This is a genomic window from Streptomyces sp. NPDC058145 (assembly GCF_042884245.1).
GTDB lineage: Bacteria > Actinomycetota > Actinomycetes > Streptomycetales > Streptomycetaceae > Streptomyces.
Genome location: NZ_JBHVUH010000007.1, coordinates 396,250 through 451,924, shown reverse-complemented (window position 1 = coordinate 451,924; position 55,675 = coordinate 396,250). Strand labels below are relative to the sequence as shown.

The window sequence follows — 55,675 nt, the reverse complement described above, 5'->3', positions numbered from 1 at the left end:
GCTCGGCGGAGGCTACCTGCCCGACGACGACACCCGGGCGCCATGGCTTGCCCGGACCCGGACGCTGATGGGCCAGGCGCTGGAACGCGACGTACCGGTCTTCGGGATCTGCCTCGGCGGACAGATGCTGGCGCATGTGGCGGGCGGTGAGGTGAAGGGCGAGCACGGTGAGCCCGAGTTCGGCAGCACGGTGCTGACCCTGCTCGCGCCGGCGGCCGAGGACCCGCTCTTCGGCGGGCTGCCCGAGCGTCCGACCGCGGTCGAGAACCATGTGGACGCGATCGTGCGGCTGCCGGCCGGGGCGCGCCCGCTGGCGCGCAGCGAGCGCTGTCCCCACCAGGCCTTCCGGCTCGGCCGGTCGGCGTGGGGGGTGCAGTTCCACCCAGAGGCCGACCCCGAGCAGATCGCGCACTGGCCGGTGGAGCGCCTGTCCCGGCACGGCGTCGACCGGGACGAACTGCTCCGGGCGGCCCGGCGGGCCGATCCCGCCGCGGCCCCGGTGTGGCGCGAGGTGGCGCTGCGCTTCGCGCGGCTGGTGCGGGAGCGCCCCGCGCCGGCGGCCGGCTGACGGTGCCCGGGCCCGTCACCGGTCAGCGGTCACGGGCCCGGGCGCGCGATCACCTCGTCAGTGACCGAAGTCGAACCAGTTGACGTTCACGAAGTCGGCCGGCTGGCCGCTGGTGAAGGTCAGATAGACGTCGTGCGTGCCGGTCACCCCGCCGATGTTCGCCGGGACGGTGCGCCAGGACTGCCAGCCGCCGGTGTTGGCCAGCGCGAAGCTGCCGATCGGGGCGTTGCTGCGGCTGTCCAGCCGTACCTCCACCAGTCCGCTCACTCCTGACGCGGCCCCGCTCGCCACCCGGGCGTAGAACTGCTTGGCCGCGGTGGAACCGAAGTTGACGCCCTTGTACAGCGCCCAGTCGCCGTTGGCGAGGGAGCCGAGGTCCTGACCGCCGCCGGAGTCGGTGGTGGACTCGGGGACCACGCCGGACTGGCTGTCGAAGGACTCGGCCTGGATGGCGCTGTAGGCGTCCCGGTTGCCGGAGGGCGGGGGAGTGGTGCCGCCGCCACCGCCGCCCGAGGACTGCAGGACCTGCACGTAGTCCACGGCCATCGGGTGGTTCGGCTCGGTGCCGCCGTCGGGGCCGCCGCCGAACGCCCCCGGGAAGCCACCGCCCATCGCCACGTTGAGGATGACGAAGTAACCGTGGTTGGTGGCGTTGGCCCAGGTGGTCGCGTCGACCTGGTTGGCCTTCACGGTGTGGAAGTTGACGCCGTCGAGGTAGAAGCGGATCTCCTCGGGGCTGGTCGAGCGGTCCCACTCCATCGAGTAGGTGTGGAAGCCGGCCTGACAGGTGCTGCCGGTACAGGAGGTGGAGTTGCCGATGCCGGAGGTCTCGTTGCAGGGGCCGCCCGGGTTGGTGCCGCAGTGCATGGTCGACCAGTCGGTGTTGAGACCCTGGACGTTCTCCATGATGTCCAGCTCGCCGACGCCCGGCCAGTTCTGGTAGTTGCCGCGGAACGGTGAGCCGAGCATCCAGAACGCCGGCCAGTAGCCCTTGGCGGCCGCGCCGGTGACATTGGGCATCTGGATGCGGGCCTGCACGCGCAGCTTGCCGCCCGACGGGGGCTGGAAGTCGGTGCGCGTGGTCTCGACGCGGCCCGAGGTCCAGTGGCCGGAGGCGTCCCGGCGCGGGGTGATGAGTAGGTTGCCGTTGCCGTCCAGCGCGACGTTGTTGGTGCTGGAGGTCATCGTCTCGACCTCGCCCGTGCCCCAGTTGGCGGCGCCGCCCGGGTACGAAGTACCGGTGTCGTACTGCCAGTTGGAGGTGTTGACACCGGAGCCGGCCGAGCCGTTGAAGTCGTCGAGGAAGACCTGGCTCCAGCCGGACGGCGGGGTGGGGGCGGACGCGCTCGCCGGGGCGGTGGCGGCCGTCGCGACCGCCGTGGCCAGACCGACGGTCGCGACGACCGCGACCAGCGTGCGGCGGAACAGCCGGGGTCTGGGCATGCCGGAGGAATCGCTCATGGGGGAGAGCCTCTCGGGTACGGAGGTGGTGTGCGGGGAGGCCCTTGGAAGTGCTCCCACGGTGTATTGAGAGCGCTCTCAGGGTGTCGCCAATGTGCTCCCCGCTTCCCCGGTCGTCAAGAGTTAAAGCAGAGAAACTCCTCTGGCGGCACGGGAGTTCACCCCATGAAGCCACCCGTACCGGAGCAGACCGTGCTGCCGCGACGGGGCCCGGTCGAGGGTGCGGCAGCATCGGCCGCCGGTTCGCCGGTACCGGCCCTCGGCGCGGGGACTTCCCCGACGCGCGCGTCGATGTGCGAGGGTGCAGGCGTGAGACTGACGATTCTGGGTGGCGGCGGCTTCCGGGTTCCGCTCGTGTACGGGGCGCTGCTGACCGACCGCGGCGCGGGCCGGGTCACGGAGGTCGTGCTGCACGATCCGGACGGCAGCCGGCTGTACGCGGTCGCCCGGGTGCTGGCCGAGCAGGCTTCGGCCGCCGCGGACGCCCCTCGCGTGACCACCACCACCGACCTCGACGAGGCCCTGCGCGGCGCCGACTTCGTCTTCTCCGCGATCCGCGTCGGCGGCCTCCAGGGCCGGGCGGACGACGAGCGGGTGGCCCTGGCCGAGGGGGTCCTCGGCCAGGAGACGGTCGGCGCGGGCGGCATCGCCTACGGACTGCGGACGGTCCCGGTCGCCGTCGACATCGCGCGGCGGGTGGCCCGCCTGGCCCCGGAGGCCTGGGTCATCAACTTCACCAACCCGGCGGGGCTGGTCACCGAGGCCATGTCCCGCCACCTCGGCGACCGGGTGATCGGCATCTGCGACTCGCCGGTCGGCCTCGGCCGCCGGGTGGCCCGGGTGCTCGGGGTGAGGCCCGAGGACGCCTGGATCGACTACGTCGGCCTCAACCACCTCGGCTGGCTGCGCGGTCTGCGCGTCGAGGGCCGCGACGAACTCCCGCGCCTGCTCGCCGACCCTGGACTGCTCGGCTCCTTCGAGGAGGGCAGGCTCTTCGGCGCCGACTGGCTGCAGTCGCTGGGCGCGGTCCCCAACGAGTACCTGCACTACTACTACTTCAACCGCGAGGCGGTGCGCGCCTACCAGGAGGCGGAGAAGACCCGCGGCGCCTTCCTGCGCGAGCAGCAGGCACGCTTCTACGACGAGGCCCGCCGTACGGACGTCTCCGCCCTCGGCGCCTGGGAGCGGACCCGCGCCGAGCGCGAGGCGACGTACATGGCGGAGAACCGGGAGACGGCGGGTGCCGGCGAGCGCGAGGCCGAGGATCTCTCGGGCGGTTACGAGAAGGTGGCCCTGGCCCTGATGCGGGCCATCGCCCGGGACGAGCGCACCACGCTGATCCTCAACGTCCGCAACCGGGGCACCCTGTCCGTCCTGGACGACGACGCCGTCGTCGAGGTGCCCTGCCTGGTCGACGCCAACGGCGCCCACCCGGTCGCGGCCGCCCCGCTGCCCGGCCATGCCACCGGGCTGGTGTGCGCGGTCAAGGCTGTCGAGCGCGAGGTGCTCGCCGCCGCCGGGTCGGGGTCGCGCGCCACGGCCGTGAAGGCCTTCGCGCTCCATCCGCTGGTCGACTCGGTTCACGTGGCCCGGCGACTGGTGGAGGGGTACACGGCCGTCCATCCCGGGCTCGGGTACCTGACGTAGCCCCGGCCTCGGGCACCGGTCCTGGTCCCGCCCCGCGCCGGGTATCCGACGTGGCCGACGGGCCCCGCCCACCCGGCGTGGCCGTGGACCGTGCTTCGGGCCGGCCGGCCGCTCCCCGTGACCGCGGCCGGCCGGTCCGATCCCCCGTTCCCCCCGTCGGTGCCTCCCCCGTATCCCCCTTGTTCCTGGTATTGAGAGCCGCTGGACCGCCCCCTGATACACCCCGGGCGAAAAAAAATCCCCCCGGCCCGAAAGCCGGGGGGACATGGCCGTGCGCTGCCGTGCTCAGCCGGTGAAACCGGCCGTGATGGAGGTGAACTGCCAGTTGCTCTGGCTGATGCCGGAGCAGTTGCTCACCACGCCGCCGCCCGGGCAGGGCCGGTCGCGGTTGACCGCCCAGTAGGCGAGCCGCGCGATGTGGTGGGAGTTGGCCCAGTCACGGATCTGGGTCCAGATCGCCGGGGTGGTGTTCTCCTGCTGGTCGGACAGGCCGTTCATGCCGGAGATGCCGATATGCGAGTAGGCGGTCGCATCGTCCCAGCCGAACGTCGACTTCAGCTTGTTCTTCAGCCCGTCGGCCGCGTTCACGGTGTTGCCGTACATGTCGGAGCCGCCGCCGAAGTCGAACGGCATGATCGTGAAGACGTCGATGTTGGCGCCGAGGGACTGCGCCTGCTCGATGAGCCGGTTGCCGTAGTAGGTCGGGCCGGTGGTCGAGGTGCCGAAGGTGACGATGGTCCTCAGACCGGGGTTGTTGGCCTTGACCGTCTTCAGCGCGGTGAGGATCCGCGCCTGCACGGCCTCGTTCTCGAACTCGTCCGTGTTCTCGATGTCCATGTCGATCGCCTTCAGCGAGTAGGCGTCGATCACCTTCTGCAGCGCCCCCGCCAGCGTGCTCGCCGAGGAGCAGTTGGCGCCGAGCTTGCTGCCCTGCCAGCCGCCGAACGACGGGACGACGTCGCCGCCCGCCGAGCGGATCTGGTTGATGGCGGTCTGGTCGGCGCCGCCGGTCAGCGCCCGGCTGCCGTCCCAGGCCGGGTTGCAGCCGCCCGAGTCCAGCACGAACGCCATGGTGAACCACTTGACGCCGGTCGCGCTCATCACGGTGCTCGGGTTCGGCGGATCGCCCCAGCCCTCGTACAGATAGGGGGCCGCCTGCTTGAACCCGGTGCCGCCGCCGGTCCCGGCGTCCGTCGTGACGGACACGGAGTTGGAGGCCGGCGACACGTTCCCGGCCGCGTCCCGCGCCTTCACGGTGAAGGTGTACGACGTGCTCGGCGACAGCCCGCCGACCGTGGCGGAGGTGCCGGAGACGCTGAGCACCTGGCTCGATCCGGCGTAGATGTCGTACGCCGTCACGCCCACGTTGTCCGAGGCGGCGTTCCACTTCAGCGACACGCTGGAGGAGGACTTGCCGGTCGAGGTGAGTCCGCCGGGCGTGGTCGGCGCCTGGGTGTCCCCGCCGCCTCCGCCGCCCGGACCGTCGAGCTGGATGTCGTCGGCGTAGTACGAACCCTGCGCGTACCAACCGTGCACATAGATGGTGGCGCTGGTCTGCGAGGCGCCGGTGGTGAAGGAGACACTGAGCCGGCTGTACGCCGACGGGGAGGTGGTCCAGGTGGAGGCGCCGCCGTCGACGCCGAGGTACACATAGGAACCCCGGACCCAGCCGCTGAGGGTGTACGCGGTGTTCGGCTTGACCGCGACCGTCTGGCCGCACTGTGCGTTGTCGCTAGAACTCACCGCGCCCTGCAGGGCCTTGGAGCCGCTGTGCACGGGGGAGGAGACGACCGAGCCGAGGTTGCCGGTGCAGGTCCAGGGGGAGAGGCCGCCCGACTCGAAGCCGGGGTTGGTGAGGACGTTGGCCGCCTGAGCGGTGCCCGGAAGGGCGACGGCCCCGCCGAGGGCCAGGGCGGCGGAGCCGAGCAGGGCGAGGAGCCGGCGTCTGGGACGCCCGAGTATGTGGCGCACGCGATCTCCCTGTGGGAATGGGGGTGTTCGGGAGTGCAAGGGGAATGCGGAAGGTGCGCCAACCAAGTTGGTATGGACCAATCCGGGTGTCAATAGGCTGAGTTCGAATTGGTCCAGACCGGTGTGAGGGGTGGAGGTGTCACGCCGGGGCGGTGGCGGGGGCGCCGGCCTCCCTGGCGACTCCGTCGGCGGGCGCCGGTACCGCGGGGAGCGGAGTCTGCGCGGTCCGCTGCTGGGGCACGGACACCGGCCGCAGCGTTCGCGGCGCCGACACCACCGTGTAGTCCTGGCCCAGGAACGGGGGCTCGATCACGCCCGGGTCCTCGCCCAGCGCCATTTGCACAGCCGCCCAGGGGGCGTTGACCCCGCACAGCGAAAGCTGGTGCAGCCCGCCGGCCGGCCTGGTGTTCACGTCCAGCAGCACCGGGCGGTCGCCGTGCATCCGGAACTGGATGTTGGACAGGTAGTGCAGCCCGAAGCCCTCCGCGAGCAGCCGGGCCGGCGCCAGCCACCGCTCGCGCAGCGTGAAGCCCCGGCGACGGCCGTTCTTGGTGCGGCCCACCACCAGCCGCACCCGGTTGTCCGGCCCGGTCAGGCAGTCCACCGACACCTCCGGCTGCTCCAGCCGCGGCATCACCAGCCAGTCCACCGGCTCCTCGGCCCGTCGCAGCGCCTCGACCACCAGATCGAGCTGGACGTACGGCCCCGGGAAACCGCTCAGATGCGTGAGCGAGAAGGGCGCACGCGTGATCATCCGGAAGCCGACCCCGCCCGCCCCGGACGCCGGTTTGAAGCACGCCCGCTCCCCGGCCGCCTCCAGCTCCTCCACAGCGGCGACGAGTTCGTCCGCCGTGCGCACCCGCCACCAGGGCGGCACCGGCACGCCGACCGAACGCGCCGCCTCGTACGCGGTCGCCTTGTCCTCGAACACGGCCACCGCTTCGGGCGTCGGCGCCAGCAGCGCCGTACCGGCCGCCCGGAACTCGGCGCGGTGCGCCACGATCGCCGCCTGGTGCAGCCGGGGCACGAACACGTCGATCCCGCGCCGGAGGCACTGGTCGAGGGCGTACTCCACGTACGCGGCCGGCGACAGGCCCTCCGGCTCCAGGTCGGCGGTGTCGGCGGCGGCCAGCACGGGGGAGTCGGCGTCACCGTGCGTGGCGTGGATCTCGACCGCCCGGTCGCTGGGATTCCTCCGCAGCTGATCCATGAAGAAGACGTTCTCCGCGTACGTGCGGTTGAGCCAGACGCGTACGCGAGAGGGCATCCAGGCCGCCTTTCGGGGTTTTCGGGCAGGGCGCAGCGGCCCGTGCCCGGGCAGGAGGGAGGAAGGGACACCAAACGGCCCTGTGAAAGGGGGAGTTAGGGGCGTCGATGTTGGGGCGATCATACGGCTTTCAAAAGCCCGCGCGTGCAACGCGCAGGTTACGGATTCCCCCGGCCCGGACGGGCGGCCACTGGCCAAAGATCCCCTTGCCCCGGCCTCGTGAATGTGTTCTGGTGGTGCTCACGGCATGATCGGAAGGGGTACGGGGTGGAGTCGACGGCCGGGGCCGGACAGCTACTGGCCATCAGCGATCTGCACATCTCGTATCCGGAGAACCGCGCGCTCGTGGAGCGGATGCGCCCCCACACGGACGACGACTGGCTGATCGTGGCCGGGGACGTCGCCGAGACCGTAGAGGACATCCGCTGGGCGCTCGCCACCCTCGCGGACCGCTTCGCCAAGGTCCTGTGGGCACCCGGCAACCACGAGCTGTGGACGCACCCGAAGGACACCGTCACCCTGCGCGGCGTGGCCCGCTACGAGCACCTCGTCACCGTGTGCCGGGAACTGGGCGTGCTCACGCCGGAGGACCCGTACCCGGTGTGGCGGGGCCCGGGCGGCCCGGTCGTCGTCGCCCCGCTGTTCCTGCTGTACGACTACTCCTTCCTGCCGGACGGCTGCGCCACCAAGACCGACGGCCTGGCCTACGCGCACAGCACCGGCATCGTCTGCAACGACGAGTACCTGCTGCACCCCGACCCCTACCCGACCCGCGAGGACTGGTGCCGCGCCCGCGTCGCCGAGACCGAGCGCAGGCTCGCCGAGCTGCCCGCGGACCTGCCGACCGTCCTGGCCGGGCACTACCCGCTCGACCGGCACCCGACGGACGTGCTGTGGTACCCCGAGTTCGCCATGTGGTGCGGCACCAGCCTCACCGCCGACTGGCACCACCGGTTCCGGGTCGAGACGATGGTCTACGGCCACCTGCACATCCCGCGGATCACCTGGCACGAGGGAGTCCGCTTCGAAGAGGTGTCCGTGGGATACCCCCGCGAATGGCGCAAGCGCCCGGTACCCCCGGGGCAGCCGCGCCGCATACTGCCGATGGAGGTCGGACCCGGTGATCGAGGAGCTGCTCCCGGAGTCGGTGGTGGCCGTGGAGTCGCACGGTGACCAGGACACCGACGAGGCCCTGCTGTACCCGCAGGAGCGCCTGCTGGTCGCACGGGCGGTGAGCAAGCGCCGCCGGGAGTTCACGGCGGCGCGGGTCTGCGCCCGGCGGGCCATGGAGAAGCTCGGCGTACCGCCGCAGCCCGTCCTGACCGGCGAGCGCGGTGCCCCCGTGTGGCCGGACGGGCTGGCCGGCAGCATGACCCACTGCGACGGCTACCGCGCCGCCGCGCTCGTGCGCTCCGCCGACCTGGCCTCCCTCGGCATCGACGCCGAACCGCACGCACCGCTGCCGGACGGCGTCTTCGGCACCATCGCGCTCCCCGCCGAGCAGGACCGGCACCGCGCGCTGTCCGCGGCCCGGCCCGCCGTGCACTGGGACCGGCTGCTGTTCAGCGCCAAGGAGTCCGTCTACAAGGCGTGGTTCCCCCTGACCCGCGCCTGGCTCGACTTCTCCGAGGCCGACATCGAGCTCAGCGCCGCCTCCGGCCAGGACGCGCGCGGCGGTTTCCACGCCCGGCTGCTGGTTCCCGGCCCGCTGGTCGGCGGCGTCCGTGTGAGCGCGTTCGAGGGGAGCTGGCTCATCCGGGACGGGCTGGTGATGTCGGCGGTGACCGTCCCGCACCACTGAGCGGAACGGTCACCCGGGACCGGACCTCACTCCTGCGGGCACCAGTGGGACAGCAGCCCGAAGAACTCCTCCTCGTTGCCCGCGAGCCCGGCCCGCGCAAGCGCCCCGTCCGCCTCGGCGAGCACGGCGGGCGGCACAGGGACGGGCCGGGGCCCGTCCGGCGGCCCGTCGAAGGCGGCGCGCACGGTGTGCAGGAGCCGCAGATAGGCCTGGACGGCGGTGCGCTCACGGTCGGTCAGTACGGCGGTGGTCATCGGTCGGCTCTCCCCGGTTCGGCGTCACGGATCACGCGCGCTGCGGCGCCGTGCGCCGCGTCGTACGGCGCACGACTCCAGCTTGCCGCCCACCACTGACAACGCCCCGCGGGCAGGCCCGGGTTCGCCCGCTCGGAGGACGCGATACCCCCTGTGGACACGGCACTTGGCGGTCGGAGCGGTCCAGGTGACCGGCGCGCGGGCCGGGCGGACCGCCCACGTCCGTGCGATTGCCACGACGGTCTACGACTCGGGCCGCTGGACGCTCTCCAGGAGCATGTCGAGCCACTCGGCGACCTTGTCCCGGTGCTGGTCGGTGGGCAGTTGCGCGGCCCGCCAGGCGATCCCGCGGACCCCGTGGTCCTGCAACAGCCGCTCCAGCGGGTCCTCCGCCGGCTCGGCGGCGGCCCGCTCCCGGTCGGCGAGCTTCTGCAGCAGCTCCTGCTCGGTGCGCTGCAGGGCACCCGCCAGCGCCTCGGCGTCCTCCGCGGTGAGGAAGCCGGCGTGCACCCGGAAGAACCGCTGCAGGGCGTCGCAGTGCTCCATGGTCGGCCGCCGGTCGCCGTTGATCAGCGCGCCCGCCTGCTGCCGGGACATGCCGGCGCCGTCCGCGATCTCCTGCTGGGTGTACTTGCGGCCGTTCGGCTTCAGCCGGGTGCGGCGCAGCAGGTCCAGGCGCTGCAGGAAGCGGGCCTGGACGTCCGGTTCGCCCGCCGGGCGGCCGCTGAGCAGGGCCTTGACCACCGGCTCCGGAACACCGCAGGCGACGCAGAGCCGCCCCACGTCGAAGACCTCGGTGTGCGGCACGCCGAGCCGGTCGGCGAGCGCGGTGACGCGGGCGGCGACGGCCGACAGCTGTGCGGTCTCGGTGGCGCCCGGATCCTCGTAGCCATCCGTCACCGACAGAACTCCTACGTCTCTCGAGGGCCTCAGGTGCGTTCCGTGCTTCTCATAAGCGGGTGTCGTGAACTTCCCGGAGAGTAGCGGGTGCTTCGAACCCGCAGCCAGGTCTCGCCACAACTGTGGCGAATTTCAGCCGTCAACCGACATGAAATGCCACGATAGTTGACACGGCTCTCGTCGGGCAGCAGGATCGCATCGCCGCGCGAAGGCCGGCAGAGGCAAGAGGGGTGACCTCCCGATGGCACATCAGGCAGGAGGACAGTGGCCGGCGCCGCGGCCCGTCCCCGAGGGCTGCGAGGTCCAGGCGTACCTCCAGGACTACGCCGCGCTGGTGGACGCCGTCCCCTTCCCGTCCCTGGTCGTCGACCACCGCTGGAACGTCATGCTGGCCAACGGCGCCTACGGGACGCTCTTCGGCGGTGTGCGCCCCCACCCGACCGCCATGCCCGGGGACAACTTCCTGCGCTTCGTGCTGTTCCACCCCGACGCCGGCGGCATCCTCGGTGAGCACGAGCAGGGCTGGTGCCTGCCGATGCTGGCCCATCTGCAGGCCGCGATGGACCGCTCGGGCCACGACCACGAACTCCAGGCAATCCGCCGGGACATCGGCCAGGACCCGATCATGGAGGCCGCCTACCGGCAGGGCCTGCCGCACTGGATCCGCGCCGTCGGCGAGGCCGCGACCCGGATCGACGGCGCCGTACGCCTGCTGCACCATCCCGACCCGCGCCGGGGTCCCACCGAGTGCCGGATCGTCGACGAGACGCCCCGGACCCTCGAGGAGATCGGCTGCACGCGGCTGACGATGGTGCTGCGCGACACCCGCCGCCCGGCCGGCTCCGCGCGCCGTCAGCGCCCGACGCGTGGCGCCGGCACGCATCTGACGGTCGTTCCGGCCCCCAAGGACTGACCCGGTTCCGTCGGCGTTCAGGTCGCCGACGGGACCGGGCCAGGAAGCGCCGTCTCCGGCCCCCTTCGTCCGATCGCGCCCACGGCGCTCCGTGCGCCGTTCACGCAAGCGGCTTGCGTGGCTTGCGCTCTTCTTTCGGCAACAGGCATACAAAGCTGCCCCTCTCGCAGCCCCTCCTGCTTGTCGTTTCGACTATCCGCGCCACTGTCAAAGAATTGCAGATTCTGCGCGACATCTTGTGAACGAATGTTGTCGGTGCTTGAGTGTGCGGCGCCCCGCAGGCGCACTTTCCTGCTGTCCCCCGACCCCCACCACGAAGGGACCTGCACATGCAGCGCAGCAACGCCGCACATGTCAGGCGCATGCCAGCGATCGGGGCGGTCGTCGCCCTCGCCGCGGGCATGCTCGTCGCTCTGGCGCCCGCCGCGCACGCGGCCTCCGGCGCCACGCTCCCCTTCACCTCCGTCGAGGCCGAGTCGGCGAGCACCACCGGCACGAAGATCGGCCCGGACCACACCCAGGGCAGCCTCGCCTCGGAGGCCTCCGGCCGGCAGGCCGTACGGCTCACCGCCGGACAGCGCGTGGAGTTCACCGTGCCGCGCGCCGCCAACGCGGTGAACGTCGCCTACAGCGTCCCGGACGGTCGGTCGGGCTCGCTGAACGTCTACGTCAACGGCACCAGGCTCGCCCGGACGCTTCCGGTCACCGCCGAGTACTCCTACGTCGACACCGGCTGGATCACGGGTTCGAAGACCCACCACTTCTACGACAACGCCCGGATGCTGCTGGGCCGGGACGTCCAGGCCGGCGACCGGATCGCCTTCGAGGCGGCCGGCACCCAGGTCACCGTGGACGTCGCCGACTTCGAGCAGGTCGCGGCGTCCGCCGACCGGCCAGCCGGCTCGGTGTCCGTCGTCTCCAAGGGCGCCGACCCCAGCGGGAGCGGCGACTCCACCCAGGCCTTCCGGGACGCCATCGCGGCGGCCCGGGGCGGGGTGGTGTGGATCCCGCCGGGCGACTACCGGCTCACCTCCTCGCTGGGCGGGGTGCAGGACGTCACCCTGCAGGGCGCGGGCGGTTGGCACTCGGTCGTGCACACCTCCCGCTTCATCGACCAGACCAGCTCGTCGGGCGCTGTCCACATCAAGGACTTCGCGGTCGTCGGCGAGGTCACCGAGCGCGTCGACTCCAACCCGGACAACTTCGTCAACGGCTCCCTCGGCCTGAACTCGTCCGTCTCCGGCATGTGGCTCCAGCACCTCAAGGTCGGGCTGTGGCTGACCGGCAACAACGACAACCTGGTGGTGGAGAACAACCGCGTCCTCGACACCACCGCCGACGGCCTCAACCTCAACGGCACCGCCAAGGGCGTCCGGGTCCGCAACAACTTCCTGCGCAACCAGGGCGACGACGCGCTCGCCATGTGGTCGCTGTACTCCCCGGACACGGACTCCAGCTTCGAGAACAACACCATCTCGCAGCCCAACCTCGCCAACGGCATCGCCATCTACGGCGGCACCGACATCACGGTGCGCAACAACCTGATCTCCGACACCAACGCCCTGGGCAGCGGCATCGCGATCTCCAACCAGAAGTTCCTCGACCCCTTCTCCCCGCTGGCCGGCACCATCACGGTCGACGGCAACACGCTGGTGCGCACCGGCGCGCTGAACCCCAACTGGAACCACCCGATGGGCGCGCTGCGGGTCGACTCCTACGACAGCGCGATCGACGCGACGGTGAACATCACCAACACCACGATCACCGACAGCCCGTACAGCGCCTTCGAGTTCGTCTCCGGCGGCGGGCAGGGCCGCCCGGTGCGCAACGTCAACGTGACCGGCGCGACCGTGCGGAACACCGGCACGGTCGTGGTCCAGGCCGAGACCCCGGGCGCGGCCGCCTTCCGCAACGTCACCGCCACCCAGGTCGGGGCCGCCGGCGTCTACAACTGCCCCTACCCGGCGGACTCCGGTGCCTTCACCCTCACCGACGGCGGCGGCAACTCCGGCTGGTCCAGTACCTGGTCGGACTGCTCCACCTGGCCCCAGCCGGGCCAGGGCGACCCCGCCCCCGACCCGAACCGCAACCTCGCCAAGGGCCGCCCGGCCGCCGCGACCGGTTCGCAGGACGTCTACACGCCCGGCAAGGCGGTCGACGGCGACGCGGGCACCTACTGGGAGTCGGCCAACAACGCCTTCCCGCAGTCCCTGACGGTCGACCTCGGCTCCTCCTACGCGGTGCGCCGCGTGGTGCTGAAGCTGCCCCCGTCCGCCGCCTGGGGCGCCCGCACCCAGACCGTCACGGTGCTCGGCAGCGCCGACGGCTCGGCCTACTCCACCGTCGTCGGCGCGCAGGGCTACCGATTCGACCCGGCCACCGGCAACACGGCCACCGTCTCCCTGCCGAGCGGTACGAACCTGCGCTACCTCCGGCTCTCCGTCAGCGCCAACACGGGCTGGCCGGCCGGACAGTTCAGCGAGATGGAGGCCTACCTGGCGAACTGAGCCCCGCCAGGCCCGCGGAAGGCGCCTTCGGTGCCGCCGGCCGCGCAGCGGCCGGCGGCACCCGGCGGACCGCCGGGTTTCACATGGGTGCCATCAGATACTTCCCTGACGTTTGCTGCTCTTGGAACACTCGCTTCGCGCAGATTCCGTCATCTGACGGCAGCACCTACGTCAGGATGAGAGGACCCCTCACCCATGTCCGAAGTCAACCGGCGCCGCTTCCTCCAACTCGCGGGCGCCACGACGGCGTTCACCGCGCTGTCCGGCAGCATCCAGCGGGCGGCCGCACTGCCCGCCCACCACCGCACGGGTTCGGTCCAGGACGTCGAGCACATCGTCGTCCTGATGCAGGAGAACCGCTCGTTCGACCACTACTTCGGCAAGCTCAGCGGTGTCCGGGGCTTCGGCGACCCCCGCCCGGTCACTCAGAACGGCAGGTCCGTCTGGAAGCAGTCCGACGGCACGAAGGACATCCTCCCCTTCCACCCGGACGCCGACGACCTGGGTCTCGCCTTCATCCAGGACCTCCCGCACGGCTGGAACGACGGCCACACCGCGTTCGCCGGCGGCAAGTACGACATGTGGGTGCCCGCCAAGTCCCCGACGACGATGGCGTACCTGACGCGCGACGACATCCCCTTCCACTACGCGCTCGCCGACGCCTTCACCGTGTGCGACGCCTACCACTGCTCGTTCATCGGCTCCACCGACCCCAACCGCTACTACATGTGGACGGGGTACACCGGCAACGACGGCAAGGGCGGCGGCCCGGTCCTCGGCAACGAGGAGGCGGGCTACGGCTGGACGACGTACCCCGAGCGCCTGGAGCGGGCCGGGGTCTCCTGGCGGATCTACCAGGACGTCGGCGACGGGCTGGACGCACACGGCGGCTGGGGCTGGATCGACGACGCCTACCGCGGCAACTACGGCGACAACTCGCTGCTCTACTTCAACCAGTACCGGATCGCCGAGCCGGGCAGTCCGCTCTACGACAAGGCCCGCACCGGCACCGACGCGCGCGAGGGCGAGGGCTTCTTCGACCGGCTCCGCGCCGACGTCACCTCCGGGAAGCTGCCGCAGGTCTCCTGGATCGTCGCCCCGGAGGCGTTCACCGAGCACCCCAACTGGCCCGCAAACTACGGCGCCTGGTACGTCTCCCAGGTGCTGGACGCGCTGACCTCCGACCCGGAGGTGTGGGCGAAGACGGCACTGTTCATCACCTACGACGAGAACGACGGCTTCTTCGACCACGTGATCCCGCCCTTCCCGCCGGCCTCCGCCGACCGGGGCCGGTCGACCGTGGACCCCGCGCCGGACCTGTTCAAGGGCGACGGCAGCCACGCCGCGGGCCCCTACGGACTCGGCCAGCGGGTGCCGATGCTGGTCGTCTCCCCCTGGAGCAAGGGCGGTTACGTCTGCTCCGAGACCCTGGACCACACCTCGATCATCCGGTTCATCGAGAACCGCTTCGGCGTCCAGGAACCGAACATCTCGCCCTGGCGCCGGGCCATATGCGGCGACCTGACCTCCGCCTTCGACTTCTCCCGCAAGGACACCGCGCCGGTGGCGCTGCCGTCCACGGCCGGCTACCGGCCGCCGGACCACGACCGCCACCCCGACTACGTGCCCACCCCGCCCGCCACGCCCGCGCTGCCCAGGCAGGAGCGCGGCAGCCGCCCCACCCGTCCGCTCAAGTACGCCCCGGCGGTGGACGGCTCGGCGGACACGGCGGCCGGGAGGTTCACCCTCACCTTCGCCTCCGGCGCGCACGCGGGAGCCGCGTTCCTCGTCACCTCGGGCAACCGCGGCGACGGCCCCTGGTCGTACACCACCGAGGCCGGCAAGACCCTCTCCGACACCTGGAACTCGGCGTACTCGGGCGGCTCCTACGACCTCGCCGCGCACGGCCCGAACGGCTTCCTGCGCCTGTTCAAGGGCCGGAACAAGGCGGCCGGACCGGAGGTCACGGCCCGGCACACCGGTGACGACGTGGAACTCACCTTCACCAACCGGGGCTCCGGCACGGCACGGCTGAGGCTCGTCAACGGCTACGGCGGCGACCCGGTCACGGTGACGGTGCGGGCCGGGGCCACCGTGCGGCGCGCCGTCCGGCTCGCGTCCAGCCGGCGCTGGTACGACCTGACGGTCACCACGGACGCCGACCCGGCGTTCCTTCGCGGTTTCGCCGGGCACGTGGAGAACGGGCGGCCCGGCGTCAGCGACCCGGCCATCATCACGGAGTGAACGGGCGATGAACACCGCTCCGGGCGGACTGGTCAGGTACCGGTCACATCAGGGTAGTGTGCCCCGGTGACCACGCAATCGAACACTCCTGCAGGCTGGTATCCCGATCCGCACGGGGCGGCCCAGACGCTCCGCTACTGGGACGGCACCCAGTGGACCGAGCACACCAACCCGGCGCAGCAGGGCGCCGGTCAGGCTCCGCCGGTCGCTCCCCAGCAGCCCGCCGCGCACATCCCGCAGCAGCAGACCGGTGACGCCAAGGTGCAGCGCCAGGTGCAGAAGCAGGCGGGCGTCGCGGCCGGCGGTCCCGGCGGCGGCACTCTCTTCACCGAGCCGGTCCTGGTGGTGAACCAGAAGGCCAAGCTGATCGAGCTGACCAACGAGTACAAGGTCATGGATCAGAGCGGCCGTGAGATCGGCGCGGTCACCGAGGTCGGCCAGAGCGCGCTGAAGAAGATCCTTCGCTTCGTCTCCAGCCTCGACCAGTTCATGACGCACAAGCTGGAGATCCGCGACGCCTTCGGTCAGCCGCAGCTGGTGCTGACCCGGCCCGCGAAGTTCTTCAAGTCCCGGGTCATCGTGACGCGGCCGGACGGCTCGCCGGTCGGCGAGATCGTCCAGAAGAACATGATCGGGAAGATCAACTTCGCGATGAACGCGAACGGCCAGCAGGTCGGGGCGATCAAGGCGGAGAACTGGCGGGCCTGGAACTTCGCCATCGTCGACCACACGGACAACGAGGTCGCCCGGATCACCAAGACCTGGGAAGGCCTCGCCAAGACGCTGTTCACGACCGCGGACAACTACGTCCTGCAGATCCACTACCAGCTGCCCGAGCCGCTGCTGAGCCTCGTCGTGGCGACGGCCCTGACCGTCGACACCGCCCTCAAGCAGGACTCGCGGGGCTGGGGCTGACCGGCCCTGCCGGGCCACTGTCCGAGGGACGTGCGGCGGCGGCCGGTGCGTGCGGAAGATCCGCGTGCACCGGCCGCCGCTGTTTCCCGTTCAGAGCGCGGTGAGATGTCCCGGCTGCTCCGGCTGCCGGGGCACCAGCGCCGGTTCCGCCGCCGCCGTGCCCGGCTCCAGGGCCAGGACCGCCGCGACCGGGTGCTCGTCGTCGTGCCCGTCGTGCCCGTGGTGCTCGTCGTGCCCGCCGGGTGCGGGCGCCGCACGGGTCAGCAGGAGCACGCCCCAGGCGGCGAGACCGGCCCCGGCCAGCGCCAGCAGCACCCCGCCGGCGCCGCCCCGCAGGCCCTGCCCTAGCAGGGTCAGCCCGATGACCGCGGCGGCCACCGGGTTGGCCAGGGTGACCATGGCCAGCGGGGCGCCGAGGCCGCCGCGGTAGGCCGTCTGGGACAGCAGCAGTCCGCCGGTGGAGAACGCGGCCACGAGGACGGCGACCACGACCACCTCGAGACCCGGGCCGGAACCGGAGTGGTCCGTGGCCGCCACCGTCACCGTCTGGGTGAGGGCCGAGGCGACCCCCGAGGCGAAGCCCGAGGCGGTGGCGTGCCGCAGGCCCGGCCGGGCACCGGGCCGGGACAGCAGACCGATCAGGGTGGCGGTGGTTCCGGCGACCACCAGTGCCTCGGGCAGGCTCAGTATCCGTTCGGGCGCCGGTCCCGAGGCCGTGACCAGCACCGCCGCGAGCCCGAGCAGCGTGAGCGCCGTACCACGCCACTCCACCGCGCTGACCCGCCGCCCGGCGGCCCGCGCCCCGAGCGGCACGGCCGCGACCAGGGTGAGCGCCCCGAGCGGCTGGACGACCGTCAGCGGCCCGTACTTGAGGGCGACCACGTGCAGCAGCGCCGCGCCGGCGTTCAGGCCGACCGCCGCCCACCACGCGCCGGTGCCGAGCAGCCGCACCAGGCCCGTGCCGAGGCTGCGGGAGGCGAGGCGTTCCTGGGCGACGGCGGCCGCCGCGTAGCCGACGGCGGAGATCAGGGACAGGCCGACGGCGAGCAGGGTGGCGGCGCTCATCGGCCGGCTCCCGCCAGGACCGGCCCCCGCTGGGCGGGCAGCCGCGCGGTGCCCCCGGCCGTACCGGACGTGTGCCGCGGCGCGCGGACGACCGCCAGGGCGGCGCCGAGCATGACGGCAGCCGCCAGCGCGTCGACCCAGTAGTGGTTGGCCGTGCCCACGATCACCAGCAGGGTGACCAGCGGATGCAGCAGCCACAGCGGGCGCAGGCGCGAGCGGGTGGCCGCCATCAGGCCCACCGCCACCATCAGCGCCCAGCCGAAGTGCAGCGAGGGCATCGCCGCGAACTGGTTGGACAGGTGGTCGCCGGCCGGCGGGCCGTAGACCGAGGGTCCGTATATCCGGGCGGTGTCCAGCAGGCCGGTGCCGGTCAGCATCCGCGGCGGGGCCAGCGGGAACGTGAACGGCAGCACCAGGGCGGCCGCGGTCACCGCCGCCAGCACCCGCCGGGCCCAGACGTAGTGGGCGGGGCGCCTGACGTACAGCCAGACCAGGAAGGCCAGGGTGGCCGGGAAGTGGACGGTCGCGTAGTAGGTGTTCGCCAGGTGGACGAGGAGGTCGCCGTGCAGCAGTGCGGACTGCACGGAGGTCTCGTCGGGCAGGCGCAGGGCCCGTTCGAGGTGCCAGACGCGGTGGGCGTTGCGGAAGGCGTCCGTGGTGTGGCCGACGGCCAGCTGCCGCCCGAGCTTGTAGACGAGGAAGAGTCCCGCGACGAGCAGGAACTCGCGCGGGAGCGGCGGGCGCGCGGTCGCTGTCGCGTCCGGCTCCGCTGTCGCAGGCTCGGTTCGGGCGTTCATCCCCCGGCCCCTTCGCTGACGGTCGTGCGGGTGGTGGTGCGGGCCGGGCCGCGTGTTCCTGGCCCGGAACTCATCGATACGTCTCCGTACCGATACGCCAGTGTACCGATACGCTGGAGTACCGGTACACTGGCGTATCGATTGATGTGCGACACACTGGAGACCCGGGCACGCCCCGGAGCAGAGTGAGGAGAGGCAACGCATGACGTCGCAGGCCGAAGACGGACCGGACACGGTCGCCGCCTCGCGCCGCTCCAAACTCACGCCCGAGCGTGAGCGGGAGTTCTTCGACGCCGTGCTGGAGCAGATCCGCGAGTGCGGCTACGACTCCGTGACCATGGAGGGTGTCGCCCACAGCACCCGGTGCAGCAAGTCCACGCTCTACCGGCAGTGGAAGACCAAACCCCAGTTCGTCGCGGCCGCGCTGCGGGCCAACCGCAAGGTGCGCTTCGCCGGCATCGACACCGGGTCGCTCGCCGAGGACCTGTGCCTGGCCGCGCGGGCCGCGGGCGACTGGTCCAACAAGGACACCCGGCTGATGCAGGCGCTGGGCCACGCGGTCACGGCCGACCACGAACTGGCGCAGGCGCTGCGCGAGGCCCTGGTCCTGCCCGAGATCGCCGAGCTCCAGGAGATGCTGGCGCGGGGCGTGGAACGCGGCGAGGTGCCCGCGGACCATCCCGCGCTGGAGTACATCCCGGCCATGATGTTCGGCGTCCTGCGCGTGCGGCCGGTGCTGAGCGGCCAGTACGCCGACGCCGACTACCTCGTCCGCTTCGTGGAGGCCACCGTGCTGCCCGCGCTCGGACTGACACCAGACCCAGGCCGCCGTTCACGGGATGACTGAACGGTGACCTGTCGGCGCCGCACCGTGGGGACGGGGGCGGCGCGCACCCCCCGGCCGGGTGGGGTTCCCCTTGAGCGGAGGGGCGCCCCACCCGGCCGACTGCTTTCCCCGGACGTCCCTCAGACGTCCTGGCCGCTCCCGCCGCCCGACGAGACCTTGATGCCCTTGAGGATCTCGTCGATGACCGACACGTCCTGGCCGACGTCCACGCCGAAGCGCACCACGACCATCCGCTTGGCGTCGTTGGGCGAGGGGAAGGCCACCGACTCGACGTAGCCGTCGGCGCCCTTGCTGGTGACCGCCTTCCAGCGCACCGCGTAGCCCTTCTGTCCGGCCACCGTCACCGCCTTGGCCGCCAGCACCTCGTGCGAGGTGATGCTGCCGTAGGTGGTGCCGCCGTAGGACTGCTTGGCGTTGGCCGCGATGTCCGCCCTGGCGACCTCCTCGGCGGTGTCGCCCTTCGTCTTGAGGGCGAGGGCGGGCGCGGTGTAGGCGCCGCCCGCGGTGCAGGTCTGGGCGCTGTTGCCGGGGCACTTGTAGGAGTCGCCGGAGGTCACCTGGGCACCCACGCCGATCGACTCCCCGGTCCAGCCCTTCGGCACCGGCAGGCTGATGCCGTTCACCGGATCCGGCACGGTGCCGCCGCCCTGGACCTTCGGCGCCTCGGAACCCCTGGGCGCGGGCGACTCGCCCGACCCGCCGTCACCGCCGGAGCCCCCCGATCCGCCGCCGGGCCCGCCCTGGCCGCCGGTCCGGCCGTCCTGCCCCTGCTGCGAACCGGCGCGCCCGGGGCCACTGCCACCGTCGTCCTTGGCCAGGGCGTACACCCCGACCCCGATGCACACCAGGACCGCGGCGGCGGCCCCCACGGCTATGCCCGTGCGCAGCCCGCGCCGGGGCGCGGCCGGCGGCTGGGCCGGATACGCCGAGTACGCCGGATACCCCGGCTGCGCCCCGTACGGCTGGTACGCCGGGGGAACCGGCTGCTGCGCCGGGGGACCCCACCCGGCGGCCGTACCGGCGGGGCGGGTCTGGTCCGTCCAGGCCCTGCCGTCCCACCAGCGCTCGATGGGCGGACCGTCATTCGTCTGCCCGGGGTCGGGGTACCACCCGGGAGGAGTCACCTGCGTCATGCCCCCACCGTATGAGGCATCGGTGAAAGCGGGATGAGAGGATCCGCCGCCAACTTCGCGCACCGGGACATTTCTCCGGAGAATTCCTCGGCCCTCCCCGGTGGCGGACCGGCCACCGTCACCGAGCCACCACCAGCCGCACCGGCCCGCGTCCCGCCGGCGGCGGCAGCCGCAGGCCGTCCCGACCCGGTGTCACCGAGCCGAGCACGCTCGGGTGGTGGGCGCCGGTGCTGCGCGGATCGGTGCCGGCCAGGCCGTGGGCGGTGAGGAAACCGAGCACTGCGAAGGCGTACGCCTCCTTCGCGGAGGCGGGCATGCCCAGCTCGTCGGAGCTGCGCACCGCGACGCCGGGGAGCCGGTCCCGCAGCGCGGACATGAGCACCGGGTTGCGGGTGCCCCCGCCCGAGGCCACCACCTCGCCGGCACCGACGCGGCCCACCGCGTCCGCGACCGTCCTGGCCGTCAGCCAGGTGAGCGTGGCCAGCGCGTCCTCGGCGGCCAGCGCGTCCACCCCGGCCGACCGCAGATACCCGGCGTGGAACAGTTCCTTGCCGGTCGTCTTGGGCGGTTCGAGCGCGTAGTACGGCTCGGCCAGCAGCCGGTCCAGCAGCGCCCCGTCCGGCCGGCCCCGCGCGGCCAGCGCGCCGTCGGTGTCGCAGGCCAGCCGCCCGCCGCTGAAGTGCCGGGCCGCCGCGTCGAGCAGCGCGCAGCCCGGCCCGGTGTCGAACGCCGTGCCGTCGGGCGCGGTCAGGTTGGCGATGCCGCCGATGTTCAGCGCCACGGGCCTGCCCGGCCTGCCCCGCAGCCACAGCAGGTCGACCAGGCTCACCAGGGGCGCGCCCTGACCGCCGGCGGCTACGTCCCGGGCGCGGAAGTCGGCGACCACCGGCAGCCCGGTCGCCTCGGCGATCCACGCGGGCTGCCCGAGCTGGAGCGTGCCGTGCACCCGGCCCCCGTACACCCAGTGGTGGACGGTCTGTCCGTGCGAGGCCACCAGCTCGCCGCGGCCGGCGCAGAGTTCACGGTCGGCGCGGACGGCCGCCGCCGCGAACGCCTGCCCGATCCGGGTGTCGAGCCGGCACACCTCGGCGAGCGGGACGGCGGCCGGCGGCAGCGCCGCCGCGAGCGCGGTACGCAGTTCACCGTCGTACGGCGCGCTCACCATCCCCAGCGGCTCCAGCACCAGCGTGTCGCCGTCCAGGCGCAGATCCGCCGCCGCCGCGTCCACTGCGTCGTACGACGTCCCCGACATCAGCCCGATCACCCGCACCGTTCAACCCGCCTTTCCCGAGGGCCGCCTGAGCAGCGCCGGCGCGCTCAGCGCGCAGGCCGCCGCCGCGTAGTAGGCGGGCACGTCCGGATTCCCGGTGCGCCGCACCGCCACCGTGATGATCAGCCCCGCGCAGCCGGAGAACACCGCGTTGGACAGGGAGTGGGCGAGCCCCAGACCGGTCCAGCGCACCCGGGCCGGGAACTGCTCGGCCAGCAGGGCGGGTCCCGGCCCGGCCATCAGGCCCACCACCGCGCCCGCGGCACCGACGGCCGCGCCCCGGGCCACGGCGGAAGTGCCGGGATCCTGCAGCAGATCGAACAGGGGCACCGCCATGACCACCACCAGCACCGCCCCGGTCAGCATCACCGGCCGCCGCCCGATCCGGTCGCTGAGCAGGCCCGCCGGGAGGATCGCGGCGGCGAACCCGGCGTTGGCCGGCACGGTGGCCAGCAGCGCCTGCCGGAGGTCCGTGTGCAGCGTGGACTGGAGATACGAGGGCAGGACGACGAGGAACGTGTATCCGGCCGCCGCCCAGCCCATGATCTGCCCGGCGCCCAGCAGCACCGCCCGCGTCACCGCCCGGGTGCCGCCGCCCGCCCCGGCGGGCGCGCGGCCCCGCTGCCGGAACTCCGGCGTCTCCTCGAGACCGGTCCGCAGCCACAGCGCGAGCAGCCCCAGCGGCAGGGACAGCAGGAACGGCAACCGCCAGCCCCAGCCGGCGAGCTGGGCCCCGGTGAGCACCGAGGCCGTGGCCGCCGCGACCGACGTGCCGGCCAGCAGGCCCAGAGCCACGGTGAACGACTGCCACGCGCCGTACAGTCCACGCCGGCCCGGCGGGGCGTGCTCCGTCAGCACGGCCACGGCGCCACCGAACTCGCCCCCCGCCGACAGGCCCTGAACGGCTCTCAGGGACGTCAGCAGCCAGGGTGCCAGGGCGCCCGCCGTGGCGTACGTCGGCAGCACGCCGATCAGTGTCGTGGCGGCCGTCATCAGCGTGATCACCCCGATCAGCACCGGCCGCCGCCCCAGCCGGTCGCCCAGCCGGCCGAACAGGGCGGCGCCCAGCGGCCGGAAGAAGAACGCCAGCGCGAAGGAGGCGTACGTCCGCACCAGCCCCTCGGCCGCGCTCGCGCCCGCCGGGGTGAAGAACCGCTCGGCGAGCACGGTGGCCAGGCAGCCGTAGACACCGAACTCGTACCACTCGACGAGGTTGCCCACCGACCCCGCCGCCACCGCCCGCACCATCGGCACCCGGGGCGCCGCGCCGTCACGCGACCCGGGACGCCCGTGATCGCCGGGTACTTCGGAAAGCTGCTTCATCCCAGTCCTGTTGACGGTCCGTCCGCTGAACACCGGCCGGTCGGGCAGGGCGCGCGACGCCCGCCCGCGACTTTCTTCACCCGGCGGGGCAACACGTGGCCCGACCGGTCACCACACATCCCACCGGACGGCTACGCTCGGGGTCTGTACGTCATTCGGGCGACCTGGGGAGGTAACGGGATGACGGAGGGACGGCCGTCGGCGACCGGCTCGGCTCCCCTGTGGGAGCGGGACACGGAGATCGCCACGGTCACACGGGCGCTCGACGCCCTGTGCGCCGACCGGTCGTCCGCGGGCAGCCTGCTCGTCTTCCGGGGCGAGGCCGGCCTCGGCAAGACCGCGCTGCTGAACGAGACCCGACGCATGGCCGAACGCCGCGGCTGCACCGTGTGGTCCGCCCGGGGTGGCGAGACGCTGAGGTCCGTTCCGTTCAACGTGGTCCGGCAGTTACTGCAGCCCGCACTGGTCTCCCTGCTGCCGGGGGAGGCCCGGGAGTACCTCGGCGACTGGTACGACATAGCGGGCCCAGCCCTCGGCATAGTGGACCCCCAGGAGGCCACCGCCGACCCGCAGTACGTGTGCGACGGACTCGTCGCCGCGGTACGCCGGCTCGCCCGCCGCGAATGGCCGCTGGTCCTGCTCGTCGACGACGCGCACTGGGCCGACCACGAGACCCTGCGCTGGCTCTCCGCGTTCGCCGAACGCCTGGACGACCTGTCCGTGCTGGTCGTGGTCGCCCGCCGCCCCGGCGAGGTGAACGGCGACAGCGCCCGGCACCTCGACGCGGTGGCCGCGGCCGCGGCCCGCCCCGTCAACCTCAGCGCCCTCACCCCGGACGCCACCGCCGGCCTCACCCGTGCCACCGTCGGCCGGCACGCCGACGACCCGTTCTGCCGCGAGGTCTGGGCCGTCACCGGCGGCAACCCCTACGACACCGTCGAACTCCTCGCCAGGGTGCGGGACAGCGAGGTCCAGCCGGTCGAGGCCCGGGCCGGCGAACTGCGCGCCCTGAACCGCTCCGCCCGCGGCGGCGGCCTCGTCGACCGGCTCAAGGGGCTCGGCATCGAGGCCACCCGGTTCGCCTGGGCGGCGGCCATCCTCGGCACCGGCATCTCCGTCGACCTCGTCGCCCGGCTCGCCGGCATGAGCACCGAAGACGCCCGGAGCTGCGCCGAACTGCTGGGCGACGCCCGTTTCCTCACCGAGCCCGAGCCCGTGTCCGGCACCGAGTCCGGGGACGGCGAGCTGGAGTTCGTCCACCCGCTGATCGCGTCCGCCGTGTACGACTCCATCCCGGCCGGTGTGTGCACCGCCATGCACGGGGTCGCCGCGCAGATCCTCACCGAGACCGGACACGGCGCCGCGGAGGCCTCCCGGCACCTGCTGAAGGTGCACCCGGACGACGACGAGGAACTCGTCGAGCAGCTCCGCGCGGCGGCCCGCGAGCAGCTGGCCGTCGGCGCGCCGGACGCGGCCCGCCGCTGTCTGGAACGCGCCCTGCGGGAGCCGCCGCGCCCCGAGGTCCACGCCCACGTGCTCTACGAGCTGGGCCGGGCCACCCTGCTGACCGCGCCCGCCGTCACCGTCGAGCACCTGCGCAGCGCCCTCGCCATGCCCGGTCTCGACGACGGGCAGCGGGTCGACGCCGTCGTCCGGCTCTCCCAGGCGCTGCTGCACAACGACGAGCTGGAGGAGGCCGTCCGTACGGTGGAGGCCGAGGCCGCCCGGCACCCGGCGCCCCCGGTCCGGATGCGGCTGCAGGCCGTGCAGTTCATGTGGGAGGGCATCCACGGCGAGACCGTCTCCCCGGAGCGGTCCCGGCGCCTGGCCGAACTGGCCGCCACCTGCACCGGCCGGGACAACTCCGAGCGCGCCCTGCTGATCCTGCGCGGCTTCGACGCGATGACCCACGGCGAGAGCGCCGAGGACGTCGTCCAGTCCTGCGACCGCGCCCTGGTCAACGGCCGCCTGGCACCCGGGCTCGGCTGGACCGACGGCGAGTGGGGCATCGAACTGCTGATGATGCTCGGCAGCGCGTACGCCTACGCCGACCGGCTCGACCGTGCCGAGAGCCTCTTCGCCGAGGCCCTGCGCGCCTACACCGGCGCCGGCTGGCGCGGCGGCCACCTCTCCCTGGCCAACGCCTTCCTCGGCCTCGCCTACCGCAGGCAGGGCCGGCTGCGCGACGCCGAGATCGCGCTGCGCGAGGCACTGGCGCTCGCCGAGCGCGTCGGCCGCGGCCTGCCGCTGTACTGGTCCGCGACCTGTGGACTGGTCGACACCCTGCTGGCCCGCGGCGACGTCGAGGAGGCCTGGTCGATCGCCGGGCGGTACGGCTTCGCCCCGCCCTATCCGTCCACCATCGTGCTGCCCGACGTCCGCTCCGTGCGCGGCCGGCTGCTGCTCGCCGTCGGCCGCACCGAGGACGGCATCAACGAACTGGAGGCCGCCGAGAAGACCGCCGCCTCCCGCGGCGGCCACAACCCGGTCCTCGCCCCCTGGTCCCTCGACCTCGCCAGGGCCCTCGCCGTACAGGACCCGGCGCGCGCGGCCCGGCTCGCCGCGGACGCCCGCCGGCAGGCCGAGCGGTTCGGCACCGACACCGCCATCGGCGAGGCACTGCGCTGCGCCGCCGCCCTGGAGACCGGCCAGCGCGCGGTGCGCCTCGCCGCACAGGCCGTCGCCTATCTGGAGGCCTCGCCCTGCCAGTACGAGCACGCGGCGGCCCGGGTCGAGTACGGCATCGCGACCCGCTCGGTCGCGGAGCTCGACCGGGGCCTGACCCTGGCGCGTTCCTGCGGGGCGGACGGTCTGGCGGCGCAGGCACGGGAGGTGCTGGAGACGGGGCGCGGGCTGCGCTAGGGCCTGTCGTCAAATTCCCGTCGTCGCCCGAAGGGCGGCCCTGCGGCGTCTGGTGCGTGCTCTCGGCGTGCCGGGCGGAAGTCCTCGTACTGGACGTACTCGGGCTTTCGCCCGGTGCGGCGAGAGCAAGTGCCAGGCGTCGCGGGGCAGGCGGGAATTTGACGACAGGCCCTAGGGCCTGGGGAGTGCCGCGGAGTTCCCTCCTCGGCCGGCACCGGCCCGGGGGCGTCAAGGGGTCTCCTCCTCGGCCAGCACCCGCTGGGCCGTCGCGAACGCCGAGTTGGCCGCCGGCACCCCGCAGTACACGGCGGTCTGCAGCAGCACCGCGCCGATCTCCTCGGGCGTCAGCCCGTTGCGCCGGGCCGCCCGGACGTGCATCGCCAGCTCGTCGTAGTGTCCGTGCGCGACCAGCGCGGTCAGCGTGATCATGCTGCGCTCGCGGCGGGACAGCGTCGGATCGGTCCAGATCTCCCCCCAGGCGTAGCGGGAGATGAAGTCCTGGAACCGTGCGGTGAACGGGGTCTGCCGGGCCTGCGCCCGGTCCACGTGCGCATCGCCCAGCACCTCGCGGCGCACCGCCATCCCGCTCCCCGGAGCCCCGTCGAGCTGGGTGCGCAGGGCGGCCACGACGGCCTTCGGGACCTGCGCGGGCGCCAGATGGGAGGCGCCCGGCAGCTCCAGGAGCGTGGCGCCGGACACCGCGTCCGCGATCTCCCGCAGATGTGCCGGAGGCGTCGCGGGGTCCTCCCGGCCCGCGACGAGCAGCGTCGGCACGGTGATCCCGGAGAGCCGCTCGCGCAGGTCGAAGGCGGCCAGCGCGTCGCAGCACGCGGCGTACCCCTCGGGGTCGGCCTCCCGGTGGTCCCGCACCAGCCGGGGCACGGTGAAGCCGGGCGTGAACCAGCGTGCGTCGGCGCTCTCCACCAGCCAGTGAAGGCCCTCCCGGCGCACCCGTTCGGCCCGCTCCCGCCACGGTGTCGCGCCGCCGAAGTGGGCGGAGGAGCAGATGACCGCGAGCGAGGAGAGCCGTTCGGGGTGGTGCACGGCCAGATGCAGGCCGACCGCCCCGCCGAGCGACACGCCCGCGTAGGCGAACCGCTCGATGCCGAGCGCGTCGGCGAGCGCCAGTACCAGGGCGGCGAGGTCGCCGACCGAGGCGCCCGGCCCGATCAGGTCCGCCGCCGAACCGCCGTGGCCCGGCAGGTCCCAGCGGACCACCCGGTGGCCGCTGGACAGCTCGGGCGCGACCGCGTCCCACAGGGCGTACGAGGTGCCGAGCGACGGCCCGAGCAGCAGCGGGGGAGCGGACGCCGGTCCTTCGTCTAGGTGGTTGAGGAGTTGCACGGTCAACGACGCTCCAGGGCACGGTCGGTGAGGGCACCGGCGAAGCCGGTGTAGTGGGTGGGGTCCGTGAGGTCGTCCAGCTCGACCTCCTTCAACTCGGCTTGCTCCGCCAGAAGTTCACGCAGCGGACGGTCCTCGTCGTGCGCGCGGCGGGCCAGTTCGGTGAGCAGTTGCTTCGCCCGGGCCCGGCCGAGCACGGGGGCCAGGGCGGCGGAGAGCCGCTCGGAGACGATCAGCCCCCGGGTGATGCCGAGGTTCCGGCGCATCGTAGCCGGGTGCACCCGCAGCTCCTCGGCCAGCCCGGCCGCGTGCGCGGCGGCGCCGCCCACCAGCCGGAGCAGGTCGCGCAGCGGCTCCCACTCGGCGTGCCAGGCGCCGGCCGGCCGCTCGTCCTCGGCGGCGAGCGAGCCGTACAGGGTGGCCGCGAGCTGCGGGGCGCGCCGGGCGGCGGCCGCGACGAGCGTCGAGCGGACCGGGTTCGCCTTGTGCGGCATGGCCGACGAGCCGCCACCGCTGCCCTCGGTCACCTCGCCGGTCTCCGTGCGCGACAGCGTCAGCACGTCCACCGCGAGCTTGCCGAGCGCCCCCGCCGTGAAGGCCAGGCAGCCGGCCAGGTCGGCGACAGGGGTGCGCAGTGTGTGCCAGGGCAACACAGGTGCGGCCAGGCCGAGTTCGCGGGCGTAGGCCCGGGTGGGCGCGTCCGGGTCCCCGGCGCCGTACACGCGGAAGGCCGCCAGGGTTCCGGCGGCGCCCCCGAGCTGGACGGGGAGCGCGTCCCGTACCCGGCGCACGCGGTCGCGGGCGTCCAGGACCAGCGAGCGCCAGCCGGCCGCCTTCAGCCCGAACGTCGTGGGCACCGCGTGCTGGGTGAGGGTCCGTCCGGGCATCGGCGTGTCCCGATGGCCGGCGGCGAGCCGGGCGAGCGCCCGTTCGGTCCGGCCGAGGTCGTCGAGGACCGGGTCCAGGGTGCGCACGGCGACCAGCATCGTCGCCGTGTCCATGATGTCCTGGCTGGTGGCGCCCCGGTGCACATACGGACCGTGCTCCTCGCCCACCGCCTTCGTCAGGTCGGCGACCAGCGGGATGACCGGGTTGCCGCCGCCGCGGGCCCGCTCGGCGAGCGAGCGGACGTCGAAGCGGCCGGAGCCGGCCGCCTCCGTCACCGCGGCGGCGGCCGCCGCCGGCGCGAGACCGAGCGCGGCCTGGGCACGGGTCAGGGCGGCCTCGGCGTCGAGCAGGGCACGCAGATAGGCCGTGTCGCCCGTCGCGGCGGCGGCCGGGGTGCCGGCCCACCCGGGGGCGAGCAGGCCGGTGTCACCGTCCTCCGGGGGCACCTCCCGCCCGGAGGGTGGGGGAGTCACCGGAACTCCAGGAAGACCGTCTCGCCCTCGCCCTGAAGGCGGATGTCGAAACGGTAGGTCCCGTCGCCCTCGGCTCCGGCGATCAGCGTGTCGCGCCGGTCGCCCACCCGGGCGAGCAGCGGGTCGGCGGCCAGCGCCGCCTCGTCGCGCGGGAGGTAGATCCGGGTGAACAGGTGGACGAGCAGGCCGCGCGCGAAGACGCACACGCTCAGGTACGGCGCGCTGTCCCCGCGCGCGCCGGGCCGCAGCGTCCGCGCGTACCAGTGGCCGTCCGCGTCGGTCTGGATGCGCCCCCAGCCGGTGAACTCCACGCCGTTGCGGCCCAGGTAGCCGCCGGTCGCCGGGTCCCGCCGGAGGGAGCCGTCCACCTCGGGAACGGTGCCGTCGGGGCGCGGTCCCCACAACTCGACGAGGGCGTCGGGCAACGGCCTGCCCTCGCCGTCGAGGACGTAGCCGTGGACGGTGACCGTGTCGGGGTGCCCGAGCGGGGCGATGTCCTCGCCGCCGCGGAAGGGCAGCGCGTACCCGTAGAAGGGGCCGACCGTGTGGGACGGGGTGGGCAGCACGTTCTCGGGGCTGCCGGTGTCGGTCTTCGTCATCGCTGCGGTCAGCGTCCTTCCTCGATCCAGGTGGCGGCGGGGCCGTCCAGCACGATGTCCCAGTGGTAGCCGAGGGAGAACTCGGGCACCGACAGGCCGTGGTCGTAGGTGGCGACCAGCCGCTGCCGCGCCGCGTCGTCCGTCACGGACTGCAGGATCGGGTCGTACGGGAAGAGCGGGTCGCTCGGGAAGTACATCTGCGTCACCAGCCGCTGCGTGAACGCCGCGCCGAACACCGAGAAGTGGATGTGCGCCGGACGCCAGGCGTTGACGTGGTTGCGCCACGGGTACGGGCCGGGCTGGATGGTGGTGAAGTGGTACCGGCCCTCGGCGTCGGTGAGGGTGCGGCCGAAGCCCGTGAAGTTCGGGTCGAGCGGGGCGTCGTGCTGCTCACGCTGATGGGCGTACCGGCCGGCCGAGTTGGCCTGCCAGATCTCCACGAGCTGGCCGCGCACCGGCCGGCCGGCCCGGTCCAGCAGCCGGCCCGAGACGGTGATGCGCTCGCCGACCGGCTCCCCCCGGTGATGCCGGGTGAGGTCGTTGTCGATCCCGGTGATGTCGCGCTCCCCGAAGGCGGGGGAGCACAGTTCCACCAGCTCGGGGTCCTGGGCGGTGTCGATGGCGACCAGCGGCTGCCTGGGATGGCGCAGCACCGAGGAGCGGTAGGGCGCGTAGTCCCTGCGCGGGTGGTGCTCGACGGGGGCGCCTTCGGCGACCCGCTTCTCGTACGCGGCGTGCTCGGCCGCGATCTCCTGGTCGATGTCCTGCTGGGTGAGAGTCATCGCGATACCTGACGCTTCCTTAGCGATCGAGGACGAGGGCGAGGCCCTGGCCCACGCCGATGCAGAGGGTGGCCACGCCGGTGCCGGAGCCGCGGCGGGCGAGCTGGCGGGCGACGGTGCCGGCGAGCCGGGCACCGGAGGCGCCGAGCGGATGGCCGAGCGCGATCGCCCCGCCCTGGGGGTTGAGGACCGCCGGGTCGAACTCGGGCCACTCGGCGAGGCAGCCGAGCACCTGGGCGGCGAACGCCTCGTTCAGTTCGAGCACGGAGAGGTCGCCGAAGCCCCTTCCCGCCTTGGCGAGGGCGCGCCGGACGGCCTCGACGGGAGCGAGCCCGAAGTACCGGGGGTCGGTCGCGGACACGCCGGTCGCCGACACCCGCGCGAGGGGTTCCCGGCCGAGGGACTGAAGCCCCTCCTCGTCGGCGAGGAGCAGCGCGGCGGCGCCGTCGTTCAGCGGGGAGGCGTTGCCCGCGGTCACCGTGCCTCCCTCGGTGCGGAACGACGGCCTGAGCTTCGCCATCGCGGCGAGGGAGGCATCCGGCCGTACGCACTCGTCGGCGGCGAGGACGACCGGGTCGCCCTTGCCTCGCGGCACCGGCACGGGCGTCAGCTCGGCGTCGAACAGGCCCTTCTCCCGGGCGGCGGCGGCCTTGCGGTGGGAGGCGAGGGCGAACTCGTCCTGCTGCTCCCGGCCGATCCCGTGCTTGTCGGCGATCAGCTCGGCGCTCTCGCCGAGCGGGATGGTCCACCGCGGGTCCATGGCCGGGTTGACCATGCGCCAGCCGAGCGTGGTCGAGTACAGCTCGGTGTGCGCGGCCGGGAAGGCCCGGTCGTTCTTGGGCAGGACGTACGGCGCCCGGGTCATGGACTCCACACCGCCCGCGACGGCGATGGACGCGTCGCCCACCGCGATGGCGCGGGCGGCCTGGATCACCGCCTCGAGGCCCGAGGCGCACAGCCGGTTGACCGTGACGCCCGGCACCGAGGTCGGCAGGCCGGCGAGCAGGGCGGCCATGCGGGCGACGTCGCGGTTCTCCTCGCCGGCGCCGTTGGCGTTGCCGAAGTAGACGTCCTCGATCCGCGCCGGGTCCAGGTCCGGGGTGCGGGCGAGCAGTTCACGGAGGACGTGGGCGGCGAGGTCGTCCGGGCGCACCGAGGACAGTCCGCCGTTGTAGCGGCCGATCGGGGTCCGGACGGCGTCGACGATGTAGACGGACTTCACAGCAGGTTCTCCGCGATGGTCAGCTTGGCGTCGGTGCGGGCGACCACGTCGTCGACGCTCACGCCCGGCGCGGTCTCCACGAGGGTCAGCCCCTCCTCGGTGACGTCCAGGACACCCAGGTCGGTGATGATCCGGTTCACACACGCCTTGCCCGTGAGCGGCAGCGTGCACTGCTGGAGGATCTTCGGGGACCCGTCCTTGGCCGTGTGCGTCATGACGACGACGACCGTCCGGGCGCCGTGCACCAGGTCCATGGCGCCGCCGATGCCGGTGACCAGCTTGCCCGGGACCGCCCAGTTGGCCAGGTCGCCGCCCGCGGACACCTGCATCGCGCCCAGCACGGCCACGTCGATGTGCCCGCCGCGGATCATCGCGAACGACAGCGCCGAGTCGAAGAAGGAGGCACCCGGCAGAACCGACACGGTCTCCTTGCCGGCGTTGATCAGATCCGGGTCGACCTCGTCGTCGGCGGGGTACGGTCCCGTGCCGAGGATGCCGTTCTCCGACTCCAGCACCACCTCGACGCCGGGCGGGAGATGGTTCGGGATGAGTGTCGGCAGGCCGATGCCGAGGTTGACGTACTGGCCGTCCTCCAGCTCGCGGGCCGCGCGGGCGGCCATCTCCTCGCGTGTCCAGGCCATCAGGACCTCACCGTCCGCCGCTCGATCTTCTTGTCCGCCGCCTGCTCCGGGGTCAGCGCCAGCACGCGCTGCACGAAGACACCCGGGACGTGCACCGCGTCCGGGTCGATCTCCCCGGGTGCCACCAGTTCCTCCACCTCGGCGACGGTCACCCGGCCGGCCATCGCGGCCAGGGGGTTGAAGTTCCGGGAGGACCTGTTGAAGACGAGGTTGCCGTGCCGGTCGCCCCGGGCGGCGCGCACCAGCGCGAAGTCGGTGCGGATGCCGCGCTCCAGCACGTACTCCACACCGTCGAACTCCCGCACCTCCTTCGGCGGCGAGGCCAGCGCTACCCCGCCCGTGCCGTCGTACCGCCAGGGCAGCCCGCCGTCGGCGACCTGCGTGCCCACACCGGCCGGGGTGTAGAAGCCCGGGATGCCGGCGCCGCCGGCGCGCAGCCGCTCGGCGAGGGTGCCCTGCGGGATCAGCTCGACCTCCAGCTCACCGGCCAGGTACTGGCGGGCGAACTCCTTGTTGGCGCCGATGTAGGAGCCGGTCACCCGGGCGATGCGGCCGGCCGCCAGCAGCACCGCGAGGCCGGACTCCATCGCCCCGCAGTTGTTCGAGACCACGCCCAGCCCGGCCGTGCCGCGCTCGTACAGCGCCTGGATCAGTACGTTCGGCACACCGCTCAGCCCGAAACCGCCGACCGCGAGGGACGCGCCGTCCGGCACATCGGCCACCGCCTCGGCGGCCGTGGCGACCACCTTGTCCATCCGTGAAGCCCCATCTCTGCAAAATTAATCAGCACACTGAGTATTTCAGCGAGGTGCCGCTCACGCTGCCACCGGACGCGTGAACCGTCAAGACCTCGTATAACGGCTGGACTCGTCCGCAGACAGCAGGGCTCTCGATGAGTATTGTTCAGTACACCAACGATTCGATCAGGGAGCGAACATGGCCGCGGTGGACCTCACCACCCATCCCGGACACCTGGCCCGGCGGCTCCAGCAGGCGCACTACCTGCTGTGGAACACGATGGTCTCGGAGGAGATCACCTCGCCTCAGTTCGCCGTCCTGAACGCGCTCGTCGCCGAGCCGGGTCTCGACCAGCGGACCGTGGGGGAGCGGGTGGGCCTGGACCGGTCGACCATCGCCGAGGTCATCAACCGGCTCGGCCGTCGCGGCCTGCTGGACAAGGTGCGCGACCCGCAGGACGGCCGCCGCTTCCTGCTCCGCCTCACAGACGACGGACTGCGCACCCATCGCAGGCTGACCGTGCGCACCGCCCGGATGAACCAGGTCTTCCTCGCCCCGCTGACCGCCGGGGAGCAGACCGTGTTCTTCGACCTGATCCGTCGGGTCGCGGACGCCGCCGAGGAACTGCGCAACCCGGCGGAGCCGCCGGCCCTCCAGCAGGGCTGACGGGCCGGTCAGCCGGAGGAGGCGGCGAACACCACCCACACCTGCCCGTCGGCGAAGTTCATCGGGCCGCCGTCCGCCGTCGTGAACTCCGTACCGTCCGCCGCGGCCGGCCGCGACCATCGCGCGTCGAAGGACCGCCCGTCCCGCAGCACCTCGGCCCTGCCGGAGCCGGTCGTCTCGGTGTACGGCGTGTGGTTGCCGAGCACGTCGTGGTACTTCGAGGAGCGGATCCGTACGTACTGGACGACCACGGTCGGGGGTGCCGGGCGCCCGCCGTCCGTCGTCGTCGCGGGCGTGCCGTCCATCGCGATCAGCCAGCCGCCCCGCCCCTCGGACCAGGTGAAGGTGAAGCGCGCCGCCGGATAGCGCACGGTACGCGCGGCGGCGGGAGAGCCGCCAAAGGGCGCGGGACCGTACCGGAACCCCGTGGTCAGGACGGTCCGGCCCGGGGCGGAGGGCAGCAGCCGGGCGGGGCGCACATAGAGGTTGTGCGGCGCGGCCCGGCCGATCAGCGGCAGCAGTTTGCGCTGGGCGCCCGAGTAGGCCAGCGTCGGTTCGTGGAACTGGCGCAGCAGCTCCAGATCCGACTCGCGGGCGCTGCGCACCGGCCCGACCGACTTCGGCAGCCGGGTGGCGTACACCGCCATCAGCCGGCTCAGGCCGCCCTCCACCTGCTCGGCGTACACCACGTCGGCCGCGCCGAGCCCGGTCTGCGGACGCGCCGCGGACACGTTGTCGATCTTCACAGCGAGCGGTGATCCGGCCACGGGCGTGGGCGTGGCGGGGGCGCTCGGCGTGGGGGTCCGCGCCGGGGCGCGGGCGTCGTCGGCCGACCGGTGCCGGGTGCAGCCCGCTGTGAGGGAGGCCGCCGTCGTCGCGGCGATCAGTGCCGCCGTCAGCGCGGCGCGGCGCGTGCGCGCCCCATGTCGCATGCCCACCGTCGTCTCCCCGTTCGTATGTGTCGATTGTGTGCCCGTCGGGACAGTGCGGGCCATACCCGGTCGGGCGGTTCCGCGCGCGTGCGCTGGGCCGATCGGGCCCCTGGTGTGACCCCGGCGGGCCGCGGGGGAGCGGTCGGGGTGCCAACGACGGGGCGGAGCGCGTGGTTCGCGTGGGCTCGCGCGGGTACCCGGTCGCCACCCCAAACCGGACGCGCCAGGGCGAACCGGCGCGCACGCGAGCAAGGGAGCGCGACCCCATGAAGGCAGTGACCTGGCAGGGCAGGCGGGACGTGCGGGTGGAGGACGTGCCCGACCCGCGGATCGAGGAGCCCACCGACGCGGTCATCCGCATCACATCCAGCGGTCTGTGCGGCTCGGACCTGCATCTGTACGAGGTGCTCACCCCGTTCATGACCGCGGGTGACATCCTCGGACACGAACCGATGGGAATCGTCGAGGAGGTCGGGGCGGCCGTGCCCGACCTCTCGGTGGGCGACCGGGTCGTGGTGCCCTTCCAGATCGCCTGCGGCAACTGCTGGATGTGTCTCACCGGGCTGCCGACCCAGTGCGAGACCACCCAGGTCACCGGCGAGCACATGGGCGCCCCCCTGTTCGGCTACACCCGGCTGTACGGCGCGGTGCCCGGCGCGCAGGCCGAGTACCTGCGTGTTCCGCAGGCCCAGTTCGGGCCGATGAAGGTGCCCGAGGGCCCGCCGGACGACCGGTTCGTCTACCTCTCCGACGTGCTGCCCACCGCCTGGCAGGCGGTCGAGTACGCCTCCGTCCCACCGGGCGGCTCCCTCGCCGTGCTCGGGCTCGGGCCCATCGGCGACATGGCCTGCCGCATCGCGATGGCCCGGGGCGCCGAGCAGGTCTTCGGCATCGACCTGGTGCCCGAGCGGCTGGCCCGCGCCAAGCGGCGCGGCACCCGGACGTACGACCTCAGGGCCTTCGACGACGAGAAGGAACTGATCGAGGCGATCCGCGACGAGACCGGCGGCCGGGGCCCGGACGCCGTGATCGACGCCGTCGGCACCGAGGCCCACGGCAGCGCGACCGCGAAGCTCATCCAGACGGCCGCCGCCATCATGCCCAGCAAGATCAGCGGCCCCATCGCCGAACGCTTCAGCGTCGACCGGCTCTCCGCCCTGCACATGGCCATCGAACTGGTCCGGCGCGGCGGCACCATCTCGATCAGCGGTGTGTACGGCGGCATGGCCGACCCGATGCCACTGCTCACCATGTTCGACAAGCAGATCCAGATGCGGATGGGACAGGCCAACGTGCGCCGGTGGAGCGACCAGATCATGCCCTACCTGACGGACGAGGACCCGCTCGGAGTCGACGACTTCGCCACGCACCGGGTGCCGCTGTCCGAGGCCCCGCACGCCTACGAGATGTTCCAGCACAAGCAGGACGGCGCCATCAAGATCCTGATGCAGCCGTAGGGTCCGGTGCGGCCCTACGGAGTGACGCCCCCGGTGCCCAGGATCTCCGCCAGGTCGTAGCGCACCGGCTCCTCGAGTTGGGCGTAGGTGCAGCTCTCCGGCGTGCGGTCCGGGCGCCAGCGGCGGAAGCGGGCCGTGTGCCGGAAGCGGGCGCCGTTCTCCATGTGGTCGTAGGCCACCTCGGCGACCCACTCCGGCCGCAGTGGCACCCAGGACAGGTCCTTCTTGCCCGACCAGCGGCTCGGCGCCCCCGGCAGCCGGGCCGTCTCGTGCGCCGCCTCCTCCCCCCAGGCCGCCCACGGATGCCCGCTCACCTCGTCCATCCGCAGCGGCTCCAGCTCCTCGACCAGCTCGGCGCGCCGTTTCATCGGGAAAGCGGCCGACACACCCACGTGCTGCAGCGCGCCCCGGTCGTCGTACAGACCGAGCAGCAGTGAGCCCACCACCGGTCCGCTCTTGTGGAACCGGTAGCCCGCCACCACCACGTCCGCAGTCCGCTCGTGCTTGATCTTGAACATGGCCCGCTGGTCCTGCAGATAGCGCAAGGTCAGCGGCTTGGCGACGATCCCGTCGAGGCCGGCCCCCTCGTAATGCTCGAACCACCGCTCGGCCACCTCGGCGTCGGTCGTCGCGGGCGCCAGATGGACCGGCGCGTCCACGCCGGCCAGCGCCCGGTCCAGCAGGGCCCGCCGGTCGGTGAGCGGCAGGTCCACCAGGGACCGGTCGTCCAGGGCCAGCAGATCGAACGCCACGAACGAGGCCGGCGTCCGCTCCGCCAGCGTCCGCACCCGCGAGTCCGCCGGATGGATCCGCTCGGTCAGCGCGTCGAAGTCCAGCCGACCCTCCCGCGCGATCACGATCTCCCCGTCCAGCACGCACCGCCCGGGCACCCGCTCCTTCAGCGCCGCCACCAGCTCCGGGAAGTACCGGGTCAGCGGCTTGCTGGTACGGCTGCCCAGCTCGACCTCGTCGCCGTCGCGGAACACGATCGCCCGGAACCCGTCCCACTTCGCCTCGTAGTGCATGCCCGGCGGGATCCTCGCCACCGACTTGGCGAGCATCGGCTTCACGGGCGGCATCACCGGAAGATCCATGCGTCCGATTCTGCTCGCATACGTACGGCGCCGCCCGGTATGCGCGCTGTGCGGGGTGCGCCTACCGTGGCCGCATGGGTGATGCGGTGGAACTGGAGGTGGCCGGCCGGACCGTACGGCTGTCCAGCCCGGACAAGGTGTTCTTCCCCGAGCGCGGTTTCACCAAGCTGGACCTCGCCCGGTACTACGCCGCCGTCGGCCCCGGCATCCTGCGCGCCCTGCGCGAGCGCCCCACCACCCTGGAGCGTTACCCGGACGGCGTCGGCGGCGAGTGGTTCTACCAGAAACGGGCTCCCAAGAGCATGCCCGACTGGATCCCGACCGCCCACATCACCTTCCCCAGCGGCCGCAGCGCCGACGAGATGTGTCCCACCGAGGAGGCCGCCGTGGTGTGGGCCGCCCAGTACGGCACGCTCACCTTCCACCCCTGGCCGGTGCGCCGCGGCGACGTCGACCACCCCGACGAGCTGCGCATCGACCTCGACCCGCAGCCCGGCACCGACTACGCCGACGCCGTGCGCGCCGCCCACGAACTGCGCGCCGTCCTCGACGAGTACGGCGGCCTGCGCGGCTGGCCCAAGACCTCCGGCGGCCGCGGTCTGCACGTCTTCGTCCCCATCGAACCCCGCTGGACCTTCACCCAGGTCCGCCGCGCCGCGATCGCGGTGGGCCGGGAGATGGAACGCCGGATGCCGGACCAGGTGACCATCAAGTGGTGGAAGGAGGAGCGCGGCGAGCGCATCTTCCTGGACTACAACCAGACCGCCCGCGACCGCACCATCGCCTCCGCCTACTCCGTACGGCCCCGCCCGCACGCCCCCGTCTCCGCGCCGCTGCGCTGGGAGGAGGTCGGCGTGGCCCACCCCCGCGATTTCGACCTCGCCACCATGCCGGCCCGCTTCGCCGAACTCGGCGACGTGCACGCCGGCATGGACGACCACGCCTACTCCCTCGACGCCCTGCTGGAGCTGGCCCGCCGCGACGAGCACGACCACGGCCTGGGCGACCTGCCGTACCCGCCGGAGTACCCGAAGATGCCGGGCGAGCCCAAGCGGGTCCAGCCGAGCCGGGCCCGCCGGGAGCAGGCCTCCTGAAGCACCGGTACCCGGGCCCGGCGCGGAGGCCCTGGCCCGGTGCCGGCCGGCCCCCCTCTCCGGCCCGTCCGGCCCGCCGGACCGCGGCTATCCTGATCGTCAGCCGCCGATGAGGAGTCCCGAAGTGACCGAGGCAGTGTCGCGTCCCACGCTGGAGGCCGTGGCCGCGCGGGCGGGGGTGTCCCGGGCCACCGTGTCACGGGTGGTCAACGGCGGGGACGGAGTCCGGGAGCCGCTGGTCGAACGGGTCCGGCAGGCGGTCGAGGAACTCGGGTACGTGCCCAACCAGGCCGCGCGCAGCCTGGTCACCAAGCGGCACGACGCCGTCGCCGTCGTCATCGCGGAGCCCGAGGCCCGGGTGTTCACCGACCCCTTCTTCGCCCTGCAACTGCGCGGCATCAGCAAGGAACTGACGGCCCACGACAACCAGCTCGTACTGCTGCTGACCGAAGGCCGCGCCGACCACGCGCGCGTGGCCCGCTACCTCGCCGGCGGCCACGTCGACGGCGCGCTCGTCTTCTCCCTGCACCTCGACGACCCGCTGCCCGGCCTGATCCGCAACGCGGGCGTGCCCACCGTGTTCGGCGGCCGGCCCGACTGGAGCGACGGTGCCCCCGGGCCGGTGTACGTCGACAGCGACAACCGGGGCGGGGCCCGCGCGGCCGTGCGCCATCTCGTGGGCCTCGGCCGGACCCGGATCGCGCACATCACCGGCGCGCTGGACCAGACCTCGGCCGTGGACCGGCTCGACGGCTACCGGGACGTCATGGGCGACGCCGACCCCCGGCTCGTGGTGGAGAGCGACTTCACCCCGGGCGGCGGCGAACACGCCATGCGGGAACTGCTCGACCGCTGCCCGGACGTGGACGCCGTGTTCGCCGCCAACGACCTCACCGCGCTCGGCGCCCTGCGCGTGCTGCGCGAGCGGGGCCTGCGCGTGCCCGAGGACGTGGCCGTGATCGGCTTCGACGATGTGCTGCCCGTCGCCGAGGAGTGCGACCCGCCGCTGACCACGGTCCGTCAGGACATCGAGGAGATGGGCCGGCTGATGGCCCGCCTGCTGCTCGCAGGCCCGGCCGGACAGGGCGGCGCGCGGGAGCCGACGGACCCGTCGGCGGCCGGCGTGGTCCTGCCGACCACGCTGATACGCCGCGCGTCCGCCTAGGAGCGCGGCTGCGGTCCCCGGCCCGCGTTCAGTCCTGCGGCGACCCGCTTCTGATCACCGCGAAGCGGGCGCCGTACGGGTCGGCGAGTTTGGCCATGCGACCGACGCCCTCCAGGGTGGTCGCCGGCATGCGCACCGTGCCACCGAGCCGCCGCGCCTCCTCGACCACGGCGTCGGTGTCCTCGACCTCGAAGTACGGCAGCCAGTACGGGCCGGCCTCCGCCTCGGCCGGGGCGTCGGCCAGCGGCACCATCCCGCCGAACATCGCGTCCTCCCCGGCTCCACCGGGGTTGACACAGGTGTACGTGCCGCCGGGGAAGGGCACGCCCGAGGTCTCCAGGCCGAGGACCTTGTGGTAGAACGCGGCGGCGGCCGCGATGTCCGCGGTGTACAGCTCGACCCAGCACAGCGCGCCCGGCTCGTTCGCCATGTCGACGCCCTTGGTGCGCCCGGGCTGCCAGATACCGAACGGCACCCGCGCCTGGTCGGCGAGGACCGCCATGTGCCCCTGACCCATCACGTCGATGGGCTGGAACAGCACACCGCCGTGCGCCTGTTCGGCCGTCCTGGCGGTGGCCTGCGCGTCCTCGCTCTGGAAGTACACCGTCCAGGCCGGCCGGCCCTGCTCCGGTCCGGTCTGCATGCCGCCGGCCACGGTCCTGCCGTCCAGCTGGAAGAAGCCGTAGCCGCCGGCGTCCGGCCCCGCCGAACGGAACTGCCAGCCGAAGAGACCGCCGTAGAAGGAGAGGGCGCCGTCCAGGTTCGGGGTGCCGACATCGACCCAGTTCGGAGCGCCGTTGACGAAACGGGTGGTGAGCATCTTCGCCCTCCTCGACAGGGGGACCGTGAACCGGGTCCCGTTCTCTGCACTGCCGAGTCTGGCACCGCCCACTGACAACCGCCGCCGAGGCGCCGCGGCGCGCCGGGCCCACGTGCGCGGCCGGCCCTGCCGGGCCCGCGGGTTCCGCCGAATCCGACGCGGACACCGCGCGCCGCCGTGCACGGGCGGGTCGCGCGGCGCATCATCGGGACGGTTCACGCCTCCCGGCAGGGTGCCGGCCACGGCGTCGACGCGGCGTTGATGCGGCGTTGATCGAACGTTTTTCGCCGCACGGCACGATCTGGCCATGCACATTGACACGATCACCCCGGCCGACACCACCTGGCAGGCCCAGGCCCTGTGCGCGCAGACCGGGGCCGACTTCTTCTTCCCCGAGCCCGGCAGCTCGGTCCGTGAGGCGAAGCGCATCTGCGGCATGTGCGAGATGCGCCCCGCCTGCCTCGACTACGCGCTGAGCAACGACGAACGCTTCGGCGTCTGGGGCGGTCTGTCCGAGAAGGAGCGCCTCGCGCTGAGGCGCACCTCCGGCTGACTCACCGCGGACGGCTCCCTCAGCCGGCCGCCCGCGCCGCCATGCGGGCCTTGCGCGCCGCCAGCCGCTCGTCGAACCGGGCGGCCTCCGTGTCCAGGCCGCCCATGAAGAGACCCAGCTCCTCCTGGGCCTGCAGGCCCTCCGGGCCGAGCCCGTCGATCTCCATGATCTTCAGGAAGCGCAGCACGGGCTGCAGCACGTCGTCGTGGTGGATGCGCAGGTTGTAGACCTCACCGATCGCCATCTGCGCCGCGGCCCGCTCGAAGCCCGGGATGCCGTGCCCGGGCATGCGGAAGTTGACGACGACGTCCCGGACGGCCTGCATGGTGAGGTCGGGAGCGAGTTCGAAGGCGGCCTTCAGCAGGTTGCGGTAGAAGACCATGTGCAGGTTCTCGTCGGTCGCGATGCGCGACAGCATGCGGTCGCAGACCGGGTCGCCGGACTGGTGGCCGGTGTTGCGGTGCGAGATCCGGGTGGCCAGCTCCTGGAAGGCGACGTACGCGATCGAGTGCAGCATCGAGTGCCGGTTGTCGGACTCGAAGCCCTCGCTCATGTGGGACATGCGGAACTGCTCCAGCTTGTCCGGGTCCACCGCGCGCGAGGTGAGCAGGTAGTCGCGCATCACGATGCCGTGCCGGCCCTCCTCGGCCGTCCAGCGGTGCACCCACGTACCCCAGGCGCCGTCGCGGCCGAACAGCGAGGCGATCTCGTGGTGGTAGCTCGGAAGGTTGTCCTCGGTCAGCAGGTTGACGATGAGGGCGATACGGCCGATCTCCGTCACCCCGGACTGCGCCTTGTCCCAGGCCTCGCCGTCCTCGAACAGGCCGGGGAAGTTGCGGCCGTCGCTCCACGGCACGTACTCGTGCGGCATCCAGTCCTTGGCGACCTGCAGATGCCGGTTCAGCTCCTTCTCGACCACTTCCTCCAGCGCGTACAGCAGCCGCGCGTCGGTCCAGTCGGACAGGCTGCCGAGGTGAGGGGAGGCGATCGTCATAGGAACTCCAGGGGGACGCCGAGCAGAAGAGGGAGTGAAGGGGACGGTCCGGCGAGCGGTGCCGGGAAACCTACGTGATCGTAGGCTACGAAGCCGTAGGTTACGAAGCCGTAGGTTAAGGGCACCGTAAAGATCGCTGATCAGGTGCCCTGGCGCGGGCAGTTCACGGGTGTGCCGGACAGCCCCGGGACCCGCAGGTCCCGGGGCTGTCCGAGACAAGGCGTCACTCCGTCAGGCATACAGCTCCCGGAGCCGCACCGAGAGACACGTCACACAGCCCTCGAGCTTCTCGAACTCGGAGATGTCCACGGTGACCACCTCATGGCCGAGGTCGGTCAGCAGCTCCGCCGTCTTCGGGGCGCTCGTCGCCATGAGCAGCTTATGGCCGCCGAGCAGCACCACGTGCGCACCGGACTCCTCCGGCACCGAGAGGAACCCCGGGAACAGCGACGGCCGGTCCACCATCGGGATGTGCCCGATGACCGTCCCGTCCGGCAGCGCGGTGACCGCCGACTTCAGATGCAGCACCTTGCTCACCGGCACGGCCACCACGCGCGCGCCCAGCGGCTCGAACGCGGCCCGCAGCTGCTGAACGCCGGCCGCGTTGGTGCGCCCGCCCCGGCCGACGTAGACGGTGTCGCCGACCTTGAGGACGTCACCGCCGTCCAGCGTGCCCGGCTCCCAGATCCAGTTCACCGAACAGCCGAGCCGGGCCACCGCCTCCTCGACGCCCGCGGTCTCCGCGCGCCGGGACTCCGCGCCGGGCCGGGTGATCAGCGCCACGTTCCGGTACATGACCACGGTGTCCTCGACGAACACCGAGTCGGGGCAGTCGTCGGCCGGGTCGACCTCGATCGTCTCCCAGCCGTGCGCGCCGAGCGCCTCGACGTAGGCCTCCCACTGCTCGACGGCGAGGTCCACGTCGGCCTTCTCCCGCTCGATGTGCGTCACCAGCCCCTGGGCGAGCAGCGGGCTGGGGCGGCGGACGAGGGCCTTCTTGCTGGGCACGAGGGGCCTTTCCTGTTCGGCGGTGCGGTCCGGCGCCCGGGACACGGCAGCCGGACCGCCATCATGCAGCGCGCCATGGCCAGGACAAAACCCTCACCCTGCCTCGTTAACAGGCTGTTCCCCTCCTGAGACCCCCGGCGGTACCGGCCGGTCGGGGTTCGCGAGCTCCTCGGGCGTGGTCTCCCTCAGCTTCCCTCCCTCCATCAGCAGCCAGCGGGTGATGCCGATCGACTCCAGGAACGGCAGGTCGTGGCTGGCGACGAGCAGTGCGCCCTCGTACGACTCCAGGGCCGAGGTCAGCTGCCGGACGCTCGCCATGTCGAGGTTGTTGGTCGGTTCGTCCAGCAGGAGCAGCTGGGGCGCCGGTTCGGCGAGCATCAGCGCGGCCAGGGCCGCCCGGAAGCGCTCACCGCCGGAGAGGGTCCCCGCCTTCTGGTCGGCCCGCGCGCCACGGAACAGGAAGCGGGCGAGGCGCGCCCGGATCCGGTTGTTGGTGGCGCCCGGCGCGAACCGGGCCACGTTCTCGGCCACGGTCGCCTCGTCGTCCAGCACGTCCAGGCGCTGCGGCAGGAACCGCAGCGGAACGTGCGTCAGGGCCTCGCCGGCCACCGCCGGCAGGTCGCCGGTGATGGTCCGCAGCAGCGTCGTCTTGCCGGCGCCGTTGCGTCCGACGAGCGCGATCCGCTCCGGCCCGCGCAGATCGAGGATGCCCTCGACGCGGGACCCGTAGGCCGTTTCCAGGTTCTCCAGGGTGAGCACCTGGCGGCCGGGCGGCACGGCCGTGTACGGCAGTTCGACGCGGATCTCGTCGTCGTCCCGCACCGCCTCCACGGCCTCGTCCAGCCGGTCCCTGGCCTCGGCGAGCCGTTCCTCGTGCATGATGCGGTGCTTGCCCGCGGACTCCTGGGCGGCGCGTTTGCGCGCGCCCATGACGATCTTCGGTTCGCGCTTGGTCTCGAACATCTTCTGCCCGTACCGCTTGCGCCGGGCCAGCTTGACCTGGGCGTCGACCAGTTCGCGCTTCTGCTTGCGCACGTCCGACTCGGCGACCCGCACCATCCGCTCGGCCGCCTCCTGTTCGACGGTCAGGGCCTCCTCGTAGGCCGAGAAGTTGCCGCCGTACCGGACGATCTCCCCGGAGCGCAGATCGGCGATCTGGTCGACCAGGTCCAGCAGTTCGCGGTCGTGGCTGACGACCACCAGCACACCGGGCCAGGCGGAGACGGCCGCGTACAGCCGGCGGCGCGCGTACAGGTCCAGGTTGTTGGTGGGCTCGTCGAGCAGCAGGACGTCCGGGCGGCGCAGCAGCAGCGCGGCCAGCCGCAGCAGCACCGACTCGCCGCCGGACACCTCGCCGACGGTGCGGTCCAGGCCGATGTCGCCGAGGCCGAGTTCGCCGAGGGTGACCAGGGCGCGCTCCTCGACGTCCCAGTCGTCGCCGACCGCCTCGAAGTGCTCCTCGGCGACGTCGCCCGCCTCGATGGCGTGCAGGGCGGCCCGCCGGGCGGCGATGCCCAGGACCTCGTCGACGCGGAGCGTGGTGTCGAGCGTGACGTTCTGCGGCAGATGGCCGATCTCGCCGGTCACCTTGACGGTGCCGTCGGCCGGGGTCAGTTCGCCGGCGAGCAGTTTCAACAGGGTCGATTTCCCTGATCCGTTGACGCCGACGAGTCCCGTCCTGCCGGGTCCGAAGGCGACGTCGAGGCCGTCGAAGACGGGGGTGCCGTCGGGCCAGGCGAAGGACAGGGACGTGCCGGTGAGGGACATTGACATAAAGGCCTCGCGGTTGCTGGATGCGGTCTGTGCGGACGCGTGTCGAGACACCGCGAGGCGGAAACCGAAGGCCTGGGCAGCAGGGGTGCCCATGAAAAAGGGCCTGTGCCGGAGGACGGCTCGGACGCCGAGGTCGTACGCCACGCACACCTGACTGTGTGAACGCGGTGTCTCAGGACCTCAGACGAGCAACGTCCTTCTCCAATCGACGGCAACAGGACCTCATACAACGTACGAGGGGGGCGGGAGGCTGTCAACGCGATTAATCACGGAGCCCCTCGCGTGTCTCTCGGTGACCCCGCTCGGTGGCCGGGCGTCCACGTCGGATCCCTGCCGGCGCCCCGCCGCCCCGGCTGTTTGACCGCCGTCATGACGCATCGACCGCCGACCGGGCCGGGGTGCCGCTGTTCGTCGACGCGCGGATCGACACCTTCCTGCGCGGCGCCGGGGGAGTGGACCTCACCCTGGAACGGGCCGCCGCCCTCCTCGCCGCGGGCGCCGACGGGATCTTCGTCCCCGGAGCCGTCGAACCGGGGGCGGTCAAGGCGCTCGTGGCGGGCATCGATGGGCCGCTCAACGTGATGGTGGGACCCGGGGCACCCACGGTGGCGGAACCGGCCGGGCTCGGCGTCGCCCGGGTCAGCGCCGGTGCGGGTCTCGCCCAGGCCGCCCACGCCCTGGTCCACCGCGCCGCGCGGGAGCTGCCGCGGGAGGGGACCTACGGTTCGCTGGCCGGCGGGTTCGCTTACGCGGAGCCGAACGCGCTGTTCACACGCGCGTAGCGAACGCGCCGCTCACGCGCGCGCAAGCCCGCCTGGTCGCGCGTCGCGCGTCAGCAGGCGTCCCGCATCAGGACGGCCAGGCCGTGGTCGAGGTCCAGCTGGAGGTGTTCCAGACCGACCGGCACGAGGTCGCCCGTCGCCTCGAGGAACCGCCGGATCTCGCCGGAACGCACATGCACGACCGCCGTGCCCTCGGGCGCGTGGAACTCCAGCACCGTGCGGTCGTAGCCGTACGGCCGCACGCGGACGTCCCCGTGGCCCTCCGGGCCCTCGAGGCCCGCCGCGAGGAGTTCACGGGAGAAGGTCCAGCAGACGTCGACACCCTCCAGGGTGGCCGGCGCGGGGAAGGACATCCGGACGGCGAACGGATCGCGCCGTTCGTACCGCAGCGTGGCGGGGATGCTCGGCATGCGTGGTGCGGCGGCGACGAGGCGGGCCTCTACGGGCTGCTCGATCATGGTGGACAACGCCTTGCTCCCTTGTGACGGCTGGACGTACTTCCGACGTGGCACCTGGTACTGGAGGAGACGACGGATTCGGCCAGTCCGTGCACACGAGACACGAGTGACCTCGGTCACCGCCTTCATGCTTCGGGCACGGCCGGCCGCGCGGCCGGGGCGGCCCTCTGGACGGTGCCGGGGCGGTCCGCTAGCTTCGCCCGCCATGAGGCGCTTGGGGAGCACGCGACGCGGGGGACGAACACATCGGCTACTGGCGGCGGGGGTGGCGTGCGTGGCGGCACTGGCCGCGCTGACGGTACCGGCCGCCGCCGAGACGGCCGCGCCGGCCCGGGGCGGTGTGCACTGGGCGGAGAAGGACAGCGGCACTCCGCAGGTCCGCTTCCGGGGCCTGGCCGCCGTCGACCGCGATACCGCCTGGCTGGCCGGTACCGGCGGCACCGTACTGCGCACCACCGACGGGGGGACGAACTGGCGGAACGTCTCCCCGCCCGGCGCCGCCGACCTGCAGTTCCGGGACGTCGAGGCGTTCGACGGGCGGCGCGCGGTGGTGCTGGCCATCGGCGAGGGCGAGGCCTCCCGCGTCTACCGCACCGATGACGGCGGCACGACGTGGACGGAGTCGTTCCGCAACACCGACCCGAAGGCCTTCTACGACTGCCTCACCTTCTTCGACCACCGTCACGGCCTCGCCATGAGCGACCCGGTGGACGGCCGGTTCCGCATCCTGTCCACCGGCGACGGCGGCCGCTCCTGGCGCGTTCTGCCCTCCTCCGGCATGCCGGCCGCCCTGGACGGCGAGGCCGGCTTCGCCGCGAGCGGCCAGTGCCTGGTCACCGCGGGACCGAAGGACGTCTGGTTGGCCACGGGCGGCGCCGCCCGCGCGCGCGTGCTGCACTCCGCCGACCGCGGGCTGACCTGGACGGCCGCCGACACACCGGTGCCGGCGGGCGATCCCGCCAGGGGCGTCTTCGCGCTCGCCTTCCGCGACCGCTTCCACGGTCTCGCCGTCGGCGGCGACTACCGCCCCGACCAGTCCTCGCCGCGGGCCGCCGCGGTGACCGCCGACGGCGGCCGCACCTGGCACCCCGTCACCACCCCGCCGCCCGCGTACCGCTCCGGCGCCGCCTGGCTCCCGCACAGCCGTACCGCCGCGCTGGCCGTCGGCCCGACCGGCACCGACCTGACCACCGACGGGGGCCGCAGCTGGCGCACCGTGGACACCGGTTCGTACGACACCGTGGCCTGCACCTCCGACCTGAGCTGCTGGGCAGCCGGTGAGAAGGGGCGGGTGGCCCGGCTGGAACGCTGACGTAGGCGTGCGGAACCCGGGTACTCGTCTCCCATCGTCGAGGACAGGTGAGGACAGGAAGGGAGCGATCATGCCAGCCGGTTCCAGCCCCAAGCGCGAACGCCAGTACGAGCACATCAAGGAGAGCGCGCAGGACCGGGGTGAAAGCGCCGGGCGCGCCAAGGAGATCGCCGCGCGGACCGTGAACAAGGAGCGCGCCCGCTCCGGCGAGTCCAAGACCGCCAGCCGCAGCTCGACGCAGGACATGTCGTCCAGCAGGCGCGGCGGCCAGCGGTCGGGCAACCGGGTGGGCTCCCAGGGGCCGACCCGCGACCAGCTCTACAACGAGGCCAGGCAGCGCGGCATCGAGGGCCGCTCGAACATGAACAAGGACCAGTTGCGGCGCGCGCTGGACGACAAGAAGGGCTGACCGGCTCCGGTCAGTCCGCCGGCTGCCGGTGGCGGTCCAGCTCCGCGGCCGTCTTCGTGGCGCGGAACTCCGTGATGCGGTACTCGCACACCCCGGCGGCGACGAACGGGTCGCCCGCGGCGACCTCTTCGACGTGGGCGCGGTCCTCCGCGACGGCGAGGATCACTCCGCCGTCGCGGGGCTCCTTGCGTCCGGAGGCCAGGAAGTGGCCCTTGTCGTACTGCTCGTCGAGCCAGGCACGGTGCGCCGGCAGCACGGCGTCCACGTCCTCGAGCGGGGCGGTGTACGTCAGCTCCAGTACGAACATGATCGCGAGCCTACCCCGGCGCCCTCCGGGCCGTCCCCGGGTCGTACAGTCCTGTCCACCATGAGGACCGTAGGCGTGCCCGCGAACTGGCCGGCGACCGAGGAGGAGGCCCGCGCCGTACAGGACGAACTGCGCGGGCGGGTGGTGCTCGACGAGCCGGGGCCGCCGCCCGGATCGGGGCGGGTGACGGGCGTGGACGTCGCCTACGACGACGAACGCGACCTCGTCGCCGCGGCGGCCGTCGTTCTGGACGCGGCCACCCTGGAGGTCGTCGCCGAGACCACGGCGGTCGGCCGGATCTCCTTCCCGTACGTACCCGGGCTGCTGGCCTTCCGCGAGATCCCGACCGTACGCGCCGCCCTGGACGCCCTGCCCTGCCCGCCCGGCCTGGTGGTGTGCGACGGCTACGGCCTCGCCCACCCGCGCCGCTTCGGCCTCGCCAGCCACCTCGGCGTACTCACCGGCCTGCCGACGATCGGCGTCGCCAAGAACCCCTTCACCTTCACCTACGACGACCCCGCCCCCCTCCGCGGCAGCTCCGCCCCGCTCCTCGCGGGCCCCGAGGAGGTGGGCCGCGCCCTGCGTACCCGGTCCCACGTCAAACCGGTCTTCGTCTCCGTCGGCCACCGCACATCCCTGGACAATGCCCTGGCACACACCCTGGCGCTCACCCCCCGGTACCGGCTGCCGGAGTCGACCCGCCGCGCGGATTCGCTGTGCGGACAGGCACTGAAGCGGGCGGTCGCCGGGGGAGGGGACTGAGTACCGGGACTGAGTAGCCGTACGGATGTGCGGGGTTCGCGGTGATCGGCAGGGTGGGCGCATGACGACGCATCGTGCCCACAAGCCGCTTGCCGATCCGAACCGGCCCGTCGAGCGGGTCGTGAACGCCGCTCTCGTGCTCGCCGTGCTCGCCGGGCTCGGCTGGATCTGCGGGATGATCTACACCTTGGTGCAGTGGCCCCTCTAGTGCCGTGCCGGGTGTCGTGAGCCGGTGAACCCTTCCGGTCGCAGCACCAGGGCCGGTCAGCGGCTCGCCGCGACGCGGAAGCGGATGCCCGCCCCGCGCAGTCGTTCGGTGAGCGCGCCGCCCATCGCCACCGCGGTGGTGACCTGTCCGGCCGTCGGCGGGAGGTCGTCGAAAGCCAGGCAGAGCGCCGACTCGGCGAACATCTTCGCCGTCTCGTCGTAGCCCGGGTCGCCGCCCGAGACCTCGGTGAACACGCGCCGCCCGCCGCCCTCGCCGACGAAACGGACCCGGAACCAGCTCCGCGCGCGCTTCTCGGCGCTCGGCCCGTCGCCGGGCCTGAGCCGGTCCGAGAGCCAGCGCCGGGCGGCCGGCAACTGGGCGGCCGCCGCGACCGCGCCGACGGCGGCTGCCCCGCCCGCGGCCACCGGCAGGTGCCGGACCGCCGCGTAGTGCCGGTAACGGAAGTCGGGGCCGTACCGCTCCAGCGCCTTCGCCGAGCGGCGCACGATCTGCGGGTCGATGGTCGGCAGCGGCAGCGCCCAGGCGCCCACCTCCCCGGCGAACCGCGGCGCGCCCGCCGGTGCCGACACCCGGCGCCCCAGCAGCCGCGGCTCGTGCCGCCGGCGTTCCCGGGCCGCGGCCGCCATCTGCCCGGCGCGCGCGAACTGGTTCAGCGCGGAGGCCAGCGTGCCGCCGGAGAAGGTCGCGTCGGCCGTCACGAACCCGTCCACGGTCAGCGGCACACCCTCCGGCAGCTGTTGGACCGTGAAGTGCACGCCCAGGTCGTGCGGTACGGAGTCGAAACCGCAGGCGTGCACCAGACGGGCGCCGGTCTCCCGCGCGCGTGCGTCGTGCCGGACGTACATCAGGTCGACGAACTCGGGCTCGCCGGTGAGGTCGAGATAGTCGGTCCCGGCGTCCGCGCAGGCGGCCACCAGTTCCTCGCCGTACTCCAGGTACGGGCCCACGGTCGTGGCCACCACGCGCGCGTGCTCGGCCAGGGCGCGCAGAGTGGCCGGATCCCGTACGTCCGCGCGGAGCGTCCCGATGCCGGAACCGCCGGGCAGTCGCGCCCGCAGCCGCTCCAGCGCGAGTTCGTCGCGACCCGCGACCGCCCAGCGCAGATTCCCGGGGGCATGTGCCGCGAGGTACTCCGCGGTGAGCGTGCCGACGAAGCCGGTGGCCCCGAAAAGCACCAGGTCGTAGGGACGATCCGTCCTCTTTAGCCTGCTCATGTCACCCCTTGCCTTCGCAGCCCGCGCCGCTGTTGGTGGCTGAGGCTAGCGTGAGTGGTGCGGAGCCGGACGACCAGCCCGGAAATGACGGCGGTGGGCACTTGGCTAAGCGCTTGCTCGTTCAGGTCTTGTGCCGAGTGGAACGTGTTCTTAGCATCCTCGGTGTTACATCAGTTGTGTCACATGGACTTGGGGGCAGGACGGCATGACGACGGCAGGGACGCCGGGCCACGGTCCGCTCTCGGGTGTGCGCGTGGTCGAACTGGCCGGCATCGGGCCGGGCCCGTTCGCCGCCATGCTCCTCGCCGACCTGGGCGCCGACGTGGTCCGGGTGGATCGCCCGGGCGGCCCGGGCCTCGGGATCGACCCCGCGCACGACGTGACCAACCGCAACAAGCGCTCGGTCGTCGTCGACCTCAAGGCACCGGACGGCGCCGCGCGCGTGCTCGACCTCGCCGAGCGCGCAGACATCCTCATCGAGGGCTACCGCCCCGGGGTCGCCGAGCGGCTCGGCGTCGGCCCCGCCGCCTGCCACGCCCGCAACCCCCGGCTGGTCTACGGCCGCATGACCGGCTGGGGCCAGGACGGCCCCCTCGCCGACCGCGCCGGACACGACGTGACGTACATCGCCCTCACCGGCACCCTCGGCATGATCGGCCGCCCCGACGAGCCCCCTGCCGTCCCCGCCAACCTGCTCGGCGACTACGCGGGCGGCTCCCTCTACCTGGTCGTCGGCGTCCTGGCCGCCCTGCACCACGCGCGCGCCACCGGCACCGGTCAGGTCGTGGACGCCGCCATCGTGGACGGCACCGCGCACCTGTCGGCGATGATCCACGGCATGCTGTCCGCCGGCGGCTGGCAGGACCGGCGCGGCGCCAACCTCCTGGACGGCGGCTGCCCGTACTACGGCACCTACGAGACCGCCGACGGCGCCCACATGGCGGTGGGCGCCCTGGAGACGCGGTTCTACGCGGAGTTCCTGCACCTGCTCGGCCTGGACCACCTGGCCGAGGCCCGCGACGACTGGAGCCGCTGGGGCGAACTGCGCGAACAGGTCGCCGCCCGCTTCAAATCCCGCACCCGGGACGAGTGGACGGCCCTCTTCGAGGGCTCGGACGCCTGCGTGGCCCCGGTGCTGTCCCTGCGCGAGGCCCCGCACCACCCGCACCTGGCCGCCCGCGGCACCTTCACCGACCACGGCGGCATCACCCAGCCGGCCCCCGCCCCCCGCTTCTCCGCGACCCCCACCACGGTCCGCACCGGCCCCGCCCTGCCCGGCGCCGACACCGGGACGGTGGCGCGGGACTGGGGCATACCTGACTCCGTGAACGACGACCTCGTCCCGGACGGCGACTGACCCCGGCCACCGGGCCACCCGACGACCCACCCCGCCCTCGGCGACCGAGTCCCGCTCGGCCCACCCTCCCGAAAGGCACATCAGTGAGCACCGAAGCGTACGTGTACGACGCGATCCGCACCCCGCGCGGCCGCGGCAAGGCGAACGGCGCCCTGCACGGCACGAAGCCCATCGACCTGGTCGTCGGCCTCATCCACGAGATCCGCGACCGCTTCCCGGGCCTCGACCCGGCCGCGATCGACGACATCGTGCTCGGCGTCGTCGGACCCGTCGGCGACCAGGGCTCCGACATCGCGAGGATCGCCGCGATCGCCGCCGGGCTGCCGGACAGCGTCGCGGGCCTCCAGGAGAACCGCTTCTGTGCCTCCGGCCTCGAGGCCATCAACCTGGCCGCGGCCAAGATCCGCTCGGGCTGGGAGGACCTGGTCCTCGCCGGCGGCGTGGAGTCCATGTCCCGTGTGCCGATGGCCTCGGACGGCGGCGCCTGGTTCAACGACCCGATGACCAACCTGTCCGTCAACTTCGTGCCGCAGGGCATCGGCGCCGACCTCATCGCCACCATCGAGGGCTTCTCCCGCCGGGACGTCGACGAGTACGCCGCGCTGTCCCAGGAGCGCGCCGCCACCGCCTGGAAGGAGGGCCGTTTCGACCGCTCCGTCGTTCCCGTCAAGGACCGCAGCGGCCTGGTCGTCCTCGACCACGACGAGCACATGCGCCCCGGCACCACCGCCGACTCGCTCGCCGGGCTCAAGCCGTCGTTCGCGGACATCGGCGATCTGGGCGGTTTCGACGCGGTCGCCCTGCAGAAGTACCACTGGGTGGAGAAGATCGACCACGTCCACCACGCGGGCAACTCCTCCGGCATCGTCGACGGAGCCTCCCTGGTCGCGATCGGCTCCCAGGAGGTGGGCGAGCGGCACGGCCTCACCCCGCGCGCGCGGATCGTCTCCGCCGCCGTCTCCGGCTCCGAGCCGACCATCATGCTCACCGGTCCCGCCCCCGCCGCCCGCAAGGCGCTCGCCAAGGCCGGGCTGACCATCGACGACATCGACCTGGTCGAGATCAACGAGGCGTTCGCGGCGGTCGTGCTGCGCTTCGTGAGGGACATGGGCCTGTCCCTGGACAAGGTCAACGTCAACGGCGGCGCCATCGCCCTCGGCCACCCGCTCGGCGCGACCGGCGCCATGATCCTCGGCTCGCTCATCGACGAACTCGAGCGCCAGGACAAGCGCTACGGACTGGCCACCCTGTGCGTGGGCGGTGGCATGGGCATCGCCACCATCGTCGAGCGCGTCTGAACTCCCCGCGGAACCACGAGACCTCAACGGAGACGACTGTCATGACCGAGAGCACCACCATCCGCTGGGAGCAGGACGACACCGGTGTCGTCACCCTCGTCCTCGACGACCCCGACCAGTCCGCGAACACCATGAACCAGGCGTTCCGCGACTCCCTCGCCGCGATCACCGACCGGCTGGAGGCCGAGAAGGACTCCATCCGCGGCGTCATCCTCACCTCCGCCAAGAAGACCTTCTTCGCCGGCGGCGACCTGCGCGACCTGATCCGGGTCACCCCGGAGACCGCCCAGGAACTCTTCGACGGCGGCCTCGTCATCAAGCGGAACCTGCGCCGCATCGAGACCCTCGGCAAGCCGGTGGTCGCCGCCATCAACGGCGCGGCCCTCGGCGGCGGCTACGAACTCGCCCTCGCCTGCCACCACCGCGTCGCCCTCGACACCTCCGGCACCAGGATCGGCTGCCCCGAGGTCACCCTCGGCCTGCTCCCCGGCGGAGGCGGCGTCGTGCGCACCGTACGGCTGCTGGGCATCGCCGACGCGCTGCTGAAGGTGCTCCTCCAGGGGCAGCAGTACAACGCGCGCCGCGCCCAGGAGAACGGCCTGGTCCACGAGGTCGCCGCCACCCCCGAGGAACTGCTCGCCAAGGCCCGCGCCTTCATCGACGCCAACCCCGAGTCGCGGCAGCCCTGGGACACGCCCGGCTACCGGATCCCCGGCGGTACGCCCGCCAACCCGAAGTTCGCCGCCAACCTGCCCGCCTTCCCGGCCACCCTGCGCAAGCAGACGAACGGCGCCCCCTACCCGGCCCCGCGCAACATCCTGGCCGCGGCCGTCGAGGGCTCCCAGGTCGACTTCGAGACCGCCCAGGTCATCGAGGCCCGCTACTTCGTGGAGCTGGCCGCCGGGCAGACCTCGAAGAACATGATCCAGGCGTTCTTCTTCGACCTCCAGGCCGTCAACTCCGGTGCAAACCGCCCGAAGGGCGTCGAGCCCCGCACGGTCCGCAAGGTCGCCGTCCTCGGCGCCGGGATGATGGGCGCCGGCATCGCCTACTCCTGTGCCCGCGCGGGCATCGAGGTCGTCCTGAGGGACGTCTCCCTTGAGGCGGCCGTCAAGGGCAAGGGCTACTCGGAGAAGCTGTGCGCCAAGGCCGTCGCCAGGGGCCGCACCAGCCGGCAGAAGGCCGACGCGCTGCTCGCCCGGATCACGCCGACCGCCGAGGCGGCCGACCTCGCGGGCTGCGACGCGGTCATCGAGGCCGTCTTCGAGGACACCTCGCTCAAGCACAAGGTCTTCCAGGAGATCGAGTCCGTCGTCGCGCCCGACGCGCTGCTGTGCTCCAACACCTCCACCCTGCCCATCACCGCACTGGCCGAGGGCGTGGAGCGCCAGAGCGACTTCATCGGGCTGCACTTCTTCTCGCCCGTCGACAAGATGCCGCTGGTCGAGATCATCAAGGGCGAGCGCACCGGCGACGAGGCCCTCGCCCGCGCCTTCGACCTGGTCCGGCAGATCAACAAGACGCCGATCGTCGTCAACGACTCGCGTGGCTTCTTCACCTCCCGGGTGATCGGCCACTTCATCAACGAGGGCGTCGCCATGGTCGGCGAGGGCGTCGAGCCCGCATCCGTGGAGCAGGCCGCCGCCCAGGCCGGCTACCCGGCCAAGGTGCTCTCCCTCATGGACGAGCTGACCCTCACCCTCCCGCGCAAGATTCGCCACGAGTCCAGGCGGGCCGTGGAGGAGGCCGGCGGCACCTGGACCGCGCACCCGGCGGAGGCGGTCATCGACCGCCTGGTCGACGAGTTCGGCCGCACCGGGCGCAGCGGCGGCGCCGGCTTCTACGACTACACGGAGGACGGCAGTCGGGCCGGGCTCTGGCCGGGCCTGCGCGAGCACTTCGGCGAGGCCGGACACGAGATCCCGTTCCGGGACATGCAGGAGCGGATGCTCTTCGCCGAGGCGCTCGACACCGTACGGCTCCTGGAGGAGGGCGTGCTGACGTCGGTCGCCGACGCCAACATCGGCTCGATCCTCGGCATCGGCTTCCCGGGCTGGACCGGCGGTGTGCTCCAGTACATCAACGGCTACGAGGGCGGCCTGCCCGGATTCGTGGCACGCGCGCGTGAGCTCGCCGAGCGCTACGGCGAGCGGTTCACCCCGCCCGCGCTGCTGGTGGCCAAGGCCGAGAAGGGGGAGCGGTTCGGCGACTCCCGCTCATGACCCGGTGAGCCACTCGCTCAGCTCTTCCCGCAGCGAGCGCTGGAACGTGGACAGCAGCGCCTGCACCACCAGCGGGTGCATGTGCGCCGACAGGGACTGCACGTCCCGGGCGTCACGCTCCGCCACCTCGCCGCGGAAGAGCTGGGCCAGCTCACGGGCCGCGGCGCGCGAGTGCTCGACGAGCACCTTGCGCGCCGCGAGGATCGCCTCCTGCGACAGCGGCACGTCCAGCAGCCGCAGGCCGAGCCGGAACAGCCCGGCGTCGACGCGGAAGGTGTCCTCGTCCTCCTGACGGACGACGTCCATCGCGGCCAGCCGCTCGATGTCCCCGGACGTGAGCGGCCGTCCCGCCCGCCGCTCGAGCTCCCGCCGCGACACCGACTCCGGCGCGTCCGGCGCCCAGGACGCGACCACCGCGCGGTGGATGGCCAGGTCGTGCGGGCTGAGGTCCGGCGGCAGCTGCCGCAGATACCGCTCGATCGCCGCCAGGGTCATGCCCTGCTGCTGGAGCTCCTCGATCAGGGCCAGCCGCGCCACGTGCCCGGGGCCGTAGTGCCCCACCCGCCTCGGGCCGATCTCCGGCGGCGGGAGCAGCCCCCTGCTGCCGTAGAAGCGGACGGTGCGGACCGTGACGCCCGCCCGCGCGGCCAGCTCGTCGATGGTGAGGGCCGGCTCCCCGCCCCCGGTCGTGGCGTCCGTCGTCATGTGCAGCAGTATCGCTGTCTCACCAATGGTGTGAAACATGTGTCGACCATGTGAGAAGTGCCCCGGTGTGACATGGACCATCGCATACATGGTGATCTCCCTGGGAAGCTGCTGCCTTGGTCTGTACCGCGACACACCAGGGTGGTGCGGGCCATGACCTGCACGAACCCCGGGCCCACGAGGCCCGGGCGCACCAGGAAGTGGAACCACCCGTGAGCAAGGACGCCGTGGAATCGGCACAGGCCACCGCCCGCCCCCCGGTGGACCGGACCCCCGCGGACGCGGGCGACGCCGGCTACAGCAAGGACCTCAAGGCCCGCCACGTCAACATGATCGCCATCGGCGGTGCCATCGGCACCGGCCTCTTCCTGGGCGCCGGCGGCCGCCTGCACACCGCGGGCCCGGCACTCGCCCTCGCCTATCTGGTCTGCGGCGTCTTCGCCTTCTTCGTCGTACGGGCCCTCGGCGAGCTGGTCCTGTACCGCCCGTCCTCCGGGTCCTTCGTGAGCTACGCGCGCGAGTTCCTCGGGGAGAAGGGCGCCTACGTCGCCGGCTGGATGTACTTCCTGAACTGGTCGACCACCGGCATCGCCGACATCACCGCGATCGCGCTGTACACGCACTACTGGAGC

The 55,675-nt window shown here is 72.8% G+C and carries 51 protein-coding genes (2 of these 51 running past the window's edge); 24 read left to right on the top strand and 27 right to left on the bottom strand.

Annotation, left to right across the window (positions count from 1 at the left end):
• A protein-coding gene (locus ACFVVO_RS18910; protein WP_390056236.1) for a type 1 glutamine amidotransferase crosses the window boundary here: on the top strand, positions 1–568 show its 3' portion. It extends 161 nt beyond the left edge of the window; 568 of the gene's 729 nt are visible here — the last part of the coding sequence; the start codon falls outside the window, past its left edge; it ends in the stop codon at positions 566–568.
• Positions 569–625: 57 nt separating this feature from the next.
• Here ACFVVO_RS18910 and ACFVVO_RS18905 read toward each other — a convergent pair whose 3' ends face one another.
• On the bottom strand, positions 626–2,029 hold the full coding sequence (locus ACFVVO_RS18905) for a glycoside hydrolase family 16 protein (protein WP_390056234.1): 1,404 nt from the start codon (positions 2,027–2,029) through the stop codon (positions 626–628).
• A gap of 309 nt (positions 2,030–2,338) precedes the next feature.
• On the opposite strand from ACFVVO_RS18905, the gene ACFVVO_RS18900 reads away from it, so the two are divergent.
• Positions 2,339–3,676, top strand: coding sequence for a 6-phospho-beta-glucosidase (locus ACFVVO_RS18900; RefSeq protein WP_390056232.1), 1,338 nt, complete (start codon positions 2,339–2,341; stop codon positions 3,674–3,676).
• 285 nt (positions 3,677–3,961) lie between these two features.
• On the opposite strand, the gene ACFVVO_RS18895 is transcribed toward ACFVVO_RS18900, so the two are convergent.
• Both ACFVVO_RS18895 and ACFVVO_RS18890 read right to left on the bottom strand, forming a co-directional pair.
• A complete protein-coding gene (locus ACFVVO_RS18895) occupies positions 3,962–5,647 on the bottom strand; it encodes a carbohydrate binding domain-containing protein (protein WP_390056231.1) in 1,686 nt (561 codons plus the stop codon).
• 139 nt (positions 5,648–5,786) lie between these two features.
• The gene (locus ACFVVO_RS18890; RefSeq protein ID WP_390056229.1) at positions 5,787–6,914 is read right to left on the bottom strand and encodes an ATP-grasp domain-containing protein; all 1,128 of its coding nucleotides are present in this window, start codon (positions 6,912–6,914) and stop codon (positions 5,787–5,789) included.
• Between the two features lie 267 nt (positions 6,915–7,181).
• On the opposite strand from ACFVVO_RS18890, the gene ACFVVO_RS18885 reads away from it, so the two are divergent.
• Both ACFVVO_RS18885 and ACFVVO_RS18880 read left to right on the top strand, forming a co-directional pair.
• Positions 7,182–8,087: a metallophosphoesterase family protein gene (locus tag ACFVVO_RS18885; protein WP_390056228.1), complete on the top strand. Its 906-nt coding sequence runs from the start codon at positions 7,182–7,184 to the stop codon at positions 8,085–8,087.
• Positions 8,035–8,715, top strand: coding sequence for a 4'-phosphopantetheinyl transferase (locus tag ACFVVO_RS18880; protein WP_390056227.1), 681 nt, complete (start codon positions 8,035–8,037; stop codon positions 8,713–8,715). Before ACFVVO_RS18885 ends, ACFVVO_RS18880 begins: the two co-directional genes overlap by 53 nt.
• A gap of 26 nt (positions 8,716–8,741) precedes the next feature.
• Here ACFVVO_RS18880 and ACFVVO_RS18875 read toward each other — a convergent pair whose 3' ends face one another.
• Together ACFVVO_RS18875 and ACFVVO_RS18870 are read right to left on the bottom strand one after the other, a co-directional pair.
• Complete coding sequence (locus tag ACFVVO_RS18875; RefSeq protein ID WP_390056225.1) at positions 8,742–8,969, bottom strand: hypothetical protein; 228 nt, start codon at positions 8,967–8,969, stop codon at positions 8,742–8,744.
• A 243-nt stretch (positions 8,970–9,212) separates the two neighbouring features.
• The gene (locus tag ACFVVO_RS18870; RefSeq protein ID WP_390056224.1) at positions 9,213–9,869 is read right to left on the bottom strand and encodes a helix-turn-helix domain-containing protein; all 657 of its coding nucleotides are present in this window, start codon (positions 9,867–9,869) and stop codon (positions 9,213–9,215) included.
• A gap of 241 nt (positions 9,870–10,110) precedes the next feature.
• Between ACFVVO_RS18870 and ACFVVO_RS18865 the strand changes: the two genes are divergently transcribed.
• The 4 genes from ACFVVO_RS18865 (at position 10,111) to ACFVVO_RS18850 (ending at position 16,448) form a co-directional block, all read left to right on the top strand.
• Positions 10,111–10,782, top strand: coding sequence for a hypothetical protein (locus ACFVVO_RS18865; protein ID WP_390056222.1), 672 nt, complete (start codon positions 10,111–10,113; stop codon positions 10,780–10,782).
• Positions 10,783–11,144: 362 nt separating this feature from the next.
• Entirely contained in the window at positions 11,145–13,289 is a 2,145-nt protein-coding gene (locus ACFVVO_RS18860; RefSeq protein WP_390056221.1) for a discoidin domain-containing protein, read from the top strand.
• A gap of 195 nt (positions 13,290–13,484) precedes the next feature.
• Positions 13,485–15,533, top strand: a complete 2,049-nt coding sequence (locus tag ACFVVO_RS18855; protein ID WP_390056219.1) for a phosphocholine-specific phospholipase C — start codon at positions 13,485–13,487, stop codon at positions 15,531–15,533.
• A 66-nt stretch (positions 15,534–15,599) separates the two neighbouring features.
• Complete coding sequence (locus tag ACFVVO_RS18850) at positions 15,600–16,448, top strand: phospholipid scramblase-related protein (protein WP_390056218.1); 849 nt, start codon at positions 15,600–15,602, stop codon at positions 16,446–16,448.
• 90 nt (positions 16,449–16,538) lie between these two features.
• On the opposite strand, the gene ACFVVO_RS18845 is transcribed toward ACFVVO_RS18850, so the two are convergent.
• Positions 16,539–17,513 carry a hypothetical protein gene (locus tag ACFVVO_RS18845; RefSeq protein ID WP_390056216.1) on the bottom strand — a complete coding sequence of 325 codons (975 nt, stop codon included), beginning with the start codon at positions 17,511–17,513 and terminating at the stop codon, positions 16,539–16,541.
• A complete protein-coding gene (locus tag ACFVVO_RS18840) occupies positions 17,510–18,310 on the bottom strand; it encodes a phosphatase PAP2 family protein (protein ID WP_390056215.1) in 801 nt (266 codons plus the stop codon). Before ACFVVO_RS18840 ends, ACFVVO_RS18845 begins: the two co-directional genes overlap by 4 nt.
• A gap of 202 nt (positions 18,311–18,512) precedes the next feature.
• Between ACFVVO_RS18840 and ACFVVO_RS18835 the strand changes: the two genes are divergently transcribed.
• The gene (locus tag ACFVVO_RS18835; protein ID WP_390056214.1) at positions 18,513–19,157 is read left to right on the top strand and encodes a TetR/AcrR family transcriptional regulator C-terminal ligand-binding domain-containing protein; all 645 of its coding nucleotides are present in this window, start codon (positions 18,513–18,515) and stop codon (positions 19,155–19,157) included.
• 119 nt (positions 19,158–19,276) lie between these two features.
• Here ACFVVO_RS18835 and ACFVVO_RS18830 read toward each other — a convergent pair whose 3' ends face one another.
• The 3 genes from ACFVVO_RS18830 to ACFVVO_RS18820 all read right to left on the bottom strand — a co-directional run bounded on the left by ACFVVO_RS18830 (position 19,277) and on the right by ACFVVO_RS18820 (position 22,808).
• Positions 19,277–20,290, bottom strand: a complete 1,014-nt coding sequence (locus tag ACFVVO_RS18830) for a DUF2510 domain-containing protein (RefSeq protein ID WP_390056213.1) — start codon at positions 20,288–20,290, stop codon at positions 19,277–19,279.
• A 118-nt stretch (positions 20,291–20,408) separates the two neighbouring features.
• Complete coding sequence (locus tag ACFVVO_RS18825; protein WP_390056211.1) at positions 20,409–21,560, bottom strand: anhydro-N-acetylmuramic acid kinase; 1,152 nt, start codon at positions 21,558–21,560, stop codon at positions 20,409–20,411.
• Between the two features lie 3 nt (positions 21,561–21,563).
• Positions 21,564–22,808, bottom strand: coding sequence for an MFS transporter (locus tag ACFVVO_RS18820; RefSeq protein WP_390056272.1), 1,245 nt, complete (start codon positions 22,806–22,808; stop codon positions 21,564–21,566).
• Positions 22,809–23,063: 255 nt separating this feature from the next.
• Here ACFVVO_RS18820 and ACFVVO_RS18815 point away from each other — a divergent pair, with 255 nt between their 5' ends.
• Positions 23,064–25,745 (top strand): ATP-binding protein, encoded by a 2,682-nt coding sequence (locus ACFVVO_RS18815; RefSeq protein ID WP_390056209.1) that lies wholly within the window; start codon positions 23,064–23,066, stop codon positions 25,743–25,745.
• A 228-nt stretch (positions 25,746–25,973) separates the two neighbouring features.
• On the opposite strand, the gene pcaD is transcribed toward ACFVVO_RS18815, so the two are convergent.
• The 7 genes from pcaD to ACFVVO_RS18780 are packed head-to-tail and all read right to left on the bottom strand — an operon-like array spanning position 25,974 to position 32,449.
• Positions 25,974–27,095 carry a 3-oxoadipate enol-lactonase gene (gene pcaD, locus ACFVVO_RS18810; protein WP_390056208.1) on the bottom strand — a complete coding sequence of 374 codons (1,122 nt, stop codon included), beginning with the start codon at positions 27,093–27,095 and terminating at the stop codon, positions 25,974–25,976.
• Positions 27,092–28,450, bottom strand: a complete 1,359-nt coding sequence (pcaB, locus tag ACFVVO_RS18805) for a 3-carboxy-cis,cis-muconate cycloisomerase (RefSeq protein ID WP_390056206.1) — start codon at positions 28,448–28,450, stop codon at positions 27,092–27,094. Before pcaB ends, pcaD begins: the two co-directional genes overlap by 4 nt.
• Positions 28,447–29,049, bottom strand: coding sequence for a protocatechuate 3,4-dioxygenase subunit alpha (gene pcaG, locus ACFVVO_RS18800; RefSeq protein ID WP_390056205.1), 603 nt, complete (start codon positions 29,047–29,049; stop codon positions 28,447–28,449). The genes pcaB and pcaG overlap by 4 nt, the downstream gene beginning before the upstream one ends.
• 8 nt (positions 29,050–29,057) lie before the next feature.
• On the bottom strand, positions 29,058–29,831 hold the full coding sequence (gene pcaH, locus ACFVVO_RS18795; RefSeq protein WP_390056203.1) for a protocatechuate 3,4-dioxygenase subunit beta: 774 nt from the start codon (positions 29,829–29,831) through the stop codon (positions 29,058–29,060).
• Positions 29,832–29,850: 19 nt separating this feature from the next.
• Positions 29,851–31,053 carry a thiolase family protein gene (locus ACFVVO_RS18790; protein ID WP_390056202.1) on the bottom strand — a complete coding sequence of 401 codons (1,203 nt, stop codon included), beginning with the start codon at positions 31,051–31,053 and terminating at the stop codon, positions 29,851–29,853.
• On the bottom strand, positions 31,050–31,694 hold the full coding sequence (locus tag ACFVVO_RS18785) for a CoA transferase subunit B (protein ID WP_390056201.1): 645 nt from the start codon (positions 31,692–31,694) through the stop codon (positions 31,050–31,052). The genes ACFVVO_RS18790 and ACFVVO_RS18785 overlap by 4 nt, the downstream gene beginning before the upstream one ends.
• Positions 31,694–32,449 (bottom strand): CoA transferase subunit A, encoded by a 756-nt coding sequence (locus ACFVVO_RS18780; RefSeq protein ID WP_390056199.1) that lies wholly within the window; start codon positions 32,447–32,449, stop codon positions 31,694–31,696. The genes ACFVVO_RS18785 and ACFVVO_RS18780 overlap by 1 nt, the downstream gene beginning before the upstream one ends.
• Before the next feature lie 181 nt (positions 32,450–32,630).
• Here ACFVVO_RS18780 and ACFVVO_RS18775 point away from each other — a divergent pair, with 181 nt between their 5' ends.
• Complete coding sequence (locus ACFVVO_RS18775) at positions 32,631–33,098, top strand: MarR family winged helix-turn-helix transcriptional regulator (RefSeq protein ID WP_390056197.1); 468 nt, start codon at positions 32,631–32,633, stop codon at positions 33,096–33,098.
• A gap of 8 nt (positions 33,099–33,106) precedes the next feature.
• On the opposite strand, the gene ACFVVO_RS18770 is transcribed toward ACFVVO_RS18775, so the two are convergent.
• A complete protein-coding gene (locus tag ACFVVO_RS18770; protein ID WP_390056195.1) occupies positions 33,107–34,030 on the bottom strand; it encodes a DUF3048 domain-containing protein in 924 nt (307 codons plus the stop codon).
• 266 nt (positions 34,031–34,296) lie between these two features.
• On the opposite strand from ACFVVO_RS18770, the gene ACFVVO_RS18765 reads away from it, so the two are divergent.
• Positions 34,297–35,487, top strand: coding sequence for a zinc-dependent alcohol dehydrogenase (locus ACFVVO_RS18765; RefSeq protein WP_390056193.1), 1,191 nt, complete (start codon positions 34,297–34,299; stop codon positions 35,485–35,487).
• Between the two features lie 14 nt (positions 35,488–35,501).
• Here ACFVVO_RS18765 and ACFVVO_RS18760 read toward each other — a convergent pair whose 3' ends face one another.
• The gene (locus tag ACFVVO_RS18760) at positions 35,502–36,581 is read right to left on the bottom strand and encodes an ATP-dependent DNA ligase (protein ID WP_390056192.1); all 1,080 of its coding nucleotides are present in this window, start codon (positions 36,579–36,581) and stop codon (positions 35,502–35,504) included.
• A gap of 74 nt (positions 36,582–36,655) precedes the next feature.
• On the opposite strand from ACFVVO_RS18760, the gene ligD reads away from it, so the two are divergent.
• Positions 36,656–37,675: a non-homologous end-joining DNA ligase gene (gene ligD, locus ACFVVO_RS18755; RefSeq protein WP_390056190.1), complete on the top strand. Its 1,020-nt coding sequence runs from the start codon at positions 36,656–36,658 to the stop codon at positions 37,673–37,675.
• A 124-nt stretch (positions 37,676–37,799) separates the two neighbouring features.
• Positions 37,800–38,840: a LacI family DNA-binding transcriptional regulator gene (locus ACFVVO_RS18750; RefSeq protein WP_390056188.1), complete on the top strand. Its 1,041-nt coding sequence runs from the start codon at positions 37,800–37,802 to the stop codon at positions 38,838–38,840.
• 28 nt (positions 38,841–38,868) lie between these two features.
• On the opposite strand, the gene ACFVVO_RS18745 is transcribed toward ACFVVO_RS18750, so the two are convergent.
• Positions 38,869–39,660, bottom strand: a complete 792-nt coding sequence (locus ACFVVO_RS18745; RefSeq protein ID WP_390056186.1) for a VOC family protein — start codon at positions 39,658–39,660, stop codon at positions 38,869–38,871.
• Between the two features lie 307 nt (positions 39,661–39,967).
• Between ACFVVO_RS18745 and ACFVVO_RS18740 the strand changes: the two genes are divergently transcribed.
• On the top strand, positions 39,968–40,213 hold the full coding sequence (locus ACFVVO_RS18740; protein ID WP_358932356.1) for a WhiB family transcriptional regulator: 246 nt from the start codon (positions 39,968–39,970) through the stop codon (positions 40,211–40,213).
• 19 nt (positions 40,214–40,232) lie between these two features.
• On the opposite strand, the gene ACFVVO_RS18735 is transcribed toward ACFVVO_RS18740, so the two are convergent.
• From ACFVVO_RS18735 to ACFVVO_RS18725, 3 genes are all read right to left on the bottom strand, one after another.
• Positions 40,233–41,207 (bottom strand): acyl-ACP desaturase, encoded by a 975-nt coding sequence (locus ACFVVO_RS18735; protein ID WP_390056184.1) that lies wholly within the window; start codon positions 41,205–41,207, stop codon positions 40,233–40,235.
• Between the two features lie 231 nt (positions 41,208–41,438).
• Entirely contained in the window at positions 41,439–42,215 is a 777-nt protein-coding gene (gene ddaH / locus ACFVVO_RS18730; RefSeq protein WP_390056183.1) for a dimethylargininase, read from the bottom strand.
• Positions 42,216–42,308: 93 nt separating this feature from the next.
• Positions 42,309–43,988 (bottom strand): ABC-F family ATP-binding cassette domain-containing protein, encoded by a 1,680-nt coding sequence (locus ACFVVO_RS18725; protein ID WP_390056182.1) that lies wholly within the window; start codon positions 43,986–43,988, stop codon positions 42,309–42,311.
• A gap of 398 nt (positions 43,989–44,386) precedes the next feature.
• Here ACFVVO_RS18725 and ACFVVO_RS18720 point away from each other — a divergent pair, with 398 nt between their 5' ends.
• Entirely contained in the window at positions 44,387–44,770 is a 384-nt protein-coding gene (locus ACFVVO_RS18720) for an isocitrate lyase/phosphoenolpyruvate mutase family protein (RefSeq protein WP_390056180.1), read from the top strand.
• Positions 44,771–44,820: 50 nt separating this feature from the next.
• Here ACFVVO_RS18720 and ACFVVO_RS18715 read toward each other — a convergent pair whose 3' ends face one another.
• Complete coding sequence (locus ACFVVO_RS18715) at positions 44,821–45,237, bottom strand: SsgA family sporulation/cell division regulator (protein ID WP_390056178.1); 417 nt, start codon at positions 45,235–45,237, stop codon at positions 44,821–44,823.
• A gap of 196 nt (positions 45,238–45,433) precedes the next feature.
• Here ACFVVO_RS18715 and ACFVVO_RS18710 point away from each other — a divergent pair, with 196 nt between their 5' ends.
• Positions 45,434–46,540, top strand: coding sequence for a WD40/YVTN/BNR-like repeat-containing protein (locus tag ACFVVO_RS18710; RefSeq protein ID WP_390056177.1), 1,107 nt, complete (start codon positions 45,434–45,436; stop codon positions 46,538–46,540).
• 70 nt (positions 46,541–46,610) lie between these two features.
• Positions 46,611–46,949, top strand: coding sequence for a plasmid stabilization protein (locus ACFVVO_RS18705; RefSeq protein ID WP_390056176.1), 339 nt, complete (start codon positions 46,611–46,613; stop codon positions 46,947–46,949).
• A 10-nt stretch (positions 46,950–46,959) separates the two neighbouring features.
• On the opposite strand, the gene ACFVVO_RS18700 is transcribed toward ACFVVO_RS18705, so the two are convergent.
• Entirely contained in the window at positions 46,960–47,256 is a 297-nt protein-coding gene (locus ACFVVO_RS18700) for a YciI family protein (RefSeq protein ID WP_390056175.1), read from the bottom strand.
• A gap of 60 nt (positions 47,257–47,316) precedes the next feature.
• Here ACFVVO_RS18700 and ACFVVO_RS18695 point away from each other — a divergent pair, with 60 nt between their 5' ends.
• Both ACFVVO_RS18695 and mmpA read left to right on the top strand, forming a co-directional pair.
• Complete coding sequence (locus tag ACFVVO_RS18695; RefSeq protein WP_390056173.1) at positions 47,317–48,018, top strand: endonuclease V; 702 nt, start codon at positions 47,317–47,319, stop codon at positions 48,016–48,018.
• A gap of 61 nt (positions 48,019–48,079) precedes the next feature.
• The gene (gene mmpA / locus ACFVVO_RS18690) at positions 48,080–48,226 is read left to right on the top strand and encodes a morphogenic membrane protein MmpA (RefSeq protein ID WP_390056171.1); all 147 of its coding nucleotides are present in this window, start codon (positions 48,080–48,082) and stop codon (positions 48,224–48,226) included.
• Positions 48,227–48,282: 56 nt separating this feature from the next.
• On the opposite strand, the gene ACFVVO_RS18685 is transcribed toward mmpA, so the two are convergent.
• The gene (locus tag ACFVVO_RS18685; RefSeq protein ID WP_390056170.1) at positions 48,283–49,461 is read right to left on the bottom strand and encodes a saccharopine dehydrogenase family protein; all 1,179 of its coding nucleotides are present in this window, start codon (positions 49,459–49,461) and stop codon (positions 48,283–48,285) included.
• A gap of 205 nt (positions 49,462–49,666) precedes the next feature.
• On the opposite strand from ACFVVO_RS18685, the gene ACFVVO_RS18680 reads away from it, so the two are divergent.
• The 3 genes from ACFVVO_RS18680 to ACFVVO_RS18670 all read left to right on the top strand — a co-directional run bounded on the left by ACFVVO_RS18680 (position 49,667) and on the right by ACFVVO_RS18670 (position 54,338).
• The gene (locus ACFVVO_RS18680; protein WP_390056168.1) at positions 49,667–50,818 is read left to right on the top strand and encodes a CaiB/BaiF CoA transferase family protein; all 1,152 of its coding nucleotides are present in this window, start codon (positions 49,667–49,669) and stop codon (positions 50,816–50,818) included.
• Between the two features lie 83 nt (positions 50,819–50,901).
• Entirely contained in the window at positions 50,902–52,116 is a 1,215-nt protein-coding gene (locus tag ACFVVO_RS18675) for an acetyl-CoA C-acetyltransferase (RefSeq protein WP_390056167.1), read from the top strand.
• 41 nt (positions 52,117–52,157) lie between these two features.
• Complete coding sequence (locus ACFVVO_RS18670) at positions 52,158–54,338, top strand: 3-hydroxyacyl-CoA dehydrogenase NAD-binding domain-containing protein (protein WP_390056166.1); 2,181 nt, start codon at positions 52,158–52,160, stop codon at positions 54,336–54,338.
• On the opposite strand, the gene ACFVVO_RS18665 is transcribed toward ACFVVO_RS18670, so the two are convergent.
• A complete protein-coding gene (locus ACFVVO_RS18665; protein ID WP_390056165.1) occupies positions 54,333–55,043 on the bottom strand; it encodes a MerR family transcriptional regulator in 711 nt (236 codons plus the stop codon). The two genes, ACFVVO_RS18670 and ACFVVO_RS18665, sit on opposite strands and share 6 nt — an antisense overlap.
• Positions 55,044–55,255: 212 nt before the next feature.
• Here ACFVVO_RS18665 and ACFVVO_RS18660 point away from each other — a divergent pair, with 212 nt between their 5' ends.
• Positions 55,256–55,675 carry the beginning of an amino acid permease gene (locus tag ACFVVO_RS18660; RefSeq protein ID WP_390056164.1) on the top strand. The gene runs 1,044 nt beyond the window's last position, so the window shows 420 of its 1,464 coding nt (coding positions 1–420); the start codon lies at positions 55,256–55,258; its stop codon lies off the right edge, out of view.

What these genes read in the sequence shown, in the direction of transcription:
- ACFVVO_RS18905 (WP_390056234.1), bottom strand. Translation starts at nt 2,029, where the DNA reads ATGAGCGATTCCTCCGGCATGCCCAGACCCCGGCTGTTCCGCCGCACG.
- ACFVVO_RS18890 (WP_390056229.1), bottom strand. Translation starts at nt 6,914, where the DNA reads ATGCCCTCTCGCGTACGCGTCTGGCTCAACCGCACGTACGCGGAGAAC.
- ACFVVO_RS18875 (WP_390056225.1), bottom strand. Translation starts at nt 8,969, where the DNA reads ATGACCACCGCCGTACTGACCGACCGTGAGCGCACCGCCGTCCAGGCC.
- ACFVVO_RS18865 (WP_390056222.1), top strand. Translation starts at nt 10,111, where the DNA reads ATGGCACATCAGGCAGGAGGACAGTGGCCGGCGCCGCGGCCCGTCCCC.
- ACFVVO_RS18860 (WP_390056221.1), top strand. Translation starts at nt 11,145, where the DNA reads ATGCCAGCGATCGGGGCGGTCGTCGCCCTCGCCGCGGGCATGCTCGTC.
- ACFVVO_RS18855 (WP_390056219.1), top strand. Translation starts at nt 13,485, where the DNA reads ATGTCCGAAGTCAACCGGCGCCGCTTCCTCCAACTCGCGGGCGCCACG.
- ACFVVO_RS18845 (WP_390056216.1), bottom strand. Translation starts at nt 17,513, where the DNA reads ATGAGCGCCGCCACCCTGCTCGCCGTCGGCCTGTCCCTGATCTCCGCC.
- ACFVVO_RS18840 (WP_390056215.1), bottom strand. Translation starts at nt 18,310, where the DNA reads ATGAACGCCCGAACCGAGCCTGCGACAGCGGAGCCGGACGCGACAGCG.
- ACFVVO_RS18835 (WP_390056214.1), top strand. Translation starts at nt 18,513, where the DNA reads ATGACGTCGCAGGCCGAAGACGGACCGGACACGGTCGCCGCCTCGCGC.
- ACFVVO_RS18830 (WP_390056213.1), bottom strand. Translation starts at nt 20,290, where the DNA reads ATGACGCAGGTGACTCCTCCCGGGTGGTACCCCGACCCCGGGCAGACG.
- ACFVVO_RS18820 (WP_390056272.1), bottom strand. Translation starts at nt 22,808, where the DNA reads ATGGTGCGGGCGGTGGCGGCGGGGTCGGTGGGCAACCTCGTCGAGTGG.
- ACFVVO_RS18815 (WP_390056209.1), top strand. Translation starts at nt 23,064, where the DNA reads ATGACGGAGGGACGGCCGTCGGCGACCGGCTCGGCTCCCCTGTGGGAG.
- pcaG (WP_390056205.1), bottom strand. Translation starts at nt 29,049, where the DNA reads ATGACGAAGACCGACACCGGCAGCCCCGAGAACGTGCTGCCCACCCCG.
- pcaH (WP_390056203.1), bottom strand. Translation starts at nt 29,831, where the DNA reads ATGACTCTCACCCAGCAGGACATCGACCAGGAGATCGCGGCCGAGCAC.
- ACFVVO_RS18785 (WP_390056201.1), bottom strand. Translation starts at nt 31,694, where the DNA reads ATGGCCTGGACACGCGAGGAGATGGCCGCCCGCGCGGCCCGCGAGCTG.
- ACFVVO_RS18780 (WP_390056199.1), bottom strand. Translation starts at nt 32,449, where the DNA reads ATGGACAAGGTGGTCGCCACGGCCGCCGAGGCGGTGGCCGATGTGCCG.
- ACFVVO_RS18775 (WP_390056197.1), top strand. Translation starts at nt 32,631, where the DNA reads ATGGCCGCGGTGGACCTCACCACCCATCCCGGACACCTGGCCCGGCGG.
- ACFVVO_RS18770 (WP_390056195.1), bottom strand. Translation starts at nt 34,030, where the DNA reads ATGCGACATGGGGCGCGCACGCGCCGCGCCGCGCTGACGGCGGCACTG.
- ACFVVO_RS18765 (WP_390056193.1), top strand. Translation starts at nt 34,297, where the DNA reads ATGAAGGCAGTGACCTGGCAGGGCAGGCGGGACGTGCGGGTGGAGGAC.
- ACFVVO_RS18760 (WP_390056192.1), bottom strand. Translation starts at nt 36,581, where the DNA reads ATGGATCTTCCGGTGATGCCGCCCGTGAAGCCGATGCTCGCCAAGTCG.
- ligD (WP_390056190.1), top strand. Translation starts at nt 36,656, where the DNA reads ATGGGTGATGCGGTGGAACTGGAGGTGGCCGGCCGGACCGTACGGCTG.
- ACFVVO_RS18745 (WP_390056186.1), bottom strand. Translation starts at nt 39,660, where the DNA reads ATGCTCACCACCCGTTTCGTCAACGGCGCTCCGAACTGGGTCGATGTC.
- ACFVVO_RS18740 (WP_358932356.1), top strand. Translation starts at nt 39,968, where the DNA reads ATGCACATTGACACGATCACCCCGGCCGACACCACCTGGCAGGCCCAG.
- ACFVVO_RS18735 (WP_390056184.1), bottom strand. Translation starts at nt 41,207, where the DNA reads ATGACGATCGCCTCCCCTCACCTCGGCAGCCTGTCCGACTGGACCGAC.
- ACFVVO_RS18725 (WP_390056182.1), bottom strand. Translation starts at nt 43,988, where the DNA reads ATGTCAATGTCCCTCACCGGCACGTCCCTGTCCTTCGCCTGGCCCGAC.
- ACFVVO_RS18710 (WP_390056177.1), top strand. Translation starts at nt 45,434, where the DNA reads ATGAGGCGCTTGGGGAGCACGCGACGCGGGGGACGAACACATCGGCTA.
- ACFVVO_RS18705 (WP_390056176.1), top strand. Translation starts at nt 46,611, where the DNA reads ATGCCAGCCGGTTCCAGCCCCAAGCGCGAACGCCAGTACGAGCACATC.
- ACFVVO_RS18700 (WP_390056175.1), bottom strand. Translation starts at nt 47,256, where the DNA reads ATGTTCGTACTGGAGCTGACGTACACCGCCCCGCTCGAGGACGTGGAC.
- ACFVVO_RS18695 (WP_390056173.1), top strand. Translation starts at nt 47,317, where the DNA reads ATGAGGACCGTAGGCGTGCCCGCGAACTGGCCGGCGACCGAGGAGGAG.
- mmpA (WP_390056171.1), top strand. Translation starts at nt 48,080, where the DNA reads ATGACGACGCATCGTGCCCACAAGCCGCTTGCCGATCCGAACCGGCCC.
- ACFVVO_RS18685 (WP_390056170.1), bottom strand. Translation starts at nt 49,461, where the DNA reads ATGAGCAGGCTAAAGAGGACGGATCGTCCCTACGACCTGGTGCTTTTC.
- ACFVVO_RS18680 (WP_390056168.1), top strand. Translation starts at nt 49,667, where the DNA reads ATGACGACGGCAGGGACGCCGGGCCACGGTCCGCTCTCGGGTGTGCGC.
- ACFVVO_RS18670 (WP_390056166.1), top strand. Translation starts at nt 52,158, where the DNA reads ATGACCGAGAGCACCACCATCCGCTGGGAGCAGGACGACACCGGTGTC.
- ACFVVO_RS18665 (WP_390056165.1), bottom strand. Translation starts at nt 55,043, where the DNA reads ATGACGACGGACGCCACGACCGGGGGCGGGGAGCCGGCCCTCACCATC.